Raw genomic sequence first — 53428 nt, forward strand, 5'->3', positions numbered from 1 at the left:
CGGCGACATTCGCTACGCCCTCAGCCATTGGGAAGGCCTGACCCGCTTCCTTGAGGACGGCCGACTGGAACTGGATACCAACCCGGTCGAGAACGCCATCAGGCCGGTGGCCCTCACAAGAAAGAATGCGCTCTTTGCGGGACACGAGATCGGAGCAGAGAACTGGGCGCTGCTAGCCTCCATTGTCGCCACCTGCAAGCTCAGCGACGTCAACCCGGTCGCCTATCTCGCCGAAATCCTGGAGGCCATCCTCAACGGCCACCCGCAGAGCAGGGTCGAAGACCTCATGCCCTGGAACTTCCGCAAGGCGTCAAGCCCGAAGCCAAAGGGCATCGCCTAAGCGCTTACTGCCGACGGCGACCCCTGCGCGTCTCGCCCGTGCACATCTTGCCCCGTGCGCGTCCTTGCCCCATGCGCGTCCTTGCCCCATGCGCGTCCCTGCCCCATGCGCGTCCTTGACAGCCCCGGCAGGGCGACGCTAGAAGGAGCTCATGAATATCGGAACGATGTTCCGATAATAGGAACATTAAAGATGACCGATGTCAGCCAGACATTCGACCGCGGCCTGAGCGTCCTGGAGTTCATCGACGCCGCGCCGGCGCCGATCGGCGTGCGGGAGATCGCGCGGCGCCTGAATCTGGGCACCTCCATCGTCCAGCGCCTGGTCAACACGCTCGAGCAGCGCGGCTTCGTGGAGCAGGTCAGCGACACGCGGCGCTATCGGATCGGCCATCGCGCGGTGGTGCTGGGCAAGAACAGCCGCCACGACGACACGCTGATCACGGCGGCCCACGTGCAGCTGGTCCGCCTGGCCGAGAAGTTCGGCCTGAACGGCTTCCTCGGAATCCTGAAGGAGAACCGGGCCGTCTACGTGCTCTGCGTGCCGAGCCGGCAGCGGGTGGTGCTGCGCGTCGACGCCGGCGAGACCATGCCGCTGCACACCACGGCGCTCGGGCGCGTGCTGCTGGCGGCGCTCGGCGACGAGCAGGCGGGCGCGATCCTCGGCTCCGGTCCGCTCGAGCGGATCATGCCGAACTCGATCACGGATCCCGCGGCGATCGTCGCCCGTCTCCCGGACGTGCGCCGGCTGGGCTACGCCTCGGTCGACGAGGAGAACCTGCCGGCGGTCGTGTCGGTCGGCGCGCCGGTGCGCAACGCCGCCGGCGCGGTGGTCGCCGGCCTGAGCGTCGCCTACACCAAGAACACGGTGACCGTCGGCTTCGACGAGGTGGTCGAGGTCGTCGTCGCGGCGTCGCTCGAGGTCTCGCGGGAACTCGGCTGCCCGGACGCCCTCGGGGACAGCTGGGTGATCGCCCGATGAGCGCCCGCCGGCCGCTCGACCGGATCGCGGGCTATGCCTGCCTGCGCTGCGGCGCGCGCCAGCCGCTGTCCCAGGCCGTCGATTACGCGAGCGGCTGCCCGCGCTGCCGGGACGAGGCGCCGGCGCCCTTCGCGGTCGCCTACACGGAGCGGGCGCTGGCCGGGCGGCGCTGGCCGGAGCATCGGCTCGGCGGCGGCCTGTGGCGCTACGAGGGCTTCCTGCCACTGCGCGCCGGAGACGCCGTGATGCTGGGCGAGGGGGACACGCCGCTGGTCGCCGCCGGCCGCTACGGCGGCAGCATCGGCATCGACGGCCTCTTCATCAAGGACGAGAGCCGGAATCCGACCTGGTCGCACAAGGACCGCTTCTCCACGGTGGCGGTCTCCTACGCGCGGACGACCGGGGCGGCGGTGCTGGCGACCAGCTCCTCGGGCAACGCCGGCGCGTCGCTCGCCGCCTACGCGGCCAAGGCCGGCGTGCCGTGCATCGTGCTCACCTTCGCCGGCACGGCCGGCGCGATGGCCGCGCAGATCCGCAAGTACGGCGCGCTGCTGGTGCCGCTGGCCGACAAGGCCGAGCGCTGGCCGGTGCTGGCCGAGGGCGTCCGACGGCAGGGCTGGTTCGCAGCCTCGCCCTACCGGGCGCCGGTGGTCGGCAGCCATCCCGTCGGCGTCGAGGGCTACAAGACCATAGCCTACGAGACCTTCGAGCAGCTCGGCCGCAGGGTGCCCGACTGGTTCGCCGTGCCAACGGCATACGGCGACATGCTCGCCGGCATCTGGCAAGGCTTCCTCGACCTGCGCGACGCCGGGCTCTCCGACGGCCTGCCGCGCCTCGTCGCCGCCGAGGTCTACGGCTCTCTGGCCCACACGCTGGCCCGCGGCGGCGACCGCCCGGCAGCGATGGACCGCCGCTTCGACACCGACGCCCTCTCGATCGGCACCCTGCAGGGCTCCTTCCAGGCGCTGAACGCGTTGCGGCGATCCAACGGCGTCGCCGTGCCGGTCACGGACGACGAGATCTTCGAGGCGCAGGACGCTCTGGCGTACCGCGAAGGCCTCTTCGGCGAACTCTCGTCGGTCGCCCCGCTGGCCGCGCTCGCCCGCCTGCGCAAGGCTGGCACGATCCGGCCCGGCGATCGTGTCGTCGGCCTGGTCTCGGCGAGCGGGCTGAAGGATCTCGACCGCTCCGCGCGGCACGTCGCGCCGCTGCCGCCGGCGACCGGCGGCTTCGAGGGCGTGATGGGCTACCTCGCCGACCACTACCGGTTCCCGGCACCCGCAGAAGGGCCGGGCGGCAACGACCAGCAGTCCAGGGAACGGAGGAGAGCATGATGAAGAAGACGTTCGGGGCGTCGTTTCTCGCCGTGGTGCTCGCGGCGGGTCCGGCCATGGCGCAGGAGGCCGTCCAGATCGGCGTTTCGGCGCCGCTGACCGGGCCGGTGGCGCACGGCGGCGAGCACGAGATGCGCGGCATCAGGCTGGCGGTCGAGGAGATCAACGCGAAAGGCGGCGTGCTCGGCAAGCCGATCGCGCTGACCGTCGAGGACAACCAGTGCAATCCCTCGGTCTCGGTGACGGTGGCCAACAAGCTGATCGAGGACGGCGTCGTCGCGATCATCGGCGCGCAGTGCAGCTCGGCCGTCCTGGCGGCGATGCCGGTGGTCCAGAAGGCCGGGGTGCCGCTGGTCTCGGGCATCGCGACCAGTCCCTCGATCACCGAGAAGGCTGGCATCGGCGGCAATCCCTGGGTGTTCCGGCTCAATCCGTCGGACCGGGAGCTGGCCGTCGCCGACGTGAACTACCTGGCCTCGCTCGGCTCCGTGAAGCGGGTCGCCATCGTGGCCGAGAGCACCGACTACGGCCGCGGCGGCGCCGAGGCCTTCGCCAAGGCGGCCGAGGCCAAGGGCATCGAGGTGGTCTCGACGGACTTCCATCCGCTGGGCGCCGCCGACTTCACCACCATCCTCACGCGCCTCGGCCGCAGCGGCGCGCAGGCCATCGCGCTCTACCAGGCGCCGGCGGACCGGGCGAACTTCGTGCGCCAGAAGGAGGCGCTGGGCGTGAAGGCCGCCCTGACCGGAAAGCTCAACTTCGCCGGCGAGGCCCACGAGAAGCTGCTGGCCGACGGGGCGTTCGACCAGGCCGTGACCGCCTTCCCCTATGCCCCGGAGGTCGACACGCCGGCCAACAAGGCCTTCGTGGCCAAGCTGGTGGCCAAGTACGGCGAGACCTCGCAGTACGAGAGCTTCGCGGGCTACGAAGAGGTCTACGTGCTGGCGGCGGCGATCGAGCGGGCGGGGACGCCCGACAGGGCAGCGGTCCGCGCGGCGCTGACCAAGACGTCCTACGCCTCGATGCTCGGCGGCACGATCACCTTCGACGATCACGACCAGGCGCACAACAAGGCGGTGATCAGCCGGGTCGACGGCTCGAAGGTCACGGTCGTCGACGTGTTCTCGACCAACTAGGCCTGCCCGAGATGGACCCCGTCTTCCTCGGGCAGCTGCTGCTGAACGGGATCGTGATCGGCCTGATCTACGGCCTGATCGCCACCGGTCTGACGCTGCAGTTCGGCATCCTTCACATCGTCAACTTCGCCCACGGCGAGGTCCTGATGGTGGCGATGTATGCCATGGCCGCCCTGCTGCCGCTGTTCGGCGGCGACTTCTTTGTCGCCTTCGCGGTCCTCGTCGTGCTGGCGAGCGCGGTCAGCCTGCTGGCCGCGCGCGGGCTGCTGGCGGCCCTCGCGACCGGCGGGGACGGCGGCGGCATCTTCGAGAAGAGCCTGTTGCTGACGCTCGGCGTCTCGATCGTCCTGGTGAACGGTGTGCAGCAGCTCTTCACGAGCAATCCGCAGATGGCGACGACCAGCTTCGGCTACGGCGCCTTCGCGCTCGGAGAGATCCGGCTGACCTACGCCCACGCCCTGGCGAGTGTCGTCGCGGTGGTCACCTTCGGCGCTCTCTTCTGGTTCCTGCTGCGCACGAACGCCGGCCGCGCCCTGCGGGCGGTCGCGCAGAACCGGGAGGCCGCCCTGATGATCGGCCTCGATCCGACGCGGGTGGCGCGGCGCGCCGTCGCGGTCAGCCTCGTGCTGAGCGCGGTCGCCGGGGCGGTCCTGGTCCCGATCATCGTGTTCCAGCCGACGGTCGGCCAGACCCTGCTGCTGAAGGCCTTCGCCGTGGTCGTCATCGGCGGGATGGGCAACATCGGCGGTGCCGTGGCGGTGGCGCTCGGCCTCGGCGTCCTGGAGAGCCTGGTCGGCGGCTTCGCCGACATCGTCTGGCAGAACGCGGTCGCCTTCGTCGCGATGATCGCGGTGCTCGCGATGCGCCCGCAGGGCCTGTTCGCCGCGGCGATCCGGAAGGGCTGACGGCATGCCGCCCGCGATGCGCTCCCCCAAGGGGCTGCTCTTGCTTCTGCTGGCCGTCCTGGCGCTGGCCTATCCCTTCGCCAGCAGCTCCGGCTACCACCTCAACGTCCTCACCAACGCGCTGTTCTTCACCGTGCTGGCGATGTCCCTGAACGTGATCTACGGCTATGCCGGGCTGCTGTCCTTCGCGCAGGTCGGCTTCTGGGGCGTCGGCGGCTACGTCGGCGCGCTGACCGTCACCCGGCTCGGCGGCAGCGTCTGGGACGGCATGCTGGCGGCCGGCGCCGTCGCCCTGCTGCTCGCGATCGCCATCAGTGCCGTGTCGCTGCGCCTGTCCAACCACGCCTTCGTCATCGTCTCCATCGCCTTCACGCTGCTGCTGCAGCTGCTGGCGCAGGAATGGATCGACGTGACCAACGGCCCGATGGGCATTCCGGGGCTGCCGGCGCCGGAGATCGTCCTCGGCCCGCTGTACTTCGCCTTCGACGACCGGACGAGCCAGTATTTCCTCGCCCTGGCCTTCGCGGCCGCGACGCTGGCGGCGATCGGACTGGTGCTGTCGTCCCGTGTCGGGCGCACCCTCAGGATGCTGAAGCACGACGAGACGCTCGCGCGCTCGCTCGGCGTGCGCACCACCCGCTGGAAGGTCTTCGCGGCCGGCTTCGCGGCGGTCGTCGCGGCGATGGCGGGGGCGCTCTACGTCTTCTACCTGTCGATCGTCGATCCGACGATCTTCGACGTCTACTACACGCAGCTGATGCTGGTGATCGTCATCGTCGGCGGCCTCGGCAGCTTCTGGCCGATGATCGCCGCCGGCTTCGTGCTGGTCGTGCTGCCGGAGGTCCTGCGCACTTCCGACGAGGTCCGCATGATCTACTACGGCGTCGTCCTCATCGCCGGCGTCCTGTTCTTCCCGCGCGGCTTCGCGGGACTTCTCGCCGCGCGCCGGCGGCGGCATTCCTCGGGAGGGCGTCTTGGACAGCCTGGCAGCATCTGACGGCGTCCTGCGGCCGGCCGCGCCGACGGCGCCACCCCTGCTGAAGGTCGCCGAGCTGAGGCGCAGCTTCGGGGCGGTCCGGGCCGTCGACGGCCTCGACCTGGAGGTCGAGGCCGGCAGCATCACCGGCATGATCGGGCCGAACGGCTGCGGCAAGACCACCGCGGTCAACTGCATCACCGGCTTCGACCGCGGCTGCAGCGGCAGCGTCGAGCTGCAGGGGCGCTCGATCGCGCGCCGGCAGCCGGAGGAGATCGCGCGCGGCGGCGTGATGCGGACCTTCCAGGCGATCCGCGTGTTCGATGGCTTCTCGGTGCTGGAGAACGCGGCGATGGGCCGGCAGTGCTTCGACGGCCTCCGGCTGCAGCATCCGATCCTGCGCACGCCGCGCTTCCGGCAGGTGGAGCGCGAGACGCGGGCGCGCGCCGAGGCGCTGCTGGAGACCGTCGGCCTCGGCGCCAAGAAAGGCGAACTCGCCGGCAGCCTGTCCTACGGCCAGAAGAAGCTGCTGGCGCTGGCCGGCATCCTGATGTCGGAGCCGAAGATCGTGATCCTCGACGAGCCCGTGGCGGGGGTGAACCCGACGATGGTGCACGAGATCGCGGAGCTGCTCCGGCGCCTGAACGCGGCGGGCACGACCTTCCTGATCATCGAGCACAACATCGAGTTCGTCATGGCCCTCTCGGACCGCGTCGTCGTCATGGACCGCGGCCGTCGGCTGGCCTCCGGCACGCCGGCCGAGATCCAGCAGGACGAGCGCGTCCTCGAGGCCTACCTGGGAGGCGGCGACGGTGGACTCTGAAGCGGTGATCGAGACCGCCGGCCTTGTGGTCGGCTACGGCGGGCCGCCCATCGTCAGGGGAGCGGCTGTCACCGTGCGGCGCGGCACGATGGTCACCTTCGTCGGGCCCAACGGCGCCGGCAAGTCGACGCTGCTGCGCGGCCTGGCCGGGCTGTCGGCCGCCTACGCCGGCTCGATCCTCTACAACGGCACGCAGATCGCGGCGACCAGTGCGCTCGAGCGTCACGCCATGGGCATCGTCTTCGTGCCCCAGGGCCGCTGCAACTTCGGACGGATGAGCGTCGAGGAGAACCTGGAGATCGCCGCGCACGGCATCGCCCGCGCCGAGCGCAGGGCGGCACGGGCCTACGTCTTCGGGCTGTTTCCCGTCCTGGAAGAGCGCCTGCAGACGATGGCCGGGAACCTCAGCGGCGGCGAGCAGCAGCTGCTCGAGATGGCCATGGTGCTGCAGACGCGTCCGCAGTGCCTGCTGGTCGACGAGCCCTCGCTGGGCCTGTCGCCGAAGATGCAGGCGGACATCTTCGGCAAGCTCGGCGGCCTGCGCGACGCCGGCATGACGATCATCGTGGTGGAGCAGAACGTGCGTGCCGCCCTGGCGGTCTCGGACGACGCCGCGGTCCTGGTCAACGGCGAGATCGTCATGCAAGGGCCGGCGCCCGAGGTGGCCGGCGATCCGGGCATTCGCCGGGCCTATCTCGGCCACTAGACGAAGCCCATGACCCCTGGCGCCCGCGAGGGCGCCGTTCCGAGGAACCCGAACATGGACTACCCAGAGAGCGGTCTCGACCTCGCCGCGGAGGCGCGCCGGAAGGTCTTCGAGCAGGCCGGCGACGACGTCGGCGTCATCGTCGCCAGCCACCCGCCGATCAAGGGATACCTGAGCGGCTACTTCAGCATGCACCACGATCTGAACCCCCGCTATCTCTCGGCGGTCGTCGCCGGCCGGGAGACGGCGGCCCTGGTGGTGAGCGCCGCCGACGCCGGCCCGGCGGTAGAGGCCCTGGGCGATCCGGCGCTGGTCCACCGCTACGGCTTCTTCTGCTTCGAGGCGGCGGGTCCGGCCGACCCGCAGGGTTACGACGGTCCGGGGTCGCCGGGCTTCGAGGAGGCGGTCGTCGCCGCCCTCGCTGCGACGGCGCCGGCCGGCACCGTGATCGGCGTCGACCGCAGCAACGGCGACGGCCTGTGGACGCTGATCCGCGAGGCACGGGGCGTCGACCGCGTGGTGGACGTCACGCGCGCGATCGGCGAGGCCCGCAAGACCAAGCTGGACGGTGAGGTCGCACGCATCGCGAAGGCGACGAAGCTGGTCGAGGAGGGCATCCAGGCCGTGGTCGCCGAGGCCGCCGTCGGCATGACGGAGCTCGAGGCCGCCTCGCTCATCGCCGCCTGCATGGTCAGGGGCGGCGGCAACCCGCGGCTGATCAGCGTCACTTCGGGACCGCGCTCGGCGCTGGCCGACTGCTACCCGAAGTCCCGCAAGGTCGAGCCGGGCGACCTGCTGCGCATCGACGCCGGGTGCGTCGTGCAGGGCTACACCTCCGACATGGCGCGGACCCTCGTGTTCGGCGAGCCCGATAGGCTTCAGGCCACGCGCTACAACGCCATCCGCGTCGGCCTCGAGGAGGAGCTGCAGATGATCCGCGCCGGGGCCAGCACGCGGCGGATCTTCGAGGACACGGTGGGCATCGTGCGGCGCAGCGGCATCCCGACCTACCGGCGCCAGCATGTCGGCCACGGCATCGGGCTGGCCGGCAGCTACGACTTTCCGCTGCTGGCGCCCGGTTCCGACGCCACGCTCGAGGCGGGGATGTGCCTCTGCGTCGAGACGCCCTACTACGTCCTCGGCTGGGGCGGCATGATGGTCGAGGACACGATCCGCGTCACCGAGACCGGCTACGAGCCGATCACGACGATCCCGAGGGACATGGTGAGCGTCGGGTGAGGGGACGACTCGCCGGGCCTGCCGCGACCGGGCCCGCTACTACGACCCGACCCGCTTCAGCCGGACGAGGCCGCCGGTCTGGCCGGCGAGCACGCCCTGGTCGGCCGGGGCCGGCCGCAGCATCGCCTGCAGCAGCTTCTCGGCGCTCGACCAGTAGGGCACGTACCACTCGCGGTCGACGTCGAGCAGCAGCACCCGTCCGCTGCCGGCGTCGTAGGCGCCGACCGGCGAGACGTGCGGGCCGTCCCAGTCGCCGGTCAGGACGCCCTGGTTGAAGTAGACCAGCAGGAAGTCGTCGGCAGAGGCCTCGTTCTCGGCGAGCAGCGCCTGCAGCCTGGCCAGCTCTTCCGGCGTGTCGGCCGTGGGCCTGACCACCTCGATGGCGTAGCCGGAGAGGCCATAGGCCTTGAGGCTCTCGTCGAGGTAGACCGGCAGGTCGGCGAAGGTGATGCCGTCGCCCTCCTCGACGACCTTGGCGGTCCAGCCTTCGTCGCCGGTCTTCTCCAGCAGGGCCGCCTGGGTCACGATCGGCTCCTCGGCGCTGGCCGGCAGGCCGCGGAAGGCGTTGAGCACCGTGACGATGGCGGCCAGCGAGCAGGCGCTGGAGGTCTGCTGCGGCACGTAGAATCCGCTGAGCGCCCACCAGTCGGGCGCGGCGTGGCTGCGCAGGTAGTCGGGCGCCGCGTAGAAGGGCACGGCGTCCGGCCCGAACTTCGGCTTGGCTGGTGCCTGACTGTCGGCGCGGGCCGGAGCCAGCGCGAGAACGAGACCAACGACCAGCGCGAGGGCGCCGCACGCTCCCCGCAACGACCGCCGCATGACGGGCCTCCAAGGCTGTTGTGGAGCCGGAATCCTGCGCGCACTGCGGGTCGGCGGCAAGGATTTCGCTTCGCCCTTCGACAAGCTCAGGACGAAGCGAATGCAAGGCGCAGTCCCCAAGGGCTTCATCCTGAGCTTGTCGAAGGGTGAAGCCCTTCCGCGGCCTGGCAGCTCCCTGTCGGAGCGCTTGACAGGCGCGAGTTTTATCGATATTTCTAAAAATATGGAAATATATCGTGCCGCCCGCTGCCTGGAGACGCTCGGCCATCCGACCCGGCTCGAGGCCTTCCGGCTGCTGATCAAGGCCGGGCCCGAGGGCCTGCCGGTCGGCGAGGTGCAGGCGCACCTCGACGTGCCGGCCTCGACCCTGTCGCACCACATCGCCCTGCTGGTCCGTGCCGGGCTGGTCGAGCAGCGGCGTGAGGGCCGGGTGCTGCGCTGCCTCGCGAACTTCGGCCTGATGAACGAGCTGGTCGGCTTCCTGGCCGACGAGTGCTGCCGCGGCGTTTCCGCCCCCCTCCCCAAGCGCGACGCGAGCTGAGTTGCCATGACGACGCCCTCGGCCGCTCCCGCGCACCTATTAATTTCGATGATTCCGGAAGGATAGGATCATGTCCGAGCAGAGCCTTCGTGCCCCTTCGTCCGTCGCCGGTCTCGCGCGTCGGCTCGGCCGCGAGCGGGTCTGGCTGACCGTCGCCGGCATCCTGCTGCTGCTGGTCCTGACCGAGCCGCCCCAGGCCTCGGCGAGCCTGCGCTTCGTGCTGGTCGAGCTGTGGAGCATCGCGCCCTTCCTGCTGCTGTCGGTCGCCAGCGCGGCCTGGCTCAAGGCGGCCGGCGCCGACCGGCTGATCGCGCGCGTCGTCGGCCTGTCGCCGGGCCTGGCGATCCTGGCGGGTGCCGCGCTCGGCGCGCTCTCGCCCTTCTGCTCCTGCGGCGTCGTGCCGATCGTCGCGGCGCTGCTGACCGTCGGCGTGCCGCTGCCGGCGGTCATGGCCTTCTGGATCGCCTCGCCGCTGATGGACCCGGAGATGTTCCTGCTGATGGTGCCGATCGTCGGCCTCCAGTTCACCCTGGCCAAGACCGCCGCGGCGATCGCCATGGGCCTCCTGTCCGGCGGCACGGTCTGGGCGCTGCAGCGCCGCGGCCTCCTGGCCGACGCCCTCAAGGCCGGGCCGAAGGGCTGCGGCGGCTGCGGCGGCCCCAAGCTGCCTTCGGGCGAGACGCGCTGGGCCTTCTGGCGCGAAGCGCCGCGCCGCGCCCTGTTCGGCGCCGAGGCGGCCTCGGCCGGCGCCTTCCTGATGAAGTGGCTGGCCCTCGCCTTCCTGCTGGAGAGCCTGATGATCGCCTGGCTGCCCCAGGAGCTGGTCGCCGAGACTCTGGGCGGGCAGGGGCCCTGGACGATCCTGCTCGCCGGCCTGGTCGGCGTGCCGGCCTATCTCAACGGCTACGCCGCGGTGCCGCTGATCGCGCGGCTGCTCGACGGCGGCATGGCACCGGGCGCGGCCCTGACCTTCATGCTGGCCGGCGGCGCCAGCTCGATCCCCGCCGCCATGGCGGTCTGGGCCCTGGTGAAGCGCCCGGTCTTCGCGCTCTACCTCGGTCTGGCCCTGGCCGGCAGCGTGCTCTGCGGCTTCCTGTTCCAGGCGGTGGCCGGGTAGGCGCCGGCTTCGCTTCGCCCTTCGACGAGCTCGGGACGAAGCGAATTCGATGGCGATTCCAAGGGCTTCATCCTGAGCTTGTCGAAGGGTGAAGCCCTTTCCGGCGCCGTCAGCCGAAGACCTCGGGAAAGGTCCCGATCAGAGCGGCATCGACGTCGGCCATCGTCGCCGGGATGCCGAGGTCGACCAGCGAGGTCACGCCGTGCTCGCGGATGCCGCAGGGCACGATGCCGGCGAAGTGCGAGAGGTCGGGCTCGACGTTGAGCGCGACGCCGTGGAACGAGACCCAGCGCCGCACCCGCACGCCGATCGCGGCGATCTTGTCCTCGCGGCCGCGCTCGCCGCCGTAGGGGCCGCGGTCGACCCAGATGCCGACCCGGCCGCAGCGCCGCTCGCCGACGACGTTGAAGCGGGCCAGGCTGCGGATCAGCCACTCCTCCAGGTTCCGCACGTAGGCGCGGACGTCGGGGTTGCGGCGCTTCAGGTCGAGCAGCACGTAGGCGACCCGCTGGCCGGGGCCGTGATAGGTGAACTCGCCGCCGCGGCCGGTGCGGTGGACCGGGAAGCGCGCCTCCAGCAGGTCCTCGTCGCGGGCGCTGGTGCCGGCGGTGTAGATCGGCGGGTGCTCGAGCAGCCAGACCAGCTCCGGCGCCGTGCCGGCGCGGATCGCCGCGACCCGCTCCTCCATCGCCGCGACGGCCTCGGGGTAGTCGACGGGCCGCGCCTCGATCCGCCACTCGACGGCCTCGGCGGCGGGGCTGCTGCTGTGCTCCAGGGCGCTCATGACGCATATCTAGCAGCCGGGAGCGCCCCTTGTCTTCGCCAGCCGTTCCAGTACCTTGGCGCGCGACGCCCAGGGACCTCGGGTCCCGGGGCGGCCCATCACGGACCGAAGACAGGACAGGGGAGGCGCCGATGGCCGACACGCTCTCCGATGCGGCGCTCGCCTATCATCGCCAGCCGCGACCCGGCAAGCTGGAGGTCGTCGCGACCAAGCCGCTGGGCACCCAGCGCGACCTGGCGCTCGCCTATTCGCCGGGCGTCGCCGCCGCCTGCCGCGCGATCGTCGAGGATCCCGACGAGGCGGCGACGGTCACGGCGCGCCAGAACCTGGTCGGCGTGATCACCAACGGCACCGCCGTGCTCGGCCTCGGCGCGATCGGCCCGCTGGCCAGCAAGCCGGTCATGGAAGGCAAGGCCGTCCTCTTCAAGAAGTTCGCCGGCATCGACGTCTTCGACATCGAGCTCGACGCCCGCGATCCCGACAAGCTGATCGAGATCGTCGCGGCCCTGGAGCCGACCTTCGGGGCGATCAACCTGGAGGACATCAAGGCGCCGGAGTGCTTCGAGGTCGAGCGGCGGCTGCGCGAGCGCATGGCGATCCCGGTCTTCCACGACGACCAGCACGGCACGGCGATCATCGTCAACGCGGCGATCTACAACGCCCTGCGCCTGGTCGGAAAGAAGGTCGAGGAGGTCAAGGTCGTCTGCTCGGGCGCCGGCGCCGCGGCGCTGGCCTGCCTGGACCTGCTGGTCAGCCAGGGCGCGAAGCGCGAGAACATCTGGGTCAGCGACATCGAGGGCGTGGTCTACAAGGGCCGCGAGGCCCTGATGGACCCCTACAAGGCGCCCTACGCCCAGGACACCAACTACCGCACGCTCGGCGAGATCATCGAGGGCGCCGACATCTTCCTCGGGCTCTCGGCGCCCGGCGTGCTGAAGCCCGGGATGGTCGAGCGCATGGGCCCGGATCCCCTGATCCTGGCGCTCGCCAACCCGGTGCCGGAGATCATGCCCGAGGAGGCGCAGGCGGTGCGCCCCGACGCGATCATCGCGACCGGCCGCTCGGACTACCCCAACCAGGTCAACAACGTCCTCTGCTTCCCCTTCATCTTCCGCGGCGCGCTCGACGTCGCCGCGACGACGATCAACGAGGAGATGAAGCTGGCCTGCGTCAGGGCGATCGCCGACCTGGCGCAGATCGAGGCCTCGGAGGTCGTGGTCAAGGCCTACGGCGGCGAGACGCCGGGCTTCGGGCGCGACTACCTGATCCCGCGGCCCTTCGACCCGCGGCTGATCCTGGAGATCGCGCCGGCGGTGGCGCGCGCCGCCATGGAGAGCGGTGTCGCGCGCCGGCCGATCGCCGACTTCGAGGCCTATCGCCAGACGCTCTCCGAGTTCGTGTTCCGCTCGGGCCTGCTGATGAAGCCGGTCTTCGAGAAGGCCAAGCAGGACCCGAAGCGCGTCTTCTTCGCCGAGGGCGAGGCGCCGAAGGTGCTGCGCGCGATCCAGATCCTGGTCGACGAGGGCCTGGCGCTGCCGGTCGTCTGCGGCCGGCCGCGGGTGGTCGAGAAGCGCATCCAGGAATGCGGCCTCCGGCTGCGCATCGGCCAGGACTTCGAGCTGGTCAACCCGCTCGACGACCCGCGCTACAACGACTACTGGCGGCACTACCACGGCCTGCTCGAGCGCGAGGGCGTGACCCCGGACCGGGCGCGCACCGTAGTGCGCACCGACGCCACCGTGATCGGCGCCCTGGCCCTGATGCGCGGCGACGCCGACGCCCTGATCTGCGGCGTCGAGGGCCAGTACCGCAATCACCTGGTGCACCTCGAGCAGATCGTCGGCAGGGCGCCCGGGGTCCACAACCTCTCGGCGCTCAGCCTGGTGATCGCCCGCTCGGGCACCTTCTTCATCGCCGACACCTACGTCTCGGAGAATCCCGAGATCGAGGAGCTGGTCGAGATGACCGTGCTGGCCGCCGAGGCGGTCCGGCGCCTCGGCATCACGCCGAAGATCGCGCTGCTCAGCCACTCCAACTTCGGCAGCCACCACGACGCCGAGGCCTGCAAGATGCGCGAGGCGGTGCGCATCCTCCACGACTCCTACCCGGACCTGGAGGTCGAGGGCGAGATGCACGCCGATGCCGCCCTGTCCGAGGAGATCCGCCACAACGTCTTCCCGAACTCGCGGCTGAAGGGTGCGGCGAACCTGCTGATCATGCCGCGGCTCGATGCCGCCAACATCGCCTTCAACCTGCTGAAGGTCGCCGGCGAGGGCCTGCCGGTCGGGCCCCTGCTGATCGGCACCAACCGCCCGGCGCACATCGTCACGCCGTCGGTCACGGCGCGCGGCGTCGTCAACGTCAGCGCGCTGGCCGTGGTCGAGGCGCAGGGCCGCGCCCTGGTGGTCGAGGACTGAGCTCGATGGCCGAGGTCCAGACCGACCGGCCGCCCGAGACCAGCCCCGACGAAGTCGGCCTGAGCGACGAGACGGTGCGCGCCGTCGAGATCGCGCTCGACGGCGGCCGCGTCGACGAGGTCGAGGACCTGGTCGACGAGCTGCACCCGGCCGACATGGCCGACCTGCTGGAGAGCGTGACCCGCGAGGACCGGGCGCTGCTGCTCGACATCGTCGGCCCGACCCTCGATCCGGAGGTGCTGACCTACCTCGACTCGGCGCTGCGCGACGAGGTCGCCGAGAAGCTCGGCCCGAAGGAGACCGCTGCGATCCTGAAGCGGCTGGAGTCCGACGACGCCCTGGAATTCTTCGAGGACCTGTCCGAGGAGCTGCGCGTCCAGGTGCTGGCGCGCGTGCCGGTGACCATCCGCCGGCTGCTGCAGGAGGGCCTGGAGTACCCGGAGGACTCGGCCGGCCGCCTGATGCAGCGCGAGGTCGTGGTCGTGCCGGCGATCTGGACGGTCGGCGAGACCATCGACTACATGCGGCAGCACAAGAAGCAGATGCCGCAGGACTTCTACGACCTCTACGTCGTCGACCCGCGCTACAAGCCGATCGGCAAGCTGCCGCTCAGCCGGGTGCTGCGCAACAAGCGCCCGGTCAAGATCGTCGACATCATGCAGCAGGAGCTCAACCCGGTACCGGTCGGCCTGGACCAGGAGGAGGTCGCCTACCTGTTCAAGCAGTACTCGCTGCTCTCGGCGCCGGTCGTCGACCCGGCCGGCCGCCTGGTCGGCGTGATCACCGTCGACGACGTCGTGCACGTCGTCGAGGAGGAGGCCGAGGACGACCTCCTGAAGATGGGCGGCGTCTCGGAGACCGACCTCTATTCGGCGGTGCTGCAGACGACCCGCTCGCGCTTCACCTGGCTGGTCGTCAACCTCGGCACCGCGGTGCTCGCCTCCTCGGTCATCGGCCTCTTCGAATCGACCATCTCGAAGGTCGTCGCACTGGCCGTGCTGATGCCGATCGTCGCCTCGATGGGCGGCAACGCCGGCACCCAGACGGTGACCGTCGCGGTGCGTGCTCTGGCGCTCAAGGAGCTGACCGGCAAGGCGGCCTGGCGCTTCGTCTGGCGCGAGGTCATGGTCGGCGTCGCCAACGGCCTGCTCTTCGCGGTCCTGGTCGGCCTCGTCGCCTGGGCCTGGTTCGACCAGCCGCTGATCGGCGTCGTGATCGCCGCGGCCATGGTCATCAACCTGCTCTCGGCGGGCCTGTTCGGCACGATCATCCCGCTCGCCCTGGAGAAGCTGGGCGCCGACCCGGCGGTCGCCTCGACGGTCTTCCTGACCACGGTGACCGACGTCGTCGGCTTCTTCGCCTTCCTGGGCCTGGCGGCGCTGATCCTGTTCTAGGCCCGGTCACGCCCCACTCGGGCCGAGCAGGGCGGCCAGGATCGCCTCGGGCGCGTCCTCCTGGACCAGATGCGCGGCGCCCGGCACGAGCAGTGGCGGCGCGGCGCCGATCAGGCCGGCGAGGCGCTCGCCGAAGGACGGCGGGATGAAGCTGTCCTCGGCGCCCCAGACCAACCGGACCGGGAAGGGCGGGCGGCCGTAGCGCCGCTCCAGCTCGGCGACGTAGGCTTCGTCGGTCTGGGCAATGTAGCGGTAGAAGGCCGCCTGTCCGGCTTCGCCCCGGAACGGCGCGGCGTAGATCTCCCGCGCCTCCGCGCTCAGCGGCCGGGCCGCCGCCTGCTGGATGTAGGCCTGGAACAGCGCCTCGTGCGCATAGGCGGGCAGGCCGGCGAAGGCGGCCTCGTGCTCGCGGACGTGGCGGAAGAAGGGCGAGCCCGAGGGCAGCACGGCGACCGGGTCGATCAGCGTCAGCCGGCGGTACTGCAGGCCGCCGAGGAAGTGGCCGCGCAGCGCGGCCAAGCCGCCGAAGTCGTGGGCCACGATCTCCGGCCGCTCCAGGCCCCAGTGCCCGAGCAGGGCGGCCAGGACCGGGTCGTGCGAGGCGGGATCGACAGCTGCGGCCTTCTCGGAAGCGCCCATGCCGGGCAGGTCGAAGAAGAAGACGCTGCGCCCGCGCGCCAGCCAGGGCGCGATGCGACGCCAGACCTGCGAGGAGAAGGGCCAGCCGTGGATCAGCACCAGCGGCTCGCCCTCGCCGATCCGTCCCCAGGCGATGCGCCGGCCGTCGTGCTCGAAGCTCTGGTTGAGGGTCAGCATGTTCCGTCTCTCCGATAACCGTTTTATCAGAAATAAGAGTTATCTTGCTCTGATCGACAGATCAACCTATAAATCAAATATAATGGTTACGAGACGCTCATGAGCATGTGGCGAACCCACGGCTTCTTCGGTGGCCACCCGGTCCTCGACTTCGCCAACACGCTGGACGACGACGGCAAGACGCGCGCCGAGGAGACGCTGCGCGACTGGAGCGATCTGCTCGCCTGGGCGCGCCAGGCCGAGGTCGTCGACGAGGACGAGGTTGGCAGGCTCGCCGCCTGCTCCGGCCCCGAGGCGGCGGCCGCCCTGGCCCGGCTGCTCGCGCTGCGGGAGCTCGTCTGGTCGGTGCTGTGTGCCCAGGCCGCCGGCCGGCCCGCGGCGCCCGAGCAGCTCGAGGCGCTCGCCACGGCGATCCGCGAGGCGTTGGCGCGCGCGCATCTGGTCCAGGCCGGCGGGGGCTTCGCCTGGCAGGTCGCGTTCGCCGATCAAGGCCCCGACGTCGTTCGACTGCGCCTGCTGCTGGCCCTGGAGGCGCTGCTCCAGGATCCGGAGCTGGTCCGGCTCAGGGAGTGCGGCCGCTGCACCGCCCTGTTTCTGGACCGGGGGCGCGGCGTCGGGCGCCGCTGGTGCCGCATGGAAACCTGCGGCAACCGGGCCAAGGCCGAGCGCTTCCGGCGCAAGTGACCGCCGGCCTCGGCCGGCTTCGGCAAGCGTCGCTCAGAGCCCGGGCAGCCGGTCCAGGTGGTCGGCCGAGCCGCGGTCCATCATCGCCATGTGGCTGACGCCGGGGCTGCCGTCGGCGAGGTCGAGCTCCGCGACGCTGCCGCCGGCGCCGCGCAGCGCCGCGGCAAAGTCGCGCCAGCGCGCGGTCAGGCCGCGCCAGGTCGCGTCGCAGTCCAGGTAGTCGCCCCGGGCCAGCACGACCGGCACGCCGGCCAGCAGCTCGGGCCGCTCGGCGAAGCCGGAGGGCTCGAGCGCGATCAGGCGCTCGACCGCCTCCGGGGCACGGGCCGCGGCCTCGAAGGCGGCCTCGCCGCCCTGGCTGTGGCAGATCACCGTGGCCCGGCCGAGCCGGCGCAGCACGGCCTCGAAGGCCGCGACCTGGGCCGGGCCGCTGCTGGTCCAGCGCGGCACGAAGCCGCGGCCGAAATCCTCCAGGCGCGCGACCGGGAACTGCTGGTTCGGGAAGGCGCGGCGCGCCGCGAAGTCCTCCGGCCGGCCGAAGCGGAACAGGCGCCAAGCCTCCTGCAGCGAGCGCAGGATCGGCTCGCCGGGCCACAGGCCGGGCTTCCAGCCGGCGCGGCCGCGCTCGACGTTGTCGACGACGTGGACCTCGAGGCCGCGGTCGAGCAGCAGGTGCAGCCAGCCGGGCCGGCCGTCGGGCGTGGTCTCCCACATCGCGCCGGTCATGCCGCCGCCGTGCAGCAGCACGACCGGCGGGCGGTCGCGCCGGCGGCTCGGCACGAAGTACTGGACGTAGGCGCTCTCGACCGGGAAGGCGCCGTTGGGATCGTAGGGATAGCGGGTGCTGGCGGTGAAGGCGATCTCGCGGCAGGGCTCGCCGCTCACCTCGACCAGGCGGCCGCCCGCGCGGTAGCTGCCGAAGTCGCTGAGGCTGTAGCTCACCGCTCGTCCCCGGGGTTGCGGCCGCGCCGCGCGGGCGGCACGGCGCGGCCGTTCCGCCGTCACAGCCTGTTCAGCGCCTGGTACTGGTCGTAGGCCTTGGAGAAGGCGCGGTAGCTTTCCAGCACCTTCCTGAACATCGGGTCGGCGGCCTCGTTCTCGGCATAGACCTCGGCGGTCGCCTTGCGCAGCGCCTCGATCACGCTGTCCGGGAAGCGCTCGACCGTGACGCCGTCGGCGCGGAAGGCGTCGAGCGCCTCCTGCTGCCCGGCGACCGCGGTGCCGATGGTCCAGAGGTCGATGTCGCTGCACACCGTCTCGACCGCGGTGCGCTCGGCGTCGCTCCAGCCGTTCCACTTGTCCTTGTTGACGTAGAGCTCGATGAAGCCCGACGGCTGGTGCCAGCCGGGGAAGTAGTAGTGCTTGGCGACCTTGTCGAGGCCGAGCAGGCGGTCGATCATCGGGAAGGACAGCTCGGTCGCGTCGAGCCGTCCGGTCTCCAGGGAGGTCGAGATCTCGCCGGCCGGCAGCGACATCGGGTTGGCGCCGAGCTTGCTCAGCACCTTGCCGCCGAGGCCGCCGATGCGGATCTTCAGGCCCTTCAGGTCCTCGGGCGACTTGATCTCCTTGGTGTACCAGCCGCCGGCCTCGGAGATGATCACGCCGCAGGGCATCGGCACGACGTTGAAGGGCGCGTAGATCTCGCGCCACAGCTGCAGGCCGCCGCCGTGCAGCACCCAGGAGACGTACTTGATCGCGTCCGGGCCGAAGGGGATCGAGCCGAACAGCGCGGCCGCCGGCGCCTTGCCGGCGGCGTAGCCGGCATAGGACCAGCCGGCGTCGATCGCCCCGGCGCCGACGTTGTCGAGGATCTCGAAGGGCGGCGACAGCTCGCCGGCGCCGTAGTGCTTGAAGGCGATCTTGCCGCCGGTCAGCGTGTCGACCTCGGCGGCGAAGCGGTCGGCAGCCGGGCCGAGGATCGGCAGGTTCTTGCCGAAGGCGCTCTGCAGGCTGTAGGTCCCGGCCGAGGCCCCGCCGGCGGTCAGGCTCAGCAGGGCGGCGGCGAGCAGCAACTTCCTCATGATCAAGGTTCCTCCCGTGATGCGGGCCCCGTTCCCTGGGGCCTCGGCGGGCTAGAGCAGCCCGGTGACCAGGCCGGGGAAGGCGAGCAGCAGTCCCAGGCCGACAAGCTGAAGGGCGATGAAGGGCACGACGCCGCGGTAGACCTCGGCGGTCGTCAGGCGGTCCGGGGCCGCGCCGCGCAGATAGAAGAGCGAGAAGCCGAAGGGCGGCGTCAGGAACGAGGTCTGCAGGTTGACCGCGACCAGCAGGCCGAACCACAGCAGCGTCGCCCTCGGGTCGAGCCCGTTGCCGAAGTCGAGATGCGCGACCAGCGGCCCGAAGATCGGCATCAGGATCAGCGTGATCTCCAGCCAGTCGAGCACGAAGCCGAGCAGGAAGATCGCCAGCAGCACGACGCCGAGCACGGTCCAGGGCCCGCCGCCCAGCGCGGCCAGCGCGCCGTGGATCGCATCGTCGCCGCCGATGCCGCGGAACACCGCGGAGAAGCAGGTGGCGCCGACCATGACCATCAGGACCATCGAGGTGGCGACGACGGTGTCGCGCGCCGCCGCCATCACCATGGCCGGGCTGAAGCGACGGTAGAGCAGGGTCAGCAGGATCGAGCCGAGGGCACCGAGGCCGCTCGCCTCGGTCGGCGTCGCGATGCCGGCGATGATCGAGCCGAGCACGCAGAAGACGAGCAGCAGCAGCGGCGCGACGTCGAGCAGCAGCCCGCCGACCCGCCGGGCGCCGGCCTCGGGCTCCCGCGCCAGCCGGGGCAGGCCGCGGGCGCGCCAGACGACGTAGAGCCCGTAGAGCAGCACCAGCAGCAGCCCGGGGCCGATCGCGCCGGCGAACATGTCGGGCACCGGGACCTGGAGCTGGTCGCCCAGCACGATCAGCATGACCGAGGGCGGGATCAGGATCGCCAGGGTGCCGGAGGCGGCGATCAGCCCGGCCGAGACGCTGTTGCCGAAGCCGGCCTCGGTCAGGCGCGGCAGGGCCAGCAGGGCCAGCAGCACCACCGAGGCGCCGACGATGCCCGAGGAGGCGGCCAGCAGGATGCCGATGACCAGCACCGAGACGCCCATGCCGCCGGCGCTGCCGCCGAGCGCCCGCTGGGCCCCGCGCAGGGCGCGCTCCGCGGCGCCGGATTTCTCCAGCACCAGCCCCATGAAGATGAACATCGGGATCGCGACGAGCAGCCAGTTCGACAGGACGTTGGCGTAGATCCGGCTGACGATCAGGTTGAAGAAGGCGGTCGGCAGGCCGCCGAGCAGGATGAACAGGGCGGCGGAGCCGGCCAGCACGAAGGCGACCCGGTAGCCGGCCAGGATGCCGGCCAGGGTCACCGCCGCCATGGCGAGCGGCAGGGCGGTCTCCATCAGCGGCGTCCCAGCAGGCGCCTGCCCAGCGGCCAGAGGTCGAGCAGCGCGACCAGCAGCAGGATCGCGAGGCCGGCCGGCAGCAGGCTCTTGACCAGGAAGCGGTCGGTCAGGCCGCCGTTCGGCGACATCTCGGACGACGACCAGGCGCGCAGCATGAAGCTCCAGCCGGCCGGCACGCTGAGCAGCAGGAACGGCAGGGTGAAGACCAGCAGGCCGGCCAAGTCGACGCCGGCCTTGGTGCGGGCCCGGAAGCCGGCGTAGAGGAAGTCGACCCGCACGTGGCCGTCGCGCCGCCAGACGAGTCCGGCCGGCAGCAGGCCGATCACCACCAGCAGGTGCCACTGCAGGTCGAGCAGCGAGTTGATGGTCAGCGCGCGGCCGAGCAGCGGCAGCGCCGTCTGGAAGGTGGCCAGCGGATTGAGGTCGAGCGCGCTGCACAGCACCTGGGCGCAGATGCAGAGCATGAGCAGCAGCAGCAGGACCGCGAAGCCGTTCAGCAGGACACGCTCCCAGCGGCCTGCGCCGGCGCGGCTCTCGGACTCGGCTGGTGTCACGTCGCCTCCCTCGGCGGCCCGTCTGCGTGGTGCTCGCCGTGCCCGAATGATGCGGCTTTTTTGATCCATATGGAACAAAAAATGTTCCATATGGAGCGATCTGCGAGTTCGGAGGCGACGCGGGCGGCCGCGCGACGTAGGTAGAAGGCCCGGACAGGGGGGATGGGGCCCGGGCAGCGGCGCCGGACGACGCAAGAGGCAGGAATGAAGCTCCTCGACATCATCGACGGCACGCCGATCCGCTACGGCTACCGCATCGCCTTCCTGACCAATTTCTACCGGGAGCCGCTGCTGCGCCGGATGGAGCTGGAGCACGGCATCATCCGGCCCGAGTGGACGGTGCTGATCTGCCTGAGCTTCCGGGACGGCCTCAATCCGCGCGACATCTGCGAGATCACCGAGCAGCCGCGCAACACCGTCAGCCGGGCCGTCACCAGCCTGACCCGCAAGGGCCTGATCGTGCCGGCCGCCGATCCGGCGGACGCGCGCCGCAAGGTGCTGCGGATCACCGAAGCGGGACGGGCCGCCTACGAGCGCATCATGCCGATGTTCGTCGAGGGCGAGCGCAAGCTGATGGCCTGCCTGACCGAGCGCGAGCGCGGCGACCTCGACCGGCTGCTCGACAAGCTCTGCCGCGCGGTGCCCGGCTGGGTCGGCGGCTGAGCGCGCCGCTCAGCTGCCGCGCCGGCGCGCCAGGTCCTCGAGCAGCTCGATCTGGACCTGCTGGATCTCGGTCAGCCGCTCCCACTGGCGGATCAGCAGATGGTCGAGCTTCTCGTGGAGTTGGCGGATCTCCAGCTCGGCCTTGAGGTTGACCCGGTAGTCGTTCTGCGAGCGCAGCCGGTCCTTCGCCTCCTGCCGGCGCTGGCTCATCATGATGAAGGGCGCCTGCACCGCGGCGATGCAGGACAGCACCAGGTTGAGCAGGATGAAGGGATAGGGATCGAAGCGCTCGGCGAGCAGCAGCGGGATCGCGTTGGCCAGCATCCAGAGCGCGACGACCACCGCGAAGAGGATGATGAAGGTCCAGCTGCCGCCGAAGCTCGCGACCCGGTCGGCCAGCCGGTCGCCGAACGACAGCGTGCCCTGGAACTCGGCGTCGACGTCGCTGGTCAGCGTCTCGTGGCGCGCCAGGCTGTCGATGACGTCGTGCTCCAGCGCGCCGAGCTCGCCGCGCTCGCGGATCAGCAGCTCCTCGACCAGGCTGCGCCGCGCCTCCGCGAGGTCGCTGAGGCAGATCGTGCCGGTCTTGCGCCAGTCCGGATGGTCGCGGTCGAGACGCTCCGAGATCTGCGGCCGCACGGCCTCGACCGGCACCGTGTCGCGGCGCGCGAAGGAGCGTCCGCAGAGGCCGCAGACGAGCGGATGCGCATGCCTGTCTCTGGTATCGGTCACGGCTCTGGTCCTTCCGCGAGAGGACGGGGCGGCGCCCGCCGCCCGCCGCGAACTATAGCGCCGGCCGCGCTTTCGCGGGCGATGGACTCGGAGTGCGCGACGGCGCCATACTGCACTGCGGTACGGCACCCGAGGGCAGGGGAGGCTGCGATGCTCGACGAGGAGCAGGTTCGTCAGTTTCGCGAAGAGGGCTACCTGATCGTGCCGGGCTGCGCCTCGACCTGGGAGGTCGTCGCGCTCAACAGCGAGCTCGACGGCTGGATCGACGAGAGCCGGCAGCATTCCGAGAACTGGGGCGTCACGGCCGACGGCAAGCACGTCTTCGACCTCGAGCCAGGCCACTCGGCCGAGCGCCCGAAGCTGCGCCGCGTCACCAATCCGGCCGACTTCTCCGACCTCTACCGCTCGGTGCTGTTCGACGGCCGGGTGGTCGACGTCGCGGCCGGCCTGCTGGGCCCGGACGTCAAGTTCCACCACTGCAAGATCAACATCAAGATGCCCTCGATGGAGACCTACGTCGGCTGGCATCAGGACCATCCCTTCGAGCCGCATACCAACGATTCGGTCGTCGTCGCCCTGGTCATGCTCGACGACATGACCGAGCAGAACGGGGCGCTGCAGGTCGTGCCGGGCAGCCACAGGACCCACTACAGCCACTACAAGGACGAGCGCTTCGCCGGCGAGATCGACCGGGCGCTCTGGCCCGAGTTCGAGGCGGGCTCGGTCAAGCTGACCGGCAAGGCCGGCGACGTCGTGTTCATCGATTCCTGGATGGTCCACGGCTCGCCGGCGAACCGCTCGGACACGCCGCGGCGCCTGCTGATCTGCGACTACACCGCGGCCGACGCCTTCCCGCTGTCGCCGAGCAACATCCTCTCGGCCTACCGCGGCCACCTGGTGCGCGGCCGGCCGACGCGCATGGCGCGGCTGCGCGCCGGCGCGGTCGAGCTGCCGCCGCTCTACAAGGAATCCTCCTTCTTCGCGGTCCAGGGCCAGGACGGCGCCCAGATGTCGGGCCTGGCCGAGTCGACCGGGGCGATGATGTAGCCGTGGCGCCGACGGCAGAGACCATCGAGGCCTTCCGGGCCGACGGCGCGGTCGCACTGCGCGGCGTCCTCGACGCCGGCTGGATCGAGACCCTGCGCGCCGGGCTCGAGCGCAACCTCGCCGAGCCCGGGCCCTATGCCCGGCACTACACGCCGGCGGGCGGCAGCGGCGCCTTCCGCGGCGACTACTGCAACTGGCAGCGGATCCCCGAATACCGCGACTTCATGGAGCGCTCGCCGGCGGCCGGGCTGGCCGCCGCCCTGATGGGCTCGCAGCGCGCCCGGGTGTTCCACGAGCATGTCCTGGTCAAGGAGCCGAGCACCGCCGAGCGCACGCCCTGGCACCACGACCAGCCCTACTACTGCGTCGAGGGCCGGCAGACCGTCAGCCTGTGGATTCCGCTCGACCCGGTGGCGCGCGAGACCTGCGTCGAGTTCGTCGCCGGCAGCCACGGCTGGGGCCGGCGCTTCCGGCCGACCAAGTTCACCGGGAACAGCTACGAGCGCGGCAGCGCCGACGGCCTGGAGCCGACCCCGCCGATCGAGGACGAGCGCCGCTCCTACCGCATCCTCGGCTGGGACCTGGAGCCGGGCGACTGCATCGCCTTCAACTTCCTGACCCTGCACGGCGCGCCGGGCAACGCCTCGAGCGAGCGCCGCCGCCGCGCCTTCGCCGCCCGCTTCCTGGGCGACGACGTGGTCTATGCCGAGCGCGCCGGCGAGGTCTCGCCGCCCTTCCCGGAGATCGTCGGCAAGCTGCCCGACGGCGCCGCCCTGCCGGAGGCGCTCTTCCCGGTCGTCTGGCCGCGCTAGGACGCGGCTGCCGGCTCTTCGCGCTCCCACGCCCCTCGACAAGCTCGGGACGAAGCAGACGTCGAGACGAACCCAAACGGCTGCTTCGTCCCGAGCTTGTCGAGGGGCGTGGGAGCGCTGACTACCCCGCCTTCCGGAACCGCTCGGGCAGCGTCGACGCCTGCGCCGCGATCCAGCCCGCCGCCGCCGCCTCGGCGCGCTCCAGGGCCGTGCCGCCGCGGCCCAAGGCGTCGAGCCTCAGGATCTCGACGCTGGTCAGGCCGATGGTCGCGAAGAGGTAGGTGAGGTAGGGCCCCAGGAAGTCCTGCTGAGCGCCGGGCGCCGTGCCGAAGCGGCCGCCGCAGGCGGCGACGACGAAGACCGGCCGGTCGGCCAGCAGGCCGACCTTGCCCGCGGGGCTCGAACGGAAGGTGGCGCCGGGGCGCACCACGAAGTCGATCCAGGCCTTGAGCGCCGAGGGCACCGTGAAGTTGTGCATCGGCGTCGAGATCAGCAGCAGGTCGGCGGCCTCGAGCTCGGCGATCAGGCGCTCGGAGAGGGTCAGGGCGGCACGCTCCGCCGGTCCGCGTTCGGCCTCGGCCGTCAGGTTGGCCGCGACGAAGGCCGGGTCGGGGTGCGGCAGCGGCTCGCGGCCGAGGTCGCGCCCGACGATCCGCAGCCCGGGGATCGCCCGCCGGAAGGCCTCGAGGGCCCGCTGCCCGATCCGCCGGCTGACCGAGGCCTCGCCGCGCGCGCTGATCGGCAGGTGCAGAAGGCTCGTCACGACAGCGCCAGGCCGAAGCGCAGCGCCCGCGCCAGCAGGCCCTGGCGGTAGTAGAAGCGGTGGCCGAGCACGTTGTCGAGCGGCGTGTCGAGCACCAGCCGGGCGCAGCCGAGCCGCGATGCCTCCTGCTTGAGGTGCTCGATCAGCCGGGCGCCGTGGCCCCGGCCGCGCGCGCCCTCCAGGGTCACCAGGTCGTCGAGATAGAGGAAGCGGCCATAGACGAGGTTCTCCTGCAGGCGGTAGCCGGCCAGCGCGAGCGGTGTGTCCTCCGCCCAGAGGCCGAGCAGGCGGTAGCCCTCGGCCGCCTGCCGGCGCCAGCGCTCGGCGAGCTCCTCGGCCGAGGCGAGATGCGGCCGGAGCTGGCGCATCAGCGGAAAGCAGGCGGCGATCTCGGCCTCGCCGACCGGGCGGAGCTCGGCGGTCATGCCGCGCTGGCCTCGGTCGCCTTGGGCACCGGCGGGGTGAAGCGGAACGCCACGGCGATGCGGTTCCATTGGTTGATCGTGCCGATCGCGACCGTCAGGAAGAGCGCCTCGCTCTCGGAGAACTCGGCGCGCAGGGCGGCGTAGTCGGCCTCGGAGGCGGCGCCCGGCGCCATCCGGGTCATGACCTCGGTCCAGGCCAGGGCGGCCTGCTCGCGCGCGCTGAACAGGCCCGCCTCGCGCCAGGCCGGGACCAGGTCGAGCTTCTCGGCCGGCACGCCGATCTTGCGGGCCAGGTTCAGGTGGAACTGGATGCAGAAGGCGCAGCCGTTGAGCTGCGAGGCGCGCAGCTTGACCAGCTCGATCATCGGCTTCTCCAGGCCGGCCTCGCCGGCCGAGGCGGAGAGGCTGCGCAGGGCCGAGACCACGCCGGGCGCGCGGCGGGAGACGTCGTCGAACTCGATGCGGGCGTGGCTGTCGGCCATGCTGGTCCTCCGTGGCTCTTCGCGTTAGTATCAGGGTTCGAACAACATATTCGAGCTCTGATATCATGCGCAAGCCCTCGCCGTCCTCCTGTCTGCCGGGCCCTCCCTCGCTGGCACCGCAACTGCCGGAACCGGGCGAGGCGAAGCGCGGCGAGCAGGGCCATCTCGGCTATCTGCTGCGCCAGGCCAGCGTCGCCCTGCGCACCCGCATGGAGCGGGCGCTCGCCGACCTGGAGGTGACGCCGCCGCAGTTCGTGGTGCTGACCATGGTCGGCGCCTATCCCGGCCTGTCGAACGCGGACCTCGCCCGCCTGTCGCTGCTCAAGCCCCAGACGGTCAGCGTCATCGTCGGCAACCTGAAACGCTCGGGCGCGCTGGTCAGCCGGCCACACCCGGTGCACGGCCGGATCCGCCAGCTCGCGCTCAGCGAGACCGGCGAGCGCAGCCTGGCGCGCTGCCGGCGGCGCGTCGACGCGCTCGAACGACGGCTCGCGGCGGGCCTGTCGGCGGCGGAGGAGGCCGCGGTGCGGCGCTGGCTGGTGTCGGTCGCGCTCGAGAGCGACTGACCGAAGGTCAACGCCCCGAGTGCTCAGGCGGCCTTGGCCATCGGCCTCTCGCGGGCCAGGCCGGCCAGCAGGCAGGCGGTCGCGGCGGCGCAGTAGCCGGCGAAGAGCCAGCAGCTGGTCTCGCCCGGCACGCCGAGGTCGAAGAGCAGGCCGAGCAGCGGCGGCCCGAGCGCCGAGGCGAAGACCATGAGCGCCGCCGCCATGGCCTTGATCGCGCCCAGGTGCCGGGTGCCGTAGAGCTCGGCCCAGAGCGCCGGATAGAGGGTCGCTGCGGCGCCGCCGGTCAGGCCGACGGCGATCAGGTAGGGCCAGGCCGAGAGCGGCGCGTCGAAGCTGGCCAGCACGGCGAGGCCGGCGATCAGCGGCAGCAGCAGCCCGGGCAGCAGGCGCCTGGCGCCGAAGCGGTCGACCAGCGGCCCGGCGACGATCGAGGCGAGGATGCCGGCGGCCGCGTAGAAGACGTAGGAGCCGGTGATCCAGGCGGCGCTCCAGCCCTTGGACTCGGCCAGGGTCAGGTGGTGGAAGAACAGCGCCGTGACGATCATCGCGGGCGCGGTGACGGCCGGCAGGAACAGCCAGAAGCGGCCGTCGCGCAGCACCTCGCGGCGAGTCCAGGAGCGCGCCGCGCCCGGCTTCGCCTCGGCGGCGGCCGCGTCGGCCAGCCAGGCGGCATGGCGCTCGGCCTGGCCGCGCAGCAGCCACAGCGCCGCCGGCAGCAGCACCGCCAGGCAGAGGCCGGCGACCGCCAGCCAGGTGGAGCGCCAGCCGAGGGCGCCGATCGCCGCGACCCCGGCCAGCGGCCAGAGTGCCTCGCCGAGCGAGAAGCCGAGGCCGCCGAGCGCGAGGGCCTTGCCGCGGCCGGTCGTGAAGTAGCGGGCCATGGCAATGCGCATCAGGTGGCTGGCCAGGCCCTGGCCGCTCTGGCGCAGCAGGAAGATCGTCGGCACCAGCAGCCAGGCCGCCGGAACCAGGGCGGCGGCCAGGGCGGCGAGCACCAGCAGCGCGATCACGCCGAGCGCGAAGCGGCCGAGCTCGACCTGGTCGACCAGCCGACCGGTGAACGGCAGGGCGGCGGCGCTGAGCAGCGTGCCGGCCATGTAGAGGCCGCCCCAGGCGCCGTGGCCGAGGCTGAACTCGGCCATGATCGACGGCCCGAAGACGCCGACGAAGTAGGTCTGCCCGACGCTCGAGAAGCAGGCCAGCAGGAAGCCGAAGCCGAGGAACCGCCGGTGCGCCCGGGCGAACTCCAGATAACCGACGAGGGGCATGGCCGCTGACTAGCCGAAACGGCGCCCGCGGGGAACCGGCGTCTCGGCGACCGTGCCATGCATCGAACTTTCTCATGCGAGACGCAGGCAAAGTCATTTGTCGGCTCGGCCGGCGCGCGCCAAGCTGCCGCGGGCAGGCTGCGAGGAGGAGACATGTACAGGCTCTACTGGAAGCGGGCGACCGGTGCCTTCGCCCCGAACTGCGTGCTGGCCGAGGCCGGGGCGCCGCACGAGCGCGTCCTGGTCGACGTCGCGGCCGGCGAGCATCACGGATCCGAATACCTCAAGCTCAACCCGCGCGGCCAGATCCCGGCGCTGGTGCTGCCCGACGGCACGGTGATGACCGAGTCCCTGGCCATCGTGCTGCAGCTCTGCGACAGCTTTCCCGAGGCCGGCCTGCTGCCGGCGCCGGGCAGCAGCCGGCGTGCGCGCTGCCTGCGCTGGATGACCTTCGGGGCGGTCGATCTCTACGAGGCCGACCTGCGCTTCTCCTACGCCGAGCGCTACACCGTCGATCCGGCCGGCGTCGAGGGGGTGCGCGAGGCCGGGCGGCTGGCCGTCGAGCGCGACTGGCGGCTGATCGAGGCGGCCCTGGGCGAGACCGAGCAGCACGAGGGCGAAGGTCCCTTCCTGCTCGGCGGCCGCTTTACCGCGGCGGACATCCACCTCGCCATGCTCGGCGGCTGGCACCACGACATCCCGGCCTTCCTGGAGGCCTCGCCGCGCGCCGCGCGCCTGATGCGCGCGGTCGCGGCGCGCCCGGCGATCGCGCCGCTGTGGCGCGACTACTATGGCCACAAGCCGGCGATCGCCGGCTTCGGCGAGGCGTCGGCGTCGTGACCCCGGAGCACGCCCGCACCTTCGCCGGCTACAACCGCTGGGCCAACGAGCGGCTCTACGCGGCCGTCGCCGTGCTGCCCGACGCCGACTACCGGCACGACCTGCAGGCCTTCTTCGGCTCGCTGCACGGCACCCTGAACCACATCCTGGTCGGCGACCTGATCTGGCTCGGCCGCCTCGAGGTCGCGACCGAGGACGTCGCGCCGCCGCCGCCCGGGCTCGATGCGATCCCCTTCGAGGACTTCGCCGGGCTTCGCGCGGCCCGCCAGGAGGTCGACGGCCGGATCGCGGCCTTCTGCGCGGAGCTGGCGGTCGAGCGGCTCGCCGCGCCGGTCGCCTACGTCCGCCGCGGCGTGGCCTACGCCGAGCCGCTCTGGCAGATCCTGGCCCACCTCTTCAACCACCAGACCCACCATCGCGGCCAGGCCCATGCCCTGCTGACCCGGCTCGGCCATCCGGCGCCCGAGCTCGACCTGATCTATCACCTGCGCGCGACGCAATGAGGGAGTGCAGATGACGGAATTCCAGCCGCTCGATCCGGGCTACGAGGCCCGGACGCGCGATTCCTTCGCACGCCAGGGCATCATGCAGACACTCGGCGCCGAGCTGACCCGGGTCGAGCCTGGCCTGGTCGAGATCGTCCTGCCGTTCCGCCCCGGCCTTGCCCAGCAGCACGGCTTCTTCCACGCCGGCGTCACCGCGACGATCGGCGATTCGGCCGGCGGCTATGCCGCCTTCACGCTGTTTCCGGCCGAGGCGACGGTGCTGACCGTCGAGTACAAGATCAACCTGATGGCGCCGGGCGACGGCCAGCGCCTGCGTGCCCTCGGCCGGGTCTTCAAGACCGGCCGCACGCTCACGATCTGCGACGTCGAGGTCTTCGTCGAGAAGGACGGCCGCGAGCGGCCCTGCGCGAAGCTGCTGCAGACCCTGATGCGCCTCGACGGCCGCCCGGATGCTCCCGCAGGCTAGGCACCCTTCGGCCAGCGCAGGCCGAGCAGCCGGCAGCGGTTGAAGCCGCGCACCGACACGCGGTCGCCCTGGTTGGCGCCGAGCAGGTGGAAGCGACTCTCGTCGCACTGGTCGAGGAAGCCGACATGGCCCTGCCAGGGCTCGCCGCGGCTGAGCACGACGATGCAGCCGCGGCGCGGCTCGTCGAGCGGCTCGCCCCAGCCGAGCCAGCTGCGCGCGGCGGCGCTGCCGCTGCCGGCCAGGCCGGCCTGCAGCAGGCACCAGTTGGCGAAGGCCGAGCACCAGGGCGTCTCGTCGTCGGTCGCGCGCAGGGCGGTCGACTGCTCGTACTCGATGATCCGCGGGTTGTGCCGCTCGTCCGGCAGCTCCCGGGCGGCGCTCTCCATCTCGCGGCGGGCGATCTCGAGCCAGGGCGCCTCGCCGGCCGGCCGCTCGGCCAGCGGCGGCACCGGCCGGCCGGCGTCGGGCAGGTTGAGCGGCATGCCGACCCGGACGGCCCGCGGGTTCGCGATGTGGCCGTTCAGTGCCATGATGGCCTCGACGGTCGTGCCCAGGCGCGAAGCCAGGCCGCCGAGCGTATCGCCGGCGCGGACGACGTAGACCGCCACGGTCCCTCTCCCGAAAGGTGTAGAGGAATCGAGAGAAAATCTATCACGACGGGCCACGGGGCGGGAGAGCCTTTGACGGCCGCGCCCGGCGACGCTCAACTAGGTGCGAAGTCTCTTGCGGAGGAAGGTCCCGATGATCCCCAACCAGTTGCCCAGCCTCAACTTCGGCCTCGGCGAGGAGGCCGACCTGCTGCGCGACACCGTGATGTCCTTCAGCCAGGAGAGGATCGCGCCGCTGGCCGAGCGGATCGACCGCGAGGACTGGTTCCCGCGCGAGCTCTGGCCGCAGCTCGGCGCGCTCGGCCTGCACGGCATCACGGTCGAGGAGGAGTACGGCGGCTCGGGGCTCGGCTACCTGCACCACTGCGTCGCCATGGAGGAGGTCAGCCGCGCCTCGGCCTCGGTCGGCCTCAGCTACGGCGCCCACTCCAACCTCTGCGTCAACCAGATCCGCCGCAATGGCTCCGAGGACCAGAAGCGCCGCTACCTGCCCAAGCTGGTCTCCGGCGAGCACGTCGGCTCGCTGGCGATGAGCGAGCCGGGCGCCGGCTCCGACGTCGTCTCGATGAAGACCCGGGCCGAGAAGAGGGGCGACCGCTGGATCCTCAACGGCGGCAAGATGTGGATCACCAACGCCAGCGAGGCCGAGACGCTGGTGATCTACGCCAAGACCGACCCCGATGCCGGCCCGCGCGGCATCACCGCCTTCATCGTCGAGAAGGGCTTCAAGGGCTTCTCGATCGCCCAGAAGCTCGACAAGCTCGGCATGCGCGGCTCGCCGACCTGCGAGCTGGTCTTCGAGGACTGCGAGGTGCCCGAGGAGAACGTGCTCGGCGAGGTCGGCAAGGGCGTCAGGGTGCTGATGAGCGGCCTCGACTACGAGCGGGCCGTGCTGGCGGCGGGCCCTCTCGGCATCATGCAGGCGGCGCTCGACGTCGCGATCCCCTACGTCCACGAGCGCAAGCAGTTCGGCCAGCCGATCGGCGCGTTCCAGCTGGTCCAGGGCAAGCTCGCCGACATGTACACCACGGCCAACGCCTGCCGGGCCTACGTCTACGCCGTGGCCCAGGCCTGCGACCGCGGCGAGACGACCCGCAAGGACGCCGCCGGCGCCATCCTCTATGCCGCCGAGAAGGCGACCCAGGTGGCGCTCGACGCGATCCAGTTGCTCGGCGGCAACGGCTACATCAACGACTACCCGACCGGCCGGCTGCTGCGCGACGCCAAGCTCTACGAGATCGGTGCCGGGACCAGCGAGATCCGCCGCTGGCTGATCGGCCGCGAGCTGTTCGAGGAGAGCGCCTGAGCCGCGGCGGTCAGGAGGCCGGCTCGACGACCCCCAGCGGCACGCGCTGGCCGACCGGCACGAAGGTCACGGTCACGGTCGCGGCATTCTCGCTCTGACTGTCGATCTTGAAGGCGGCGCAGGAGGTGCCGGTCGGCGAGACCTGCTGGCCGGAGACCGAGATGCCGATGCCCTGCGGCTCGGTCTGGCCGTGGCCGTACCAGATCTCGACGATGAACTCGCCGCCGCCGGTCGCGACCGCCTGCCCGCTGCCGTTGCCGGCCAGCGTGTCGGGCGGCTGGGTGGTGAAGTCGCCCTGGGTCTGAGCACTCTTCTGCAGCTTGTCTCCCGAGTTGTTCACCAGGTCGATGGTGAGAGTGAAGCTCATGGCGCGTCTCCCCGTTGCCCGCGAAAATTGCAGATGGCCGACCATAAACCTTCGCGGCGCGGGCGCGAAGCCCTCTGTCGGCACCGGCAGCCGCGCCGCCGGGTGCCGATCCGCCGGGACCGCGGCGACCCTAGTCGCCGAAGATCACCTTGACGGTCGCCGCCTGCCCGTCGGCGCTCTCGACCTCGACGTCGGCGTTGCTGGGCACCGTCGAGACCCGGCCGTCGGACACGCTGATGGCGGCGCCGCGGGACGCGGCCTGGCCGTGGCCGTACCAGACCTGGGTCTCGAACGACGAGCCGCCGACGACGGTCGCGCTGCCCCGGCCGTCCGTCGCCGACAACGCGTCCGGCGGCGGGGTCTCGAAGCGGGCCGAGGTCCTGGTCTGGTCCTTCCTGGTCAGCGCGTCGCCGCTCTCGTTCACGAGATCGATGGTCAGGGTGAAGCTCATGGTCCCTCCTCCAAGCCGGGCCTGCTCCTCCGCGTCGTGACGATTCGGGCCGCCGCTGCGTGACGGCTTCGCGGCGTTCCCCGGGCCCGGGAGGGGGCGATCGTCGCCTTGCCGGCGGCTCCTGCGGCCCCTAAGCTCCGTCCCCTGACGGGGCAAGAAGGGGGCGATCGATGGGGCAGGACGTTACGATTCCGGCGCGGCACGGCAAGGCGACGCGGCTTGCCGCCGGCCAGCGGCTGCGGGTGATCAACACCCACGGCGACCAGGTCGTCGACACCTGGGCCTTCGCGCAGCACGACCTGCGCGAGTTCATGTCGATGGAGCACACGCGCGCGACCCTGCTGAAGATGATCCCGCAGGTCGGCGACCACCTCTACACCAACCGGCGCCGGCCGATCCTGACGCTGCTCGAGGACTCCTCGCCGGGCATCCACGACACGGTGATCGCGGCCTGCGACGACTACCGCTACGGCCTGCTCGGCTGCACCGAGTACCACGACAACTGCACCGACAACCTGGCCGCTGCGCTGTTCGAGCTGGGGCTGACGCCGCCCGAGACGCCGAGCCCGCTGAACCTCTGGATGAACATCCCCTGGACCAAGGAGGGCGGCCTGTCCTTCGAGGAGCCGGTCTCCAAGCCGGGCGACCACGTGCTGTTCGAGGCGAAGCTGGACTGCATCGTCGCCTTCTCGGCCTGCCCCCAGGACATCCTGCCGATCAACGGCGTCGGCCACGCGCCGACCGAGGCGCACTTCCGGGTGGAGGGGTGACCCGGTCGCCGGGAGGGAGGGCTCGGCCATGCCCAGTGTGCTGGTCACCGGCGCCAACCGCGGCCTCGGCTTGGCTTTCGTCGAGAGCTTCGCGGCCGACGGCTGGCGCGTGCACGCCTGCTGCCGGCACCCGGAGAAGTGCCGGCCGCTGCAGGATCTCGGCGAGGGCGTGGCGCTGCATCGCCTCGACGTCACCGAGGGCCTGCAGGTCGAGGCGCTGGCGCGCAACCTCGCCGACGAGCCGCTCGACCTGCTGATCAACAACGCCGGGCTCGGCGGCGAGGACGAGGACCTGGAGAGCCTCGACTTCGAGCTCTGGCAGCGCCTGCTGGCGGTCAACGTCCTGGCGCCGGCCCGGCTGGCGGCCGCCTTCTGGCCGGCTGTCGTCGCCAGCTCGCGGCGCGTCATCGTCAACGTGAGCTCGAAGATGGGCTCGATCGCCGACAACGGCAGCGGCGGCGCCTACGCCTACCGCAGCAGCAAGGCGGCGCTGAACATGGTGACGCGCAATCTGGCGATCGAGCTGAAGGACAAGGGCGCCGTCGTCGTCGCCGTGCATCCGGGCTGGGTCAGGACCGAGATGGGCGGCCCGGAGGCCGAGATCACGCCGGAGGAGTCGGTCGGCGGGCTGCGGCGGCTGATCGATGGCCTGACGCCCGCCGACAGCGGCCGTTTCTTCGACTGGCAGGGCCGCGAGCTGCCCTGGTAGGGCGGCAAAAGAAACGGCCCGCCCCCTGAGTCGGGAAAGACGGACCGTTCAAGGCAAGCCGAACCGAAAGACTTCGAAAGCGAGCGTTGGGGGAAAACGCCTCTTTCACGGTTGAGAATGCGCCCACGCGGGCAGCCTGGCTTTGACCTGGATCAGTTCGCGAGGGATTCGCTGCGGTGGCCCGCAGCCGCGGGCCTACGCCACGAAGATCGGCCGGCCGTCGACGACCGTCCGCAGGACCCGGCCCTGGACCATGTGGCCCTCGAAGGGCGCGTTCTTCGACTTGCTGGTGAAGCGGTCGGGATCGATGGTCCAGGGCTTCTCGGCGTCGAAGACGACGAGGTCGGCCGGCCAGCCCCTGGTCAGGCCCGAGCGGCCCTTGAGGATCGCGGCGGGCCGGCTGGTCAGGCAGGCGAGCAGCTCCAGCAGGCCCATGCGGCCGGCGTGGACCGGCGCCAGCGACAGCGCCAGCAGGGTCTCGAGGCCGACGATGCCCGGCTCGGCGAGGGCGAAGGGCAGGCGCTTGGCGTCCTGGTCCTGCGGCGCGTGGTCGGAGGCGATGGCGTCGATCGTGCCGTCGGCCAGGCCCTCGGCGACCGCCTTGCGGTCGTCCTCGCTGCGCAGCGGCGGCGAGACCTTGGCGAAGGTCCGGTAGTCGCCGACCGAGTTCTCGTTGAGCGTGAAGTAGTGCGGCGCCGTGTCGCAGCTGACCGGCAGGCCGCGCTTCTTGGCGCCGCGGATCGCCTCGATCGCGGCGCCGGTCGAGACGTGGCTGACGTGGTAGCGCCCGCCGGTCATCTCGACCAGCCGCAGGTCGCGCTCGACCATGATGACCTCGGCCTGCACCGGGATGCCCGACAGGCCGAGCCGGGTCGCCAGCGCCCCCGAGTTCATCACGCCGCGCGCCAGGCTCGGCTCCTCCGGATGCTGCAGGATCACCGTGTCGAAGATCGTGCTGTAGGCCAGAGCCCGGCGCATCACCTGGGCGTCGGCGACGGCCTTCAGGCCGTCGGTGAAGCCGAGCGCGCCGTAGGCCGTCAACAGGCCCATCTCGGTCAGCTCGTGACCCTCCAGGCCGCGGGTCACGGCGCCGTAGGTGTAGACCTTGACCGACTTCTCCTCGCGGGCACGGCGCGCGACGAACTCGACGCCGGCGACGTCGTCGACGATCGGCTCGGTGTTGGGCAGCGCGACCATCGAGGTGACGCCGCCGATCGCGGCGGCCCGGCTGGCGGTCGAGATGGTCTCCTTGTGCTCCTCGCCGGGCTCGCGCAGCTGCACGCGCATGTCGACCAGGCCGGGGGCCAGGCAGGCGCCGCCGCAGTCGACCGTCTCGATGCCCTCGGGGACGCCGTCCTTGAACAGCTCGGGCCCGCGGTCGGCGATCTCCGCGCCCTCGGTCAGCAGCGCGCCGGGCGCGTCCAGCCCGCTCGCCGGGTCGAGCAGGCGGGCGTTGACGTAGGCGACGCGGCCGGGCGCCACGGGGCGGGCGGGGGGCCTCTGCATCATCGCCTCCGTCCGGTGCGCAGCGGGCGGGTCAGGATGTCGAGGCAGGCCATGCGCACGGCGACGCCCATCTCGACCTGCTCGCGGATCGCCGAGCGGTCGATGTCGTCGGCCAGCTCGCTGTCGATCTCGACGCCGCGGTTCATCGGGCCCGGGTGCATGACCAGGGCGTCCGGCTTGGCATGGGCCAGCTTCTCGCGATCCAGGCCGTAGAAGTGGAAGTACTCGCGGATCGAGGGCACGTAGGAGCCCTGCATGCGCTCGGTCTGCAGGCGCAGCATCATCACCACGTCGCAGCCGGCCAGGCCTTCGCGCATGTCGGTGAAGGCTTCGACGCCCAGCTCCTCGACGCGCCCCGGCATCAGGGTCGGCGGCGCGATGACCCGGACCCGCGCGCCCATCGCCGTCAGCAGGTGGATGTTCGAGCGCGCCACGCGGCTGTGCAGGATGTCGCCGCAGACCGCGACCTTCAGGCCCTCCAGCTTGCCGAGCCGCCGGATGATGGTCAGCGCGTCGAGCAGCCCCTGGGTCGGATGCTCGTGGGCGCCGTCGCCGCCGTTGATGACCGCGCAGTCGACCTTCTCCGACAGCAGCTTGACCGCGCCGGAGTCGGGGTGGCGGACGACCAGCACGTCGGGGTGCATGGCGGTCAGGGTCATGGCCGTGTCGATCAGGGTCTCGCCCTTCTTGATCGAGGACCACGCGACCGACATGTTGATGACGTCGGCGCCGAGCCGCTTGGCCGCCAGCTCGAACGACGTGCGCGTGCGCGTCGAGTTCTCGAAGAAGAGGTTGATGACGGTATGGCCGGCGAGCAGCGCGTTGCGACCGTGGCGGTGCGGGTCCAGGTCGGCGTATTCCGCCGCCTCGTCCAGCAGGAACACGATCTCGGACTGGCTCAGGCCTTCGATGCCGAGCAGGTGTCGGTGCGGATAGCCGCCCGAGGCGCTGTTTTGTGTGGGTGTCTTCGATGAGCTCATCGAAGCGGCCTTATGGCACCGCCCGGCCGGAGTCGCAAGCGCGGGCGCAGCGCCCTTCGTCCCTTTGGCGAAAAGCCTGGCGCGGCCTGTGGCGGCGACTGCCCGGACGCGGGCTCTGGAAGCTGCCGGGCGCCGTCGTGCTGGTGCTCGTCGTGGTGCCGCCGCTCTGGGTCGCGCTCTACAGTGTCGTGCCGCCGCCGGGCACCCTGCTGATGGTGCTGCGCTGGGCCCAGGGCGACGGCTGGCAGCGCGACTGGGTGCCGCTCGACGAGATCTCGCCGAACCTGCGCTTCGCCGTGCTGGCCGGCGAGGACAACCGCTTCTGCTCGCACTGGGGCTACGACCTGGTCGAGCTCGACCGCGCGATCGAGGAGTGGCGCCGCGGCGGGCGCCTGCGCGGCGCCAGCACGATCACCATGCAGACCGCCAAGAACGTCTTCCTCTGGCCGGGCCGCGACTGGCTCAGGAAGATCCTGGAGGTGCCCTTCGTGCTGTCGCTCGAGGCGATCGCCGGCAAGCGCCGGATCCTCGAGCTCTACCTCAACGACGTCGAGTGGGCGGCCGGCGTCTACGGCGCCGAGGCGGCGGCGCGCCACCATTTCGGCCGCGCGGCCGCCGAGCTGACGCCGCGCCAGGGCGCGCTGCTTGCCGCCGTGCTGCCGGATCCGCGCGGCTGGTCGGCCTCGAAGCCCGGCGCCTACGTGCGCCACCGCGCCGCGACCCTGGAGACCCGCGTGCGCCAGCTCGGTCCGGACCTGGACTGCGTCCGGTAGCGGGGGCTCAGACGACCCCTTCGTCCCTCAGCCGGGCGATCTCGGCGGCGTCGAGGCCCAGGACCTCGCTCAGCACCTCGTCGCTGTGCTGGCCGACGTGGGGCGGCGGGCGGCGGTAGTCGACCGGGGTCTCGGAGAACTTGATCGGGTTGCCGATCAGCGAGACCGAGCCCTTCTCGCTGCCGGGATAGGGCAGCTCGATCTTCATGCCGCGGTGCAGGATCTGCGGGTCGGCGAAGACCCGGTCCAGCGTGTTGACCGGGCCCGAGGGCACGCCGATCTGCGCCAGGCCCTCGACCCAGTCGTCGAGCGTCTTCCGTGCGGTCAGCCTCGGCAGGATCTCGTAGAGCGCCTTGCGGTTGGCGACGCGCAGCGAGTTGGTCAGGAAGCGCGGGTCCGCCGCCAGCTCCGGCGCGCCGGCGAACTCGCAGAAGCGCTGGAACTGCCGGTCGTTGCCGACCGCCAGGATCAGGTGGCCGTCGGCGGTCGGCAGCACGTTGTAGGGCACGATGTTGGCGTGCTCGGTGCCGCGGCGGTGCGGGACCTCGCCGCTGGTCAGGTAGTTCAGGCCCTCGTTGACCAGCCAGGCGACCTGGGTGTCGAGCAGGGCGAGGTCGATGTACTGGCCCCGGCCGGTCTTGTCGCGGTGGTGCAGGGCGGCGAGCAGGGCGACGGTCGCGTACATGCCGCACATCACGTCGGCGATGCCGACGCCGATCTTCATCGGCTTGCCGTCGGGCTCGCCGGTCAGGCTCATCATGCCGCCCATGCCCTGGGCCAGGTAGTCGTAGCCGGCGCGCGGCGCGTAGGGGCCGTCCTGGCCGAAGCCGGTGACCGAGCAGTAGATCAGGTCCGGCTTGACCTGCTTCAGGCCGAAGTAGTCGAGGCCGAACTTCGAGAGGCCGCCGACCTTGAAGTTCTCGACCGCGAAGTCGGCGCTCTCGGCCAGCCGCCGGATCAGCGCCTGGCCCTCGGGGTGCGCCATGTCGATCGAGAGCGAGCGCTTGTTGCGGTTCGAGGACAGGAAGTAGGCGCTGGCGTCGCTGTCGCTGCCGTCGGCGTTCCTGACGTAGGGCGGGCCCCAGCGTCGCGTGTCGTCGCCCTCGCCCGGCCGCTCGATCTTGATCACGTCGGCGCCCAGGTCGCCGAGCAGCTGGGTACAGGTCGGGCCGGCCAGGATGCGCGTCATGTCGAGCACGCGCAGGCCCTTCAGAGGTCCGCTCATCCGTCTCTCGTTCCTCTCAGTTGGTGCCCGCTTTTCGCTGCCGCGACCGTTCGCCGTCAAGCCAGCAGCCCGAGCACCAGCGGCAGGCTGGCCAGGGCGACCAGGGTCTGGATGGTGATCAGGCTGGCCATCAGGGTCGCGTCGCCGCCGAGCTGGCGGGCCAGGATGTAGGCGCTGGTCGCGGTCGGCAGGGCACTGAACAGGATCGCGACGAAGGCCGCGACGCCGCCGACGCCGAAGGCTTGGAGCAGCAGCCAGGTCACGACCGGCAGGCCGACCAGCTTGAGCGCCGAGGTCTGCAGCACGACGCGGCCGGCGGCGTGGGCCGCCCTGAGATCGAGCGCGGCGCCGACCGCGAGCAGGCCGAGCGGCAGGGCGGCGCGGCTGAGGATCTGCGCCATCGGCCCGACGACCGGTGGCAGGCCGATGCCGCCGACGTTGAGCAGGCCACCGGCGATGCAGGCCAGGATCAGCGGGTTGGTCGCGAACTGCCGCGCGACGCGGCCCGGGCTCGGCTGGGCGCCGTGGCCGTAGCGCGCCAGCATCAGCGTGCAGGTGACGTTGACCAGCGGCACGATGACCGCGACCGCGAGGGCCGCCGCGGTCAGGCCCTCGGTGCCGTGCACGCCGTAGGCGACCGACAGGCCGATGTAGGTATTCATCCGCACGGTGCCCTGGTAGACGCTGGTCAGGCCCGGCCCGTCGACCCCGAACAGCGGCTTGAGCGCCAGGATCAGCGCGCTCATCCCGAGGATCGCCAGCACGATGGCCGCGGCCATCGGCAGGATCGCCAGCTGGCCGAAGTCGGCCTTGGCCAGGGTCGTCGCGATCAGCGAGGGGAACAGCACGAAGTAGGTCAGCTTCTCGGCCGGCGCCCAGAAGTGGTCGCCGGGGAACTCCCGGCGGCGCAGCAGCCAGCCGAGGAAGATCAGCAGGAAGACCGGCAGGATGACGGTGACGACGGCGAGCATCGCGGCGGCGCTCAGGCCCCGCGTCTGTTCAGGGCGTCGAGCGCACCCTGCAGGATGTAGGCCGCGGCCATCTTGTCGACGACCTCGCCGCGCCGGCGCCGGGTCATGTCCGCCTCGTCGATCAGGAAGCGCTCGACGGCCGCGGTCGAGAGCCGCTCGTCCCAGAGCGCGACCGGCAGGCCGAGCCTCGCGATCTCGATCAGGTTGCGCGCGAACTGCTTCGTCGAGCGCGCCCGCGTGCCCTCGCTGCCGTCCATGTTCAGCGGCAGGCCGACGACCAGGCCGCCGACCTCGCGCTCGCGGCACAGCTCCTCGAGCGCGACCGCGTCCTCGGTGAACTTGCGCCGACGCAGGGTCCTGAGCGGCGAGGCCAGGGTCAGGTCGGAATTCGACAGCGCGAGGCCGATGGTCTTCTCGCCGAGGTCGAGGCCGAGCAGCCGGCCGCGCGGCGGCAGCAGCCCGGGCAGCTCGGCGAGGTCGGTGAAGGGCGGGCAGGCAGGGGCCGGCGACATGGCGGGCACGTTAGACCGGATGCGCGGTCCCCGGGAAGGCTCCAGCTCAGCGGGCCGGCCGCTCGTCCCCTTTCCGGATCGGCAGCACCGTCGCCGAGCCCTCGCCGCCGCGCCGGCCGCCACCCGGCGAGAGCGGCAGCTCGAGCAGGAAGCGGCTGCCCTTCCGCTCGCCCTGCCGGAGCCGGCCGGTGTCCAGCCAGATGCGGCCGCCGTGCGCCTCGACGATGGTCTTGCAGAGCGCCAGGCCCATGCCCAGGCCCGGATAGGGCGAGCTGTCGGAGTGCAGGCGCCGGAACACCTCGAAGATCCGCTCGGCGTGGCGCGGCTCGATGCCGATGCCGTTGTCCTCGACCGCGACCAGCAGGGCCGAGCCGCTGCGCTCGGCCTGGATCGAGAGCACGAGCGGCCGCTCGGAGCGGTACTTGAGGGCGTTGCCGATCAGGTTCTGGAAGACCTGGCGCAGCAGGGCCGCGTTGCCCGGCACCTCGGGCAGCCAGCCGAGCGCCACGCTCGCCGAGCCCAGCTCGTCCGAGAACTCGGCCAGGCAGTGGCCGACCACGGCCTGCAGGTCGACCGGCTTGGGGTCGATCGTCAGCGTGCCGAGCCGGGCGTAGTCGAGCAGGCTGCGGACCAGCTCGCTCATGTTCTCGGCCGCCTGGGTGATGTAGCCCAGGGTCGCCGCCGCCTTCTCCGGCAGCTCCGGGCCGAGGTGGCGCTGCAGCAGCTGGGTGAAGCCGGCGATCTGGCCGAGCGGCGTCTGCAGGTCGTGGGCGACGCCGGTCGCGAACTGCTCGAGCGCCGCGTTCGAGCGCTGCAGGGCCCGCTCGTGCTGCTTGCGCGCGGTGATGTCGGCGACCACCAGGGTCAGGCCGCCCTCGCCGGTCGGCGCCGCCGAGAGGTGGAACCAGCCGTCGCGATCGGCGTCGGCATACTGCAGCTCGCCCGAGGCGGGCTCGCCGTCGAGGACGACGCGCCGAAGCAGGTCGAAGGCCGCCGATTCGCGCCAGCCCGGCCAGAGCTGCAGCAGCCGGGCCTCGACGATCTCCTCGGCCGAGAGGCCGTGCATCCGGCAGGCCGCGGCGTTGGCCTGCAGGCAGCGGAAGTCGCGGATCTCGCCGCGCGGACCGTGCAGCGGCACGAAGGTGGTGATCGCCTCCTGGCAGGCGTCCAGGATCGACTGGGTCATGGCCAGCGCCCGGCTCAGCGCACGCTGTTGGGCCAGGCGCTCGGTCACGTCCAGGACGACGGCGACGAACAGCGGCCGCTCGCCGTTGCTGTCGATCTCGATCGTGACCTCGGCGGGGAAGGCCGAGCCATCCTTGCGGCGCTGTTCGCGCTCGAAGCGGATGCGCTCGCGCCGCCCGCTGCGCAGCGGCTCGAGCAGCCGCTCGAACTGCGCGGCCCCGACGCTGGGCATCAGGTCGAGCGGGGTCAGCGCGGCGATCTCGGCCTCGTCGTAGCCCAGGCCCTCGCGCGCGCCGCGGTTTGCCGCGATCAGCTGCAGGCTGCGGGCGTCGAAGAGATAGATCTTGTTGAGCGAGTTCTCGAAGATCCGGCCGTAGCGGATCTGCTCGCGCTGGCTCATCTCGGCCAGGCTCAGCAGCTTCTGCTTGCGCTGCAGCTCGCGCGCGGCGCGATGCGATTCCAGGAGGTCGACGACCGTCTCGGCGAGCCGGGACAGGATATCGCACTGTACGGCGGCCAGATGGCGCGGCCGCTGGTCGAGCACGCAGAGCGAGCCGATGCGGTAGCCCGAGGGCGTGATCAGCGGCGCGCCCGCATAGAAACGGATGGCCGGCTTGCCGGCGACCAGCGGCGAGCGGGCGAAGCGGGCATCCTCGCTGGCGTCCTCGACGACCAGGGGCCTGCTGCCGCGGATCGTGTGGTCGCAGAAGGCCCAGGCGCGCGGCGTCTCGCTGACCTCGACGCCGATCCGCGCCTTGAACCACTGGCGGTCCTCGTCGATCAGGCTGATCAGCGCGATCGGCATGTCCAGGACCTCGGCCGCCAGCGCGACGATGCGGTCGAAGCGCGCGTCGGCCTCGGTGTCCAGGATCTCGTAGCGGTACAGCTCATCGAGCCGGCGGTCCTCGGCGGGATCACCGGACCCGGCGGCGACGGGGCAGTGGGTCAATCGCCGAATACCCTATGGGGCCGTCAGGCTCATCCTGCGGGGGAATCCATCGGGTCTCAAGGTGACGCCCGAAACCTATAAGAGTTCGTTAACGGTCGAGTGCACGTGGTCGGCGTATTTGGTGGCGCCGGGAGGCCCGCGACGCTGGCCGGACGGCGCCGCGGGCCCGGTATCCGGCGCGGCGGCCTGCGCCTTGTGACCCGGGCGGGCCGGTGCTAGACAGCGACCTCGCTTCCAAGCGTTCCTGAACACGAGAGAAAGAGGGGCGGCATGTCGGTCGACATCGACACGGTGCGCCGGATCGCCAAGCTGGCGCGCATTCGCGTCGAGGACGCCCAGGCCGAGAGCCTGGTCGGCGAGCTGAACAACATCCTCGCCTGGGTCGAGCAGCTCGGCGAGCTCGACACCGAGGGCGTCGCGCCGATGACCTCGGTGGTCGAGCAGAAGCTGCACCTGCGCGCCGACGCCGTGACCGACGGCGGCTATCCCGAGGACATCGTCGCCAACGCGCCGCAGAGCGCGCACGGCTTCTTCGTCGTGCCCAAGGTGGTGGAGTAGCCATGACGCCGACCGACCTGACCCTGGCCGGCGCGCGCGACGCGCTGGCGAAGAAGCAGCTGTCGGCCCGGGAGCTGACCGAGGCCCACGTCGCGGCCGTCGAGGCCGCGCGGCCGCTCAACGCCTTCATCCTGGAGACGCCGGAGCAGGCGCTGGAGATGGCGGCCGCCTCGGACGCGCGCATCGCCAAGGGCGAGGCCGGGCCGCTCGAGGGCATCCCGCTGGCGATCAAGGACCTCTACTGCACCCGCGGCGTCGCGACGACCGCCGGCAGCCGGATCCTCGAGGGCTTCCGGCCGACCTACGAGTCGACCGTGACCAGCCAGCTGTGGCGCGACGGCGCCGTGCTGCTCGGCAAGGCCAACCTCGACGAGTTCGCCATGGGCTCGTCGAACATGACCAGCGCCTTCGGCCCGGTCGAGAACCCCTGGAAGCGCAAGGGCGACAACCGCAAGCTGGTGCCCGGCGGCTCGTCCGGCGGCTCGGCGGCGGCGGTCGCGGCGCGCTGCGCGCTGGGCGCCACCGGCACCGACACCGGCGGCTCGATCCGCCAGCCTGCCTCCTTCACCGGCATCGTCGGCCTGAAGCCGACCTACGGCCGCTGCTCGCGCTGGGGCGTGGTCGCCTTCGCCTCCTCGCTCGACCATCCCGGCCCCTTCGCGCGCACGGTGCGCGACAGCGCGATCCTGCTGCGCTCGATGGCCGGCTACGACCCCAAGGACTCGACCTCGGTCGATGTTCCGGTGCCGGACTACGAGGCGGCCCTGACCGGCGACCTGCGCGGCCTGCGCATCGGCGTGCCGAAGGAGTACCGGCTCGACTCCGTGCCGGAGGCGATCGACCGGGTCTGGCAGCAGGGCATCGAGTGGCTGAAGCAGGCCGGCTGCGAGATCGTCGAGCTCTCGCTGCCGCACACCAGGTACGCCCTGCCGGCCTACTACGTGATCGCGCCGGCCGAGGCCTCCTCCAACCTGGCGCGCTACGACGGCGTGCGTTACGGCCTGCGCCAGGCCGGCGACCAGGCGCTGACCGAGATGTACGAGGCGACCCGCGGCGCCGGCTTCGGCGAGGAGGTCAAGCGCCGCATCATGATCGGCACCTACGTGCTCTCGGCCGGCTACTACGACGCCTACTACAACAAGGCGCGCAAGGTGCGCACGCTGATCGCCAACGACTTCCGGGCCGCGTGGGAGAAGGTCGACGCGATCCTGACGCCGACCGCGCCCTCGGCGGCCTTCGCGATCGGCGAGAAGATGGACGACCCGGTCGCCATGTACCTGATGGACGTCTTCACGGTGACCGCGAACCTTGCCGGCCTGCCGGCGATCTCGCTGCCCGGTGGGCTGTCCACGGACGGCCTGCCGCTCGGCCTGCAGCTGATCGGCCGTGCCTTCGACGAGGAGACGGTGCTGAGGGTCGCCGGCGTGCTGGAGGAGGCCGCCGGCTTCCAGGCCGAGCCGGACTTCGTCGCCGGACGGTAGGGCGCCGTGGCCGCCCCGTCGTCCAGGGGGATCCGACGGCTCGGGCCGGACGACTGGGCGTCCTTCCGGGAGCTGCGCCTGACCGCCCTGAAACGCGAGCCGGCCAACTTCGGCTCGTCCTGGGAGGACGAGGTCGAACAGCCGGACTCCTTCTGGCGCGACTGGACCGAGCGCTCGACGATCCTCGGCGCCTTCGCGGCCGACGGCGCCCTGGTCGGTCTTGCCGGCATCTACGTCCAGCCGGGCCGGACCGTGCGCCACAAGGCGCATCTCTTCACGATGTATGTCGCCGAGGCGGGGCGCGGGCAGGGCCTCGGCCGCCGGCTCTGCGAGGCGGCGATCGCGGCGGCCAGGGAGCTGCCCGGCGTCACCCAGCTGATGGCGACGGTCTGGGCCGACAACGCGCCGGCCTTCGCGCTCTACCGCTCGCTCGGCTTCGTGCAGTGGGGCCTGGAGCCCCGCGGCACCCGGACCGCCGACGGCACTTGGTGCGACGACGCCCAGCTGGTGCTGCGCTTCGAGTGAAGGTGGTGCCGCCCGGTGCCATGGCACGTCCATTCGCTTCATCCTGAGCCTGTCGAAGGGTGAAGCGAAGCCGGCACGGTCAGCGCCGAATGGCTTCACCCTTCGACAGGCTCAGGATGAAGCCATTGCGCGGCGGTGTCGCGGAGCCCCGACCTGCGGTGGCAGCTTGTCGAGGGGCGTGGAAGCGCCTTCCGAGCCTAGAAGTCCAAGCTCACCGACAGCTTGGCGGTCAGCGGGGCGCCCTGGGTCAGGTAGCCGCCGTTGGCCGAGGCCCAGTAGGCGTTGTCGGTGACGTTCTCGATGTTGGCCAGGAAGGCGACCGGGTAGCCGGCCAGCTCGGTGCGGTAGCGGGCGCCGAGGTCCAGGCGCGTCCAGGCCGGCACCTCCAGGCTGTTGGCGGCGTCCAGGTACTGCGGGCCGGTGTGCAGCAGCCGGCCGGTCAGGGTCAGGCCCCGGAGGTAGGGCAGGTCCCACTCGGCGCCGATGTTGAACTGGTAGTCCGGCACGCCGACCGCGTCGTTGCCGTCGTTGCTGCCGCCGGCCGTCCTGGCCAGCTCGGCGTCGAGCAGCGTGACGCCGCCGAGCAGGCGGAAGCCCTCGAGCGGCTCGCCGAACAGGCTGAGCTCGATGCCGCGGTTCCGCTGCTCGCCGTCGATGCCGTAGACCAGGGTGTCGGGATCGGTCAGGCCGCTCGGCCTGGTCGTCTGGAACAGCGCCAGCGAGCCGCCGAGCGTGCCGAAATCGAGCTTGCCGCCGATCTCGTACTGGGTCGAGCGGTAGGGCGCGAAGACCTCGCCGGCGTTGACCGCCGTCGCGGGCGCGCTGTCCGAGGGCGTCAGGCCCTCGATGCGGTTGGCGTAGAGCGAGAGCGTCTCGGTCGGCCGGAACACCAGGCCGAAGGCCGGCGTCCAGGCCCACTCGTCGAAGTTCGCCGTGCGCGTGCCGCTGCTCCGGTCGAAGCCCTCGACCTGGATGTGCTGGCGGCGCAGGCCGGCGGTGAACAGCAGCCGGTCGTCGAAGAAGGTCAGGGTGTCGGCGAGGTAGAAGCTCTGGGTCGTCGTCTCGGCGACCTTCGGCAGGTCGTCGAAGTCCCCCGAGGCCAGCAGTGTCGCCGGCCGCGCCACGTCGGCCGGGTCGTAGAGGTTGGTCGCCTGCGAGGAGGCGAACTCGTAGGAATTGCGGTTGACGGTGTCGAGCGCGGTGGCGCCGAGGCTGAGGCGGTGGCCGACCGGCCCGGTCTCGGCGAGCGCGTTCAGGCCCAGCTCGCCGGTCTTGGTCTGGTCCTCGCGCGGCACGGTCAGCCGGCCGACCGTGGCGCTGCCGTTGCTGCCGGTGACCGTCGGCGAGGCGTAGTCGCCATCCTCGCGCAGCGAGCGGGCGCCGAGCGCGGCATGGGCGGTGACCCTGTCGGTCAGGTCGTACTCGGCGCGGATCTGGCCGTAGGTGTCGGTCAGCTCGGAGTAGCTCCAGGCGGTCGCGTAGTTCGCGCTGGCGTCGGTCGCGTCCGGGACCGCGGTGCCGCTGACGAAGACCACCGGCCGGCCCTGGTCGACGCGCTGGCGCTGCGAGGCGAGGTCGAGGGTGACCCGCGCCCGCTCGCCGCGGTAGTCGAGCGCCAGGGAACCGAGCAGGGTCGAGCGCGTCTCGTCCTCGATCGCGGTCTCGCCGTCGCGCGCCACGACGTTGCTGCGCAGGCCGAACTCCTTGTCCGCGCCGAAACGCCGGCCGAAGTCGAGATGGCCGCCGAAGCGGCTGTCCTGGGCCCAGCTGCCGGTCAGGCGGGTCAGCGGCGCGTCGCCGGCGCGCTTCGGCACCAGGTTGACCGTGCCGCCGATGCCGCTGCCGGCCGGCGGCATGCCGTTCAGGAAGGCGCTGGCGCCGGTCAGCAGCTCGACCCGCTCGTACATCTCGGTGTTGACGATCTGGCGCGGCGCGGTGCCGTAGAGCCCGTCGATCGCGATGTCCTCCCCGGACAGCGGGAAGCCGCGGATCACGAAGGATTCCGAGAAGTTGCCGTAGCCGTAGCTGGTCCGCACCGAGGCGTCGTTGGCCAGCACCTCGCCGATCGTCTCGGCCTGCTGGTTGCGGATCGTCTCCTCGGTGTAGCTGGTGATCGCGAAGGGCACCTCCATGCGGTCCTGGTTGCCGAGCGCGCCGATCCGGCCGCCGCGCGCGACCTGGCCGCCGGCGTAGGCCGGAGGCAGGGTGCCGATCGTCGCGGTCGCCGGCGCGCCGCCCTCGCCTTCGACCCGGATCGGGTTCAGCACCAGGGAGTTGCCGTCGGCGGCAACTCGCTCCAAGGCGACCGTACCGGGCTCGGTGAAGCGCCAGGTGACACCGGTGCCCTCGAGCAGCCGGGCCAGCGCGTCCTCCGCCGTGAAGCGGCCCCGGACGCCGGGACTCTCGAGTCCCTTCAGCTTCGCGGTGTCGTAGAAGACCTGCAGGCCGGCGCGCCGGGCGAAGGCGATGACCGCCTTGTCGAGCGGCTGCGGCGGGATCGCGAAGTCGAGCGGCTGCGCGGCCTGGGCCAGCTGCTGGGCCGTCGCCGCGAGCGAGGGGAAGAAGGCCGCCAGCCCGGGCCCCTCCGCCGCCGCCGTGCCGCCCAGCGTCAACGCCAAGGCCAGGCCGGTCCCCAGCCGCGCCGGCACGGCCATCCCCAATCCCCTCATGTCTCGTCCCCCAAAAGGTTTCGCTGGTCGGATCAACATGCGACTGATTTGCAGTCGCATCCTTTGCCTAGGACGAGTCCGGCGGTGCGGCACCGTAAGGAAAAATCCTCGGGGCGGTGCCGGTCAGTAGAGCAGGGTCGCGAAGGGCGGCAGGGCGAGGCGGCGCGCGTCGAGCTCGGCGGCGATGATCTCGAGCGCGCCGTCCAGGCGCGCGATCTCGAAGACGCCGCTGACGCGGCGCCCGGCGAGGGCCGGGTCGAGCAGCAGGATGCGGTCGCGGCGGTGGCGGTCCAGCGTCGCCACGGCCTCGGCCAGCGGCACGTCGTCGAAGACCAGCCGGCCCTCGCGCCAGGGCGCCACGGCGTCCGGCGTCACGCGGGCGACCGGGCCGAGACCGACGGCGGCCGAATAGGCGACCCGCTCGCCCTCGGCCAACACGACCCGCGGCGCGGCTCCGCCGGCCGCCGGTGCGGAGACCGCGACCCGATGCTCCAGCACCGTCACCGTCGTGGCCGCGGCGCCAAGCGAGACCAGGAAGCGCGTGCCCAGGGCCTCGGCCTCGCCGCCGGCGGCGCGCACCAGGAAGGGACGCCCGCCCGCCGCTGCCGCAGGCGCCGCGGTGAACAGCGCCTCGCCCGCCAGGAGCTCGACCGCGCGCCGCTTGCCGTCGTAGCGCAGGGCCAGCGCCGTGCCGCTGTCGAGCTCGGCCTGGCCGCCGTCGGGCAGGCGGACGCTGCGCCGCTCGCCCGGGCCGGTGCGGTAGTCGGCGATGAGCGCGGTCACCGGGTCGCCGAGCCCGTAGGCGCCGAGGCCGGCCGCCAGGACCAGCCCGGCTGCGAGACCGCCGAGCAGCCGGCGTCGGCCGATCCAGGGCGCGGCGTCGTTGGCTGCAGGCGGCGGCGCGACGCGGCCCAGCTCCCGCCAGGTCGCCTCGGCGTCGGCCAGGGCCTCGGCCGCGGCCGGATCGCCGGCCAGCCAGATCGCGAGCGCCCGGCCGGCGCCGGCGTCGAGCGGACCGCCCTCGATCCGCACCTGCCAGGCCGCCGCCTCGGCCTCGATCCGGGCGCTGCGTCCCGGCCTGTGGGCGGGGTGCCTCGGCTCTGCTGTCACGCCGCTTCCTCTCCTGTCGCTCGAAGATAGGACGTTCGAGCGGGCCGGATCCGTTACCCTGCCGGTCAATTCCGCCGCGCCGCGCGCATGGCCTGCTGCAGGGCGCGGGCCAGGTGCTTCTGCACCGAGCTCTCGGAGATGCCGAGCCGGGCGGCGATCTCCAGGTAGGTCAGGCCCTCGACGCGGTTCAGGCGGAAGATCTCGCGGGTCCGCGGTGGCAGCCGGGCGAGGGCCTGCTCCAGGCGCTGCAGCCGCTCGCGCGCGGCGAGGGCGCGCTCGACGTCCGGCGTCTCGTCCTCGACGGCGGCGAGCCGCTCGGCCGGCACCGCCTCGGTGCGGCGCCGGGCCTCCTGCCGGAAGTGGTCGAGCGCGAGGTTGCCGGCGATCCGGTAGAGATAGGCGCGCAGGTTGCGCGCGCCGGCCTCGGGCGGCTGCTGGACGAGCCTCAGGAAGGCGTCCTGCAGCAGGTCGGCGGCGAGGGCCGGGCAGCCGGTCCGGCGGTTGAGGTAGAGCTCGAGGGCGCGGCCGTGGGCCTGGAACAGCGCCTTCAGATCCCGCTCCGCCACGTCCCGCCCGTCCTGCCCCGTCCGCCGTCGCCGTCCGGGCGCAAGCTAGAGAGAATGAGAATGAATCGCAATATCGATCGCGCGAGACAGGGAGAGGGGGAGCGGCCGCCGGCACCGGGAAGCGCAGCGCCGGTGACCGCTCCGGCCGCTCACGGACGGACCGGGGGAAAATCGATGTCCGTGTGCGCGACGTTGTTGATCAGGTTGGTGAAGAGGTTGAGGGCGACGTTGGCGACCGTCTCGGTGACCGCGGCGTCGTCGAGACCGGCGGCGCGGGCCGCCGCCAGGTCGGCGTCGGCGAGCCGGCCGCGGGTCTCCAGGATGCGCTGCGACAGGGTCAGGATCGCCTGGACCTTCGGATCCGCCGCCTCGCCCCTGCAGTGTCGGCCGATCTCATCGGCCGGGACCTTGAGGCTGCCGGCGATGAAGCTGTGCGCCGCGGTGCAGTAGTCGCAGCCGTTGACCCCGGCGACGGCCAGCGAGATCGCCTCGCGGGTCTTCGGCGCGAAGCCGCCGCCGGCGACCGCGCCGGAGAAGGCGAGGTAGCCCTCCAGCACCGCCGGCTGGTTGGCCATGACGCGGGTGATGTTGGGCGTCGCGCCCATCTTCTTCTGCACGGCCTCGAGCAGCTGCTTCGTCTTGCCTTCGGCGGCGGCGGGATCGACCTGGGACAGGCGGGCCATGGGGATTCTCCTTTGTTACGGACCGTTCGGTCCTATTGCGGGTCCGGAAAAGGCCGCGCTTGCGGCCGGTGAGTGGGATCTATATGTTACCGACCGGTCCGTCAAGTTGTGGCCCGATCACGAGACTGCGAGGAGGAGCCGATGCCGCGCCGCCGATCCTTCGAGCCCGAGGAGGCTCTCCGGTCGATCATGGAGGCCTTCTGGGCCGGGGGCTACGAGGGCACCTCGATCCAGGACCTGGAGGCCGCGGCCGGCCTCAAGAAGCAGAGTCTCTACCGCCTGTTCGGCGACAAGCGCGGCATGTACCTGGCGGCGCTCGGACTCTACGAGCGCGAGCAGTTCGCCCTGGCCGAGGCCGAGCTGGGCGGCGAGGGCACGGTGCGCGAGCGCTTCGAGCGGCTGCTCGACGGCGTGATCGCGCGGGCGACCGAGCAGGGCGACCGGCGCGGCTGCCTGATCTGCAACGCGAGCGTCGACCAGGCGGCGCTCGACGCCGCGACCGGCCGCGAGGTGACGGCGATGCTGGCCCGGCTCGAGGCGATGTTCGAGCGCTCCCTGGCCGGCGCCGCGCTGTTCCGCGGCGGTCCGGCCGGGCGTCGGCGCGCCGCCCGCAAGCTGCTCGCCGGCTACGTGGGCCTGCGCGTGCTGGTCAAGACCGGCCTGCCCGAGGCCCTGCTGCAGGACGCCAAGGAGGCGCTGCTGGAAGGGCTGTAGACGGGGCGGCAGGCGACGGGAAGCGGGGCCGCCGCTCTCAGGCGGGCCGGCCCCGCAGGATCGCGAGGCGCTCCAGGCTCTCGGCGGGCCAGCAGGTCTTGCGGTCGTAGTAGACGGGCACCGCCAGGGCGTCGGGCGGCAGCACCACCCAGGGCTGGTTGGACTCCGTGAAGATGTGGATGTCCGGCGGCAGCAGGTCGGGGTTGTCGAGCGATCCGACGCGCACGAAGGCGACCTTGGCGCCGGCGCCCGAGTAGTGGCTCCAGACGGCGATCCGGCAGGTCGGGCAGCGGGCGATCAGCTGGCCCTTGCCGCTCTCCGAGGGCGTGTCGACCAGCTCGGGCTCGGCGCCCAGCAGCTCGACGCGGTCGGTCTCGATCATGGCGTTGAGCGCGAAGGAGGCACCGGTCTCGCGCTGGCACCAGCGGCAGTGGCAGCAGTGCACGAACAGCGGCCTGCCGGTCAGGCGGTAGCGCACCGCCCGGCAGTCGCAGCCGCCCTCCGCCGTGAAATCCCCCTCGGCCATCGCTTCTTTCCTCCCCTCGGTCGTTCATCCTGCCGGTCGCGCAGCTTAGCCGCGCCCCCGTGCCGGGGAAACCGGACAGAACGGAACAGGACCATTGCTGTCCTCGCCGCCTACCGCAGGGCCAGGGTGAAGGCGGCCGCGGCGGCCAGCGAGGCCGCGGTGCGGACGTGGTTCCACAGGCTCCAGGCCGGCTGGAAGCGCTGCCAGAGCGCCGCCGCCTCGGGGCTCGTGGGATCGAGGCCCGCGAGCTGCTGGTTGAGCGGCACGTTGCCAGCCATGGTCACGACGATGCTGCCGGCGAGGTAGAGCAGGCCGCCGGCGAGCAGCCAGAGCGCGCCCGGCGCCTTCAGGTCGAGCAGCGCGACGATGCCGAGCGCCAGGCAGGCGGCGGCCGTGCCGAAGAAAGCGCCGAAGAACCAGGGATTGAGCACCGCGAGGTTGATCGACTGCATCGCCGCGATGCCCTGCGGCGCCGGCAGGCGGCCGAGCGCGCCCATCACGAAGCTGGAGAAGGCGAAGAAGATGCCGGCGACCAGCCCGCTGCCGAGCGCCGCGACCAGGGCCAGGCCGCCGAAGAACCCGCTGCTCATGGCTTGCTCTCCAAGAACGTGAGTGATACTCATATTTGCGAAACGTGATAATCCCTCGTATTTCTGGAGTCAACGGAACTTGCCCGAGCCGCTCCGCCTTGTCCGACGCTCCTGCCGAGCCCTTTGCCGATCCCGGTGCGCCCGCGCTGCGCCGCCGGCCGAGCCAGCGCCGCAGCCGGGAGCGGGTCGAGCGGATTCTCGCCGCGGCGGTCGCGCTGATCGAGGCGCGCGGCAGCGACGCCCTGCGCATGAGCGAGCTGGCCGAGCGGGCCGGGGTCTCGATCGGCTCGCTCTATCAGTACTTCCCGGACAAGGCGGCGGTCGTGCGCACCCTGGCGGAGCGCTACAACGAGGAGGGGCGGGCCTGCATCGCGGCGGAGCTGGCCGGAGTGCGCGACGCCGAGGGGCTCCGCCGGGCCTTCGGCGGCCTGATCGACACCTACTACGCCCTCTTCCTGGCCGAGCCGGTGCGCCGCGACGTCTGGTCGGCGACCCAGGCCGACCCGGCCCTGCGCGCCTTCGAGCTGGCCGAGAGCCGGGCCAACGCGGCGATCGTCGCGGCGGTGCTGGCACGCCTCGATCCCGCGGCGGCGCCCGAGGCCCTCTCGGCCTCAGCCCTGACGGTCATGCAGCTCGGCGAGGCGGCGATGCGGCTCGCCGTCTCGGTGGAGCGCGCCGAGGGAGACAGGCTGGTCGATGCCTACAAGCGCATGGCCCTGGCCGAGCTCGCCCGGGCCGCGGTGGCGCGCTAGGCGGGGTCGGCCGTCGCCGGCGCCGGAGCGGGCAGGGGGAAGAGGCCGAGGAAGCGCGCCGCCAAGTCCCGGTCGCCGGTGACCGTCAGCGCGCCCTCGGCCAGGGCCTCGTCGAGGGGGCGGCCGCCGTAGGCGACGGCGGCGAGCGCGTCCGGGCTGCCGGCAATGACGGCGTCGGGCCGCTCGGCCTCGCCGGGCAGGAGCGCCAGCCGGCCCTCGGCGAGGCGGGCGCGGAAGTGCTGCTCGCCGAGGCGCAGCTCCAGCGTGCCGGCGAGGCCGCGGGCCCTGTCGGCGTCGACCATCGTGCGGAACGACAAGATCAGCGAGCTGGCGCTCATCGGCAGGTCGCGCGGCCTGGCCGGCGAGCGCGCGGCCCAGCGGCCGAGCGCCTGGATCGCCGGCTCGAGCTCGCGGCCCCAGTCGGTCAGCGCGTAGACCCGGGCGGCGCCCGGCGGCGGCAGGCGCCGGCGCACCACGATCGAGGCGCGTTCCAGCTCCGAAAGCCGCTGGCTCAGCACGTTGGGGCTGATGCCGGGCAGGCCGGCGCGCAGGTCGGTGAAGCGGCGCGGGCCGAGCAGCAGCTCGCGCACGACCAGCAGGGCCCAGCGCTCGCCGACCAGGTCGAGGGCATGGGCGGCGGCGCAGCCGTCGTCGTAGTGGCGCTTGCCGGCCATGGCGCCCTCCGTTCACTCCTGACCTGCAATTTACCGGTTGCCTTTCAGGAGTTGCAGAATATAGCTTGATATCAACATATCGAATCCGAGGAGGAAAGGCCATGCGTGTCGTCGTTCTGGTCAAGGCGAGCAGGGGCAGCGAGGCCGGCGAGCTGCCGAGCGAGGAACTGCTGACGGCCATGATGGCCTACAACGAGGAGCTGGTGGAAGCCGGCATCATGCAGGCCGGCGAGGGCCTGAAGCCGAGTGCGACCGGCGTGCGTGTGGGCTTCGACGGCGACAGGCGGAGCGTGCGCAAGGGCCCCTTCACCGAGTCGAACGACCTGGTCGCCGGCTTCTGGCTCTGGAAGGTCTCGTCGATGGACGAGGCGGTCGAGTGGCTGAAGCGCTGCCCGAACCCGCACGACGAGCCGACCGAGGTCGAGATCCGCCCGCTCTTCGAGATCGAGGACTTCGGCGACAACGCGACCCCCGAGGTCCGCGAGCAGGAGGCGCGCCTGCGGGCGCAGACGCAGGGATGAGCGCCAGGCAGCCTCACGAGACAGCATCGCGCGAGGACTGGCTGGCGGCCCGCAAGGCCCTGCTGGCGGAGGAGAAGGCGCTGAGCCGGCAGCGCGACCGCGTCGCCGCGCTGCGCCGGGCCCTGCCCTGGGTGCCGGTCGACAAGGACTACCGCTTCGAGGCGCCGGAGGGGCCGCTCGGCCTGACCGAGCTCTTCGAGGGCCGCAGCCAGCTCGTCGTCT

General features: G+C 71.8%; 60 protein-coding genes (1 of these 60 cut by a window edge). 32 read left to right on the plus strand and 28 right to left on the minus strand.

What is annotated here, in order from left to right:
• From B9O00_RS18750 to B9O00_RS18790, 9 genes are all read left to right on the plus strand, one after another.
• On the plus strand, positions 1-340 hold a 340-nt coding region (locus B9O00_RS18750; RefSeq protein ID WP_143596274.1), incomplete at its 5' end, for an IS66 family transposase.
• A gap of 192 nt (positions 341-532) precedes the next feature.
• Positions 533-1321 carry an IclR family transcriptional regulator gene (locus B9O00_RS18755; protein WP_159460259.1) on the plus strand — a complete coding sequence of 263 codons (789 nt, stop codon included), beginning with the start codon at positions 533-535 and terminating at the stop codon, positions 1319-1321.
• Positions 1318-2655 carry a pyridoxal-phosphate dependent enzyme gene (locus B9O00_RS18760; RefSeq protein WP_085124241.1) on the plus strand — a complete coding sequence of 446 codons (1338 nt, stop codon included), beginning with the start codon at positions 1318-1320 and terminating at the stop codon, positions 2653-2655. The genes B9O00_RS18755 and B9O00_RS18760 overlap by 4 nt, the downstream gene beginning before the upstream one ends.
• Positions 2652-3791: an ABC transporter substrate-binding protein gene (locus B9O00_RS18765; RefSeq protein WP_085124242.1), complete on the plus strand. Its 1140-nt coding sequence runs from the start codon at positions 2652-2654 to the stop codon at positions 3789-3791. The genes B9O00_RS18760 and B9O00_RS18765 overlap by 4 nt, the downstream gene beginning before the upstream one ends.
• An 11-nt stretch (positions 3792-3802) precedes the next feature.
• Positions 3803-4696: a branched-chain amino acid ABC transporter permease gene (locus tag B9O00_RS18770; RefSeq protein ID WP_085124243.1), complete on the plus strand. Its 894-nt coding sequence runs from the start codon at positions 3803-3805 to the stop codon at positions 4694-4696.
• A 4-nt stretch (positions 4697-4700) separates the two neighbouring features.
• Positions 4701-5693, plus strand: coding sequence for a branched-chain amino acid ABC transporter permease (locus B9O00_RS18775; RefSeq protein WP_085124244.1), 993 nt, complete (start codon positions 4701-4703; stop codon positions 5691-5693).
• Positions 5671-6495, plus strand: a complete 825-nt coding sequence (locus tag B9O00_RS18780) for an ABC transporter ATP-binding protein (protein WP_200808571.1) — start codon at positions 5671-5673, stop codon at positions 6493-6495. The genes B9O00_RS18775 and B9O00_RS18780 overlap by 23 nt, the downstream gene beginning before the upstream one ends.
• A complete protein-coding gene (locus B9O00_RS18785; protein WP_200808572.1) occupies positions 6485-7201 on the plus strand; it encodes a branched-chain amino acid ABC transporter ATP-binding protein in 717 nt (238 codons plus the stop codon). Before B9O00_RS18780 ends, B9O00_RS18785 begins: the two co-directional genes overlap by 11 nt.
• Positions 7202-7255: 54 nt before the next feature.
• Positions 7256-8440: a M24 family metallopeptidase gene (locus B9O00_RS18790; RefSeq protein ID WP_085124245.1), complete on the plus strand. Its 1185-nt coding sequence runs from the start codon at positions 7256-7258 to the stop codon at positions 8438-8440.
• A 39-nt stretch (positions 8441-8479) separates the two neighbouring features.
• On the opposite strand, the gene B9O00_RS18795 is transcribed toward B9O00_RS18790, so the two are convergent.
• A complete protein-coding gene (locus tag B9O00_RS18795; protein WP_085124246.1) occupies positions 8480-9259 on the minus strand; it encodes a phytochelatin synthase family protein in 780 nt (259 codons plus the stop codon).
• A gap of 223 nt (positions 9260-9482) precedes the next feature.
• Between B9O00_RS18795 and B9O00_RS18800 the strand changes: the two genes are divergently transcribed.
• Both B9O00_RS18800 and B9O00_RS18805 read left to right on the plus strand, forming a co-directional pair.
• The gene (locus B9O00_RS18800) at positions 9483-9800 is read left to right on the plus strand and encodes an ArsR/SmtB family transcription factor (protein ID WP_085124247.1); all 318 of its coding nucleotides are present in this window, start codon (positions 9483-9485) and stop codon (positions 9798-9800) included.
• Between the two features lie 70 nt (positions 9801-9870).
• A complete protein-coding gene (locus B9O00_RS18805) occupies positions 9871-10917 on the plus strand; it encodes a permease (RefSeq protein ID WP_085124248.1) in 1047 nt (348 codons plus the stop codon).
• A gap of 109 nt (positions 10918-11026) precedes the next feature.
• On the opposite strand, the gene lipB is transcribed toward B9O00_RS18805, so the two are convergent.
• Positions 11027-11701, minus strand: a complete 675-nt coding sequence (gene lipB, locus B9O00_RS18810) for a lipoyl(octanoyl) transferase LipB (protein ID WP_085124249.1) — start codon at positions 11699-11701, stop codon at positions 11027-11029.
• A 131-nt stretch (positions 11702-11832) separates the two neighbouring features.
• On the opposite strand from lipB, the gene B9O00_RS18815 reads away from it, so the two are divergent.
• Together B9O00_RS18815 and mgtE are read left to right on the plus strand one after the other, a co-directional pair.
• Entirely contained in the window at positions 11833-14118 is a 2286-nt protein-coding gene (locus tag B9O00_RS18815; RefSeq protein WP_085124250.1) for an NADP-dependent malic enzyme, read from the plus strand.
• Between the two features lie 5 nt (positions 14119-14123).
• On the plus strand, positions 14124-15512 hold the full coding sequence (gene mgtE, locus B9O00_RS18820) for a magnesium transporter (protein WP_085124251.1): 1389 nt from the start codon (positions 14124-14126) through the stop codon (positions 15510-15512).
• A gap of 6 nt (positions 15513-15518) precedes the next feature.
• Here mgtE and B9O00_RS18825 read toward each other — a convergent pair whose 3' ends face one another.
• Positions 15519-16328 (minus strand): alpha/beta fold hydrolase, encoded by an 810-nt coding sequence (locus tag B9O00_RS18825; RefSeq protein WP_085124252.1) that lies wholly within the window; start codon positions 16326-16328, stop codon positions 15519-15521.
• 99 nt (positions 16329-16427) lie between these two features.
• Here B9O00_RS18825 and B9O00_RS18830 point away from each other — a divergent pair, with 99 nt between their 5' ends.
• A complete protein-coding gene (locus B9O00_RS18830) occupies positions 16428-17012 on the plus strand; it encodes a CGNR zinc finger domain-containing protein (RefSeq protein WP_085124253.1) in 585 nt (194 codons plus the stop codon).
• 33 nt (positions 17013-17045) lie between these two features.
• Here B9O00_RS18830 and B9O00_RS18835 read toward each other — a convergent pair whose 3' ends face one another.
• The 4 genes from B9O00_RS18835 to B9O00_RS18850 are packed head-to-tail and all read right to left on the minus strand — an operon-like array spanning position 17046 to position 20955.
• Entirely contained in the window at positions 17046-17954 is a 909-nt protein-coding gene (locus B9O00_RS18835; RefSeq protein WP_085124254.1) for an alpha/beta hydrolase family protein, read from the minus strand.
• 59 nt (positions 17955-18013) lie between these two features.
• Positions 18014-19033, minus strand: a complete 1020-nt coding sequence (locus B9O00_RS18840; RefSeq protein ID WP_085124255.1) for a TRAP transporter substrate-binding protein — start codon at positions 19031-19033, stop codon at positions 18014-18016.
• A gap of 51 nt (positions 19034-19084) precedes the next feature.
• Positions 19085-20398: a TRAP transporter large permease gene (locus B9O00_RS18845; RefSeq protein WP_200808573.1), complete on the minus strand. Its 1314-nt coding sequence runs from the start codon at positions 20396-20398 to the stop codon at positions 19085-19087.
• Positions 20398-20955, minus strand: a complete 558-nt coding sequence (locus B9O00_RS18850) for a TRAP transporter small permease subunit (RefSeq protein WP_159460260.1) — start codon at positions 20953-20955, stop codon at positions 20398-20400. The genes B9O00_RS18845 and B9O00_RS18850 overlap by 1 nt, the downstream gene beginning before the upstream one ends.
• Positions 20956-21159: 204 nt before the next feature.
• On the opposite strand from B9O00_RS18850, the gene B9O00_RS18855 reads away from it, so the two are divergent.
• On the plus strand, positions 21160-21618 hold the full coding sequence (locus B9O00_RS18855; RefSeq protein ID WP_218822895.1) for a MarR family winged helix-turn-helix transcriptional regulator: 459 nt from the start codon (positions 21160-21162) through the stop codon (positions 21616-21618).
• Between the two features lie 9 nt (positions 21619-21627).
• Here B9O00_RS18855 and B9O00_RS18860 read toward each other — a convergent pair whose 3' ends face one another.
• Entirely contained in the window at positions 21628-22350 is a 723-nt protein-coding gene (locus tag B9O00_RS18860) for a DUF1003 domain-containing protein (protein ID WP_235017153.1), read from the minus strand.
• A gap of 150 nt (positions 22351-22500) precedes the next feature.
• Here B9O00_RS18860 and B9O00_RS18865 point away from each other — a divergent pair, with 150 nt between their 5' ends.
• Complete coding sequence (locus tag B9O00_RS18865) at positions 22501-23397, plus strand: phytanoyl-CoA dioxygenase family protein (protein ID WP_235017154.1); 897 nt, start codon at positions 22501-22503, stop codon at positions 23395-23397.
• A 2-nt stretch (positions 23398-23399) separates the two neighbouring features.
• A complete protein-coding gene (locus B9O00_RS18870) occupies positions 23400-24209 on the plus strand; it encodes a phytanoyl-CoA dioxygenase family protein (protein WP_085124259.1) in 810 nt (269 codons plus the stop codon).
• Between the two features lie 121 nt (positions 24210-24330).
• On the opposite strand, the gene B9O00_RS18875 is transcribed toward B9O00_RS18870, so the two are convergent.
• Genes B9O00_RS18875 through B9O00_RS18885 form a run of 3 tightly spaced genes read right to left on the minus strand, consistent with a single transcriptional unit; the run spans position 24331 to position 25879 of the window.
• Positions 24331-24972, minus strand: a complete 642-nt coding sequence (locus B9O00_RS18875; RefSeq protein ID WP_085124260.1) for an FMN-dependent NADH-azoreductase — start codon at positions 24970-24972, stop codon at positions 24331-24333.
• Entirely contained in the window at positions 24969-25397 is a 429-nt protein-coding gene (locus B9O00_RS18880) for a GNAT family N-acetyltransferase (protein WP_085124261.1), read from the minus strand. The genes B9O00_RS18875 and B9O00_RS18880 overlap by 4 nt, the downstream gene beginning before the upstream one ends.
• Positions 25394-25879 (minus strand): carboxymuconolactone decarboxylase family protein, encoded by a 486-nt coding sequence (locus tag B9O00_RS18885; RefSeq protein WP_085124262.1) that lies wholly within the window; start codon positions 25877-25879, stop codon positions 25394-25396. Before B9O00_RS18885 ends, B9O00_RS18880 begins: the two co-directional genes overlap by 4 nt.
• A 65-nt stretch (positions 25880-25944) precedes the next feature.
• Between B9O00_RS18885 and B9O00_RS18890 the strand changes: the two genes are divergently transcribed.
• Positions 25945-26445 (plus strand): MarR family winged helix-turn-helix transcriptional regulator, encoded by a 501-nt coding sequence (locus tag B9O00_RS18890; protein ID WP_085124263.1) that lies wholly within the window; start codon positions 25945-25947, stop codon positions 26443-26445.
• Between the two features lie 23 nt (positions 26446-26468).
• Here B9O00_RS18890 and B9O00_RS18895 read toward each other — a convergent pair whose 3' ends face one another.
• The gene (locus tag B9O00_RS18895; RefSeq protein ID WP_085124264.1) at positions 26469-27713 is read right to left on the minus strand and encodes an MFS transporter; all 1245 of its coding nucleotides are present in this window, start codon (positions 27711-27713) and stop codon (positions 26469-26471) included.
• 153 nt (positions 27714-27866) lie between these two features.
• Here B9O00_RS18895 and B9O00_RS18900 point away from each other — a divergent pair, with 153 nt between their 5' ends.
• From B9O00_RS18900 to B9O00_RS18910, 3 genes are read left to right on the plus strand one after another with little or no spacing between them, the layout of a single operon-like run.
• Complete coding sequence (locus B9O00_RS18900; protein ID WP_159460262.1) at positions 27867-28553, plus strand: glutathione S-transferase family protein; 687 nt, start codon at positions 27867-27869, stop codon at positions 28551-28553.
• Positions 28550-29056, plus strand: coding sequence for a DinB family protein (locus B9O00_RS18905; protein ID WP_085124266.1), 507 nt, complete (start codon positions 28550-28552; stop codon positions 29054-29056). Before B9O00_RS18900 ends, B9O00_RS18905 begins: the two co-directional genes overlap by 4 nt.
• Before the next feature lie 10 nt (positions 29057-29066).
• On the plus strand, positions 29067-29525 hold the full coding sequence (locus B9O00_RS18910) for a PaaI family thioesterase (RefSeq protein WP_085124267.1): 459 nt from the start codon (positions 29067-29069) through the stop codon (positions 29523-29525).
• Here the strand turns inward: B9O00_RS18910 and B9O00_RS18915 are convergent.
• Complete coding sequence (locus B9O00_RS18915) at positions 29522-30133, minus strand: LysM peptidoglycan-binding domain-containing protein (RefSeq protein ID WP_159460263.1); 612 nt, start codon at positions 30131-30133, stop codon at positions 29522-29524. The two genes, B9O00_RS18910 and B9O00_RS18915, sit on opposite strands and share 4 nt — an antisense overlap.
• 133 nt (positions 30134-30266) lie before the next feature.
• Between B9O00_RS18915 and B9O00_RS18920 the strand changes: the two genes are divergently transcribed.
• Complete coding sequence (locus B9O00_RS18920; protein WP_085124268.1) at positions 30267-31439, plus strand: isovaleryl-CoA dehydrogenase; 1173 nt, start codon at positions 30267-30269, stop codon at positions 31437-31439.
• A gap of 10 nt (positions 31440-31449) precedes the next feature.
• On the opposite strand, the gene B9O00_RS18925 is transcribed toward B9O00_RS18920, so the two are convergent.
• Together B9O00_RS18925 and B9O00_RS18930 are read right to left on the minus strand one after the other, a co-directional pair.
• The gene (locus tag B9O00_RS18925; RefSeq protein ID WP_085124269.1) at positions 31450-31806 is read right to left on the minus strand and encodes a hypothetical protein; all 357 of its coding nucleotides are present in this window, start codon (positions 31804-31806) and stop codon (positions 31450-31452) included.
• Positions 31807-31936: 130 nt separating this feature from the next.
• Entirely contained in the window at positions 31937-32257 is a 321-nt protein-coding gene (locus B9O00_RS18930) for a hypothetical protein (RefSeq protein WP_085124270.1), read from the minus strand.
• Positions 32258-32427: 170 nt separating this feature from the next.
• On the opposite strand from B9O00_RS18930, the gene B9O00_RS18935 reads away from it, so the two are divergent.
• Together B9O00_RS18935 and B9O00_RS18940 are read left to right on the plus strand one after the other, a co-directional pair.
• Positions 32428-33027, plus strand: coding sequence for a DUF1989 domain-containing protein (locus B9O00_RS18935; RefSeq protein ID WP_085124271.1), 600 nt, complete (start codon positions 32428-32430; stop codon positions 33025-33027).
• A gap of 28 nt (positions 33028-33055) precedes the next feature.
• On the plus strand, positions 33056-33736 hold the full coding sequence (locus B9O00_RS18940) for an SDR family oxidoreductase (protein WP_085124272.1): 681 nt from the start codon (positions 33056-33058) through the stop codon (positions 33734-33736).
• Positions 33737-33931: 195 nt separating this feature from the next.
• On the opposite strand, the gene pyrC is transcribed toward B9O00_RS18940, so the two are convergent.
• Positions 33932-35242 (minus strand): dihydroorotase, encoded by a 1311-nt coding sequence (gene pyrC, locus B9O00_RS18945; RefSeq protein WP_085124273.1) that lies wholly within the window; start codon positions 35240-35242, stop codon positions 33932-33934.
• Entirely contained in the window at positions 35242-36222 is a 981-nt protein-coding gene (locus B9O00_RS18950; RefSeq protein WP_085124274.1) for an aspartate carbamoyltransferase catalytic subunit, read from the minus strand. The genes pyrC and B9O00_RS18950 overlap by 1 nt, the downstream gene beginning before the upstream one ends.
• Before the next feature lie 137 nt (positions 36223-36359).
• On the opposite strand from B9O00_RS18950, the gene mtgA reads away from it, so the two are divergent.
• On the plus strand, positions 36360-36995 hold the full coding sequence (mtgA, locus tag B9O00_RS18955) for a monofunctional biosynthetic peptidoglycan transglycosylase (protein ID WP_235017155.1): 636 nt from the start codon (positions 36360-36362) through the stop codon (positions 36993-36995).
• A gap of 7 nt (positions 36996-37002) precedes the next feature.
• Here mtgA and B9O00_RS18960 read toward each other — a convergent pair whose 3' ends face one another.
• From B9O00_RS18960 to B9O00_RS18975, 4 genes are read right to left on the minus strand one after another with little or no spacing between them, the layout of a single operon-like run.
• Complete coding sequence (locus tag B9O00_RS18960; RefSeq protein ID WP_085124276.1) at positions 37003-38220, minus strand: CaiB/BaiF CoA transferase family protein; 1218 nt, start codon at positions 38218-38220, stop codon at positions 37003-37005.
• 56 nt (positions 38221-38276) lie between these two features.
• On the minus strand, positions 38277-39191 hold the full coding sequence (locus B9O00_RS18965) for an AEC family transporter (RefSeq protein WP_085124277.1): 915 nt from the start codon (positions 39189-39191) through the stop codon (positions 38277-38279).
• Positions 39192-39202: 11 nt separating this feature from the next.
• Positions 39203-39703, minus strand: coding sequence for a Holliday junction resolvase RuvX (gene ruvX / locus B9O00_RS18970; protein WP_085124278.1), 501 nt, complete (start codon positions 39701-39703; stop codon positions 39203-39205).
• Between the two features lie 46 nt (positions 39704-39749).
• Positions 39750-41837 carry a GAF domain-containing sensor histidine kinase gene (locus B9O00_RS18975; RefSeq protein WP_085124279.1) on the minus strand — a complete coding sequence of 696 codons (2088 nt, stop codon included), beginning with the start codon at positions 41835-41837 and terminating at the stop codon, positions 39750-39752.
• Between the two features lie 270 nt (positions 41838-42107).
• On the opposite strand from B9O00_RS18975, the gene gatC reads away from it, so the two are divergent.
• Genes gatC through B9O00_RS18990 form a run of 3 tightly spaced genes read left to right on the plus strand, consistent with a single transcriptional unit; the run spans position 42108 to position 44401 of the window.
• On the plus strand, positions 42108-42395 hold the full coding sequence (gene gatC / locus B9O00_RS18980; RefSeq protein WP_085124280.1) for an Asp-tRNA(Asn)/Glu-tRNA(Gln) amidotransferase subunit GatC: 288 nt from the start codon (positions 42108-42110) through the stop codon (positions 42393-42395).
• A 2-nt stretch (positions 42396-42397) separates the two neighbouring features.
• A complete protein-coding gene (gene gatA / locus B9O00_RS18985; RefSeq protein ID WP_085124281.1) occupies positions 42398-43876 on the plus strand; it encodes an Asp-tRNA(Asn)/Glu-tRNA(Gln) amidotransferase subunit GatA in 1479 nt (492 codons plus the stop codon).
• 6 nt (positions 43877-43882) lie between these two features.
• Positions 43883-44401, plus strand: coding sequence for a GNAT family N-acetyltransferase (locus B9O00_RS18990; protein ID WP_085124282.1), 519 nt, complete (start codon positions 43883-43885; stop codon positions 44399-44401).
• A 197-nt stretch (positions 44402-44598) separates the two neighbouring features.
• Here B9O00_RS18990 and B9O00_RS18995 read toward each other — a convergent pair whose 3' ends face one another.
• From B9O00_RS18995 to B9O00_RS19010, 4 genes are all read right to left on the minus strand, one after another.
• Positions 44599-47070 (minus strand): TonB-dependent receptor, encoded by a 2472-nt coding sequence (locus B9O00_RS18995; protein ID WP_218822894.1) that lies wholly within the window; start codon positions 47068-47070, stop codon positions 44599-44601.
• A 123-nt stretch (positions 47071-47193) separates the two neighbouring features.
• Entirely contained in the window at positions 47194-48180 is a 987-nt protein-coding gene (locus B9O00_RS19000) for a FecR family protein (RefSeq protein WP_085124284.1), read from the minus strand.
• A 65-nt stretch (positions 48181-48245) separates the two neighbouring features.
• Complete coding sequence (locus B9O00_RS19005) at positions 48246-48746, minus strand: RNA polymerase sigma factor (RefSeq protein WP_085124285.1); 501 nt, start codon at positions 48744-48746, stop codon at positions 48246-48248.
• Positions 48747-48895: 149 nt separating this feature from the next.
• Entirely contained in the window at positions 48896-49429 is a 534-nt protein-coding gene (locus B9O00_RS19010; RefSeq protein WP_085124286.1) for a carboxymuconolactone decarboxylase family protein, read from the minus strand.
• Positions 49430-49570: 141 nt separating this feature from the next.
• Here B9O00_RS19010 and B9O00_RS19015 point away from each other — a divergent pair, with 141 nt between their 5' ends.
• Positions 49571-50143 (plus strand): TetR/AcrR family transcriptional regulator, encoded by a 573-nt coding sequence (locus B9O00_RS19015; protein WP_085124287.1) that lies wholly within the window; start codon positions 49571-49573, stop codon positions 50141-50143.
• 37 nt (positions 50144-50180) lie between these two features.
• Here the strand turns inward: B9O00_RS19015 and B9O00_RS19020 are convergent, their stop codons facing one another.
• Both B9O00_RS19020 and B9O00_RS19025 read right to left on the minus strand, forming a co-directional pair.
• The gene (locus B9O00_RS19020) at positions 50181-50669 is read right to left on the minus strand and encodes a GFA family protein (protein ID WP_085124288.1); all 489 of its coding nucleotides are present in this window, start codon (positions 50667-50669) and stop codon (positions 50181-50183) included.
• A gap of 110 nt (positions 50670-50779) precedes the next feature.
• A complete protein-coding gene (locus B9O00_RS19025) occupies positions 50780-51259 on the minus strand; it encodes an anthrone oxygenase family protein (protein WP_085124289.1) in 480 nt (159 codons plus the stop codon).
• 98 nt (positions 51260-51357) lie between these two features.
• Between B9O00_RS19025 and B9O00_RS19030 the strand changes: the two genes are divergently transcribed.
• Complete coding sequence (locus B9O00_RS19030) at positions 51358-52011, plus strand: TetR/AcrR family transcriptional regulator (RefSeq protein ID WP_085124290.1); 654 nt, start codon at positions 51358-51360, stop codon at positions 52009-52011.
• On the opposite strand, the gene B9O00_RS19035 is transcribed toward B9O00_RS19030, so the two are convergent.
• Positions 52008-52685: a winged helix-turn-helix transcriptional regulator gene (locus B9O00_RS19035; RefSeq protein WP_085124291.1), complete on the minus strand. Its 678-nt coding sequence runs from the start codon at positions 52683-52685 to the stop codon at positions 52008-52010. The genes B9O00_RS19030 and B9O00_RS19035 overlap by 4 nt on opposite strands.
• Positions 52686-52786: 101 nt before the next feature.
• Between B9O00_RS19035 and B9O00_RS19040 the strand changes: the two genes are divergently transcribed.
• Both B9O00_RS19040 and B9O00_RS19045 read left to right on the plus strand, forming a co-directional pair.
• Positions 52787-53206: a YciI family protein gene (locus tag B9O00_RS19040; protein WP_085124292.1), complete on the plus strand. Its 420-nt coding sequence runs from the start codon at positions 52787-52789 to the stop codon at positions 53204-53206.
• Positions 53203-53428 carry the 5' portion of a DUF899 domain-containing protein gene (locus B9O00_RS19045; protein WP_085124293.1) on the plus strand. The gene runs 509 nt beyond the window's last position, so the window shows 226 of its 735 coding nt (coding positions 1-226); the start codon lies at positions 53203-53205; the stop codon falls past the right edge of the window. Before B9O00_RS19040 ends, B9O00_RS19045 begins: the two co-directional genes overlap by 4 nt.

The sequence above is a fragment of the Tistlia consotensis USBA 355 genome, assembly GCF_900177295.1.
GTDB classification, from domain to species: domain Bacteria; phylum Pseudomonadota; class Alphaproteobacteria; order Kiloniellales; family DSM-21159; genus Tistlia; species Tistlia consotensis.

Excerpts from the sequence above, each read along its gene's own strand:
- B9O00_RS18755 (WP_159460259.1), top strand. The coding sequence starts at position 533 with ATGACCGATGTCAGCCAGACATTCGACCGCGGCCTGAGCGTCCTGGAG.
- B9O00_RS18760 (WP_085124241.1), top strand. The coding sequence starts at position 1,318 with ATGAGCGCCCGCCGGCCGCTCGACCGGATCGCGGGCTATGCCTGCCTG.
- B9O00_RS18765 (WP_085124242.1), top strand. The coding sequence starts at position 2,652 with ATGATGAAGAAGACGTTCGGGGCGTCGTTTCTCGCCGTGGTGCTCGCG.
- B9O00_RS18770 (WP_085124243.1), top strand. The coding sequence starts at position 3,803 with ATGGACCCCGTCTTCCTCGGGCAGCTGCTGCTGAACGGGATCGTGATC.
- B9O00_RS18775 (WP_085124244.1), top strand. The coding sequence starts at position 4,701 with ATGCCGCCCGCGATGCGCTCCCCCAAGGGGCTGCTCTTGCTTCTGCTG.
- B9O00_RS18790 (WP_085124245.1), top strand. The coding sequence starts at position 7,256 with ATGGACTACCCAGAGAGCGGTCTCGACCTCGCCGCGGAGGCGCGCCGG.
- B9O00_RS18795 (WP_085124246.1), bottom strand. The coding sequence starts at position 9,259 with ATGCGGCGGTCGTTGCGGGGAGCGTGCGGCGCCCTCGCGCTGGTCGTT.
- B9O00_RS18800 (WP_085124247.1), top strand. The coding sequence starts at position 9,483 with ATGGAAATATATCGTGCCGCCCGCTGCCTGGAGACGCTCGGCCATCCG.
- B9O00_RS18805 (WP_085124248.1), top strand. The coding sequence starts at position 9,871 with ATGTCCGAGCAGAGCCTTCGTGCCCCTTCGTCCGTCGCCGGTCTCGCG.
- lipB (WP_085124249.1), bottom strand. The coding sequence starts at position 11,701 with ATGAGCGCCCTGGAGCACAGCAGCAGCCCCGCCGCCGAGGCCGTCGAG.
- B9O00_RS18815 (WP_085124250.1), top strand. The coding sequence starts at position 11,833 with ATGGCCGACACGCTCTCCGATGCGGCGCTCGCCTATCATCGCCAGCCG.
- mgtE (WP_085124251.1), top strand. The coding sequence starts at position 14,124 with ATGGCCGAGGTCCAGACCGACCGGCCGCCCGAGACCAGCCCCGACGAA.
- B9O00_RS18825 (WP_085124252.1), bottom strand. The coding sequence starts at position 16,328 with ATGCTGACCCTCAACCAGAGCTTCGAGCACGACGGCCGGCGCATCGCC.
- B9O00_RS18830 (WP_085124253.1), top strand. The coding sequence starts at position 16,428 with ATGAGCATGTGGCGAACCCACGGCTTCTTCGGTGGCCACCCGGTCCTC.
- B9O00_RS18840 (WP_085124255.1), bottom strand. The coding sequence starts at position 19,033 with ATGAGGAAGTTGCTGCTCGCCGCCGCCCTGCTGAGCCTGACCGCCGGC.
- B9O00_RS18845 (WP_200808573.1), bottom strand. The coding sequence starts at position 20,398 with ATGGAGACCGCCCTGCCGCTCGCCATGGCGGCGGTGACCCTGGCCGGC.
- B9O00_RS18855 (WP_218822895.1), top strand. The coding sequence starts at position 21,160 with ATGAAGCTCCTCGACATCATCGACGGCACGCCGATCCGCTACGGCTAC.
- B9O00_RS18865 (WP_235017154.1), top strand. The coding sequence starts at position 22,501 with ATGCTCGACGAGGAGCAGGTTCGTCAGTTTCGCGAAGAGGGCTACCTG.
- B9O00_RS18880 (WP_085124261.1), bottom strand. The coding sequence starts at position 25,397 with ATGACCGCCGAGCTCCGCCCGGTCGGCGAGGCCGAGATCGCCGCCTGC.
- B9O00_RS18885 (WP_085124262.1), bottom strand. The coding sequence starts at position 25,879 with ATGGCCGACAGCCACGCCCGCATCGAGTTCGACGACGTCTCCCGCCGC.
- B9O00_RS18890 (WP_085124263.1), top strand. The coding sequence starts at position 25,945 with ATGCGCAAGCCCTCGCCGTCCTCCTGTCTGCCGGGCCCTCCCTCGCTG.
- B9O00_RS18895 (WP_085124264.1), bottom strand. The coding sequence starts at position 27,713 with ATGCCCCTCGTCGGTTATCTGGAGTTCGCCCGGGCGCACCGGCGGTTC.
- B9O00_RS18900 (WP_159460262.1), top strand. The coding sequence starts at position 27,867 with ATGTACAGGCTCTACTGGAAGCGGGCGACCGGTGCCTTCGCCCCGAAC.
- B9O00_RS18910 (WP_085124267.1), top strand. The coding sequence starts at position 29,067 with ATGACGGAATTCCAGCCGCTCGATCCGGGCTACGAGGCCCGGACGCGC.
- B9O00_RS18920 (WP_085124268.1), top strand. The coding sequence starts at position 30,267 with ATGATCCCCAACCAGTTGCCCAGCCTCAACTTCGGCCTCGGCGAGGAG.
- B9O00_RS18925 (WP_085124269.1), bottom strand. The coding sequence starts at position 31,806 with ATGAGCTTCACTCTCACCATCGACCTGGTGAACAACTCGGGAGACAAG.
- B9O00_RS18930 (WP_085124270.1), bottom strand. The coding sequence starts at position 32,257 with ATGAGCTTCACCCTGACCATCGATCTCGTGAACGAGAGCGGCGACGCG.
- B9O00_RS18935 (WP_085124271.1), top strand. The coding sequence starts at position 32,428 with ATGGGGCAGGACGTTACGATTCCGGCGCGGCACGGCAAGGCGACGCGG.
- B9O00_RS18940 (WP_085124272.1), top strand. The coding sequence starts at position 33,056 with ATGCCCAGTGTGCTGGTCACCGGCGCCAACCGCGGCCTCGGCTTGGCT.
- pyrC (WP_085124273.1), bottom strand. The coding sequence starts at position 35,242 with ATGCAGAGGCCCCCCGCCCGCCCCGTGGCGCCCGGCCGCGTCGCCTAC.
- B9O00_RS18950 (WP_085124274.1), bottom strand. The coding sequence starts at position 36,222 with ATGAGCTCATCGAAGACACCCACACAAAACAGCGCCTCGGGCGGCTAT.
- B9O00_RS18960 (WP_085124276.1), bottom strand. The coding sequence starts at position 38,220 with ATGAGCGGACCTCTGAAGGGCCTGCGCGTGCTCGACATGACGCGCATC.
- B9O00_RS18965 (WP_085124277.1), bottom strand. The coding sequence starts at position 39,191 with ATGCTCGCCGTCGTCACCGTCATCCTGCCGGTCTTCCTGCTGATCTTC.
- ruvX (WP_085124278.1), bottom strand. The coding sequence starts at position 39,703 with ATGTCGCCGGCCCCTGCCTGCCCGCCCTTCACCGACCTCGCCGAGCTG.
- gatC (WP_085124280.1), top strand. The coding sequence starts at position 42,108 with ATGTCGGTCGACATCGACACGGTGCGCCGGATCGCCAAGCTGGCGCGC.
- gatA (WP_085124281.1), top strand. The coding sequence starts at position 42,398 with ATGACGCCGACCGACCTGACCCTGGCCGGCGCGCGCGACGCGCTGGCG.
- B9O00_RS18995 (WP_218822894.1), bottom strand. The coding sequence starts at position 47,070 with ATGAGGGGATTGGGGATGGCCGTGCCGGCGCGGCTGGGGACCGGCCTG.
- B9O00_RS19010 (WP_085124286.1), bottom strand. The coding sequence starts at position 49,429 with ATGGCCCGCCTGTCCCAGGTCGATCCCGCCGCCGCCGAAGGCAAGACG.
- B9O00_RS19015 (WP_085124287.1), top strand. The coding sequence starts at position 49,571 with ATGCCGCGCCGCCGATCCTTCGAGCCCGAGGAGGCTCTCCGGTCGATC.
- B9O00_RS19020 (WP_085124288.1), bottom strand. The coding sequence starts at position 50,669 with ATGGCCGAGGGGGATTTCACGGCGGAGGGCGGCTGCGACTGCCGGGCG.
- B9O00_RS19025 (WP_085124289.1), bottom strand. The coding sequence starts at position 51,259 with ATGAGCAGCGGGTTCTTCGGCGGCCTGGCCCTGGTCGCGGCGCTCGGC.
- B9O00_RS19035 (WP_085124291.1), bottom strand. The coding sequence starts at position 52,685 with ATGGCCGGCAAGCGCCACTACGACGACGGCTGCGCCGCCGCCCATGCC.
- B9O00_RS19040 (WP_085124292.1), top strand. The coding sequence starts at position 52,787 with ATGCGTGTCGTCGTTCTGGTCAAGGCGAGCAGGGGCAGCGAGGCCGGC.